The organism is Microlunatus endophyticus (genome assembly GCF_014646195.1).
Lineage (GTDB): Bacteria > Actinomycetota > Actinomycetes > Propionibacteriales > Propionibacteriaceae > Microlunatus > Microlunatus endophyticus.
Genome location: NZ_BMMZ01000016.1, coordinates 1 through 56,629, shown reverse-complemented (window position 1 = coordinate 56,629; position 56,629 = coordinate 1). Strand labels below are relative to the sequence as shown.

The following is a 56,629-nucleotide window of genomic DNA, read 5'->3' as shown; positions in this document are numbered from 1 at the left end:
CCGCGGCGACCCGGACGTTGGCACGGACCGCGAGCCACATGCCGAGGTAGCCGATGATCGCGGAGAAGAACGCGCCGACGAGGAAGGCGATCGAGCGGGCGATCCGCAACAACAGCTGCGACGTGCCGGTGTCGGTGTGGGCCGGTAGCGCGAGCAGCAAGAGGAACGCGGCGACGGCGAAACCACCCAGGGTCCGGAACTGCCGGCCGAGATAGGCCGACGCACCTTCCTGGACCCCCTGGGCGATGGTCCGCATGTTCTCGGTGCCCTCGCCGGCGACCAGGACCTGTCGCCGGAAGACCAGTGCCATGGCCATTGCGATGAGGGCGATGACGGCGACGATCGCCACCACAGTGAGGTTGCCGGCCGTCAGTGAAACTTCGAGCGCGGTCGGAACGTACATATATGCACTCCTGGATGCTGCGGGAAGAGAGTTAGGGGCTGACTCCACGACGCGCCGTTGCGCGCAGCTTGCCCGGAGTCTAACGGTGCGCCACTGCGCCAGGCATGATCCGGGTCACAATTCTCCAGCGCGGCCACAGTCTGGATGCGGCGTTGTCGGTGCCGGGAGCGACACTGGGAGCGTGCATACGTCGGTGCGGTCCCCGCTGCCGGGCAGCCCGCTGCTCGACGGCGAGCAGGTACGCCATCGGCACCGGCTCCCGGAGCGGACTGCCGAGCATGCCGACTGGCCCGCCTGGTTGCCGGCCGAGGTCGTCGAGACCGTCCGGTCCCGCGGGATCGAGCGGCCCTGGACCCACCAGGTCGCGGTCGCCGACGCGGCCTACGGAGGTCGCCCGGTCGCCGTCACGACCGGCACGGCGTCGGGCAAGACGCTCGGCTACCTGATGCCGGTGATGGCTGCCACCTACGGCGGTGCCGCTGCCACCGCCCCGGTGCCGGTGACCGCCCGGGCCGAGACCCGGGCCCGGCTGATCCGGCCCCGCCGTCCGCACACCGCGCTCTATCTGGCGCCGACCAAGGCACTGGCCCACGACCAGCTGCGGGTCACGGGTGAATTCGGGGCCAATCGTCCGGGCCCAGGCGGCTGGCGGGTGGCCGCTGTCGACGGCGACTCGGACACGGCCGAGCGGGACTGGGCCCGCGATCACGCCGCGTACGTGCTGACGAATCCGGACTTCCTGCACTATTCGATGCTGGCCAACCACAGCCGGTGGGCGACCTTCCTGGGCAACCTGCGGTATGTCGTGATCGACGAGGCGCACCGCTACCGGGGCGTCTTCGGCAGTCACGTGGCCCAGGTCGTACGCCGCCTGCGCCGGCTGTGTGCCTCCTACGGCGCCAGCCCGGTTTTCATCATCGCCTCGGCGACCGTCACCGGCGCGGACCGGATGACCTCGGAACTGGTGGGGTGTCCGGCCGAGCAGGTGGTCGTGGTGGACCGGGACGCCTCGCCGCACGGCGCGGTCGACTTCACGCTCTGGGAGCCGGTGCAGTATCCGACCGACGAGGCGGCGCATCTGATGGCACAGTTCGTCGACGCCGGGCTGCAGACGGTGGCGTTCATCCCGAGTCGGCGGATGGCAGAGCTGACGGCGGTGCGTGCCCAGGAGCAGGTCGAGGCGCTCGGCGGTGAACAGGCCCGGATCGACTCGTATCGGGCCGGCTATCTGGCCTCCGACCGGAGAGCGCTGGAGGCGGGGCTCCAGGACGGTTCGCTGCGCGGGCTGGCCGCCACCAACGCGCTCGAGCTGGGCGTCGACGTGGCTGGTCTGGACGCGGTGATCATCAGCGGCTTCCCCGGCACCCGGTCGGCGCTGTGGCAGCAGGCCGGCCGTGCGGGCCGCACCGGACGGGATGCCCAGGTCGTGCTGATCGCTGCGCGCAACCCGCTGGACGCCTACTACTTCGACCATCCGGAACTGTTGTTCGACGAGCCGGTCGAACAAACCGTGCTGCATGCTGCCAACCCGTACGTCCTCGGGCCGCACCTGGCAGCGGCGGCCCAGGAGCTGCCGATCACCGAGGCCGACGGGGTCTGGTTCGGGCCGGAGATGATCTCCGTGCTGCGACGGCTGGAGGCCCAGGGCGTCGTCCGGAAACGGGCGGCCGGTTGGTTCTGGCCGCGGCCCGAGCGGGCCGTCGACGCCGTCGACCTGCGGGGTGCGGGCGGCCCCGTCGTGGAGATCGTCGAGATCGACAGCGGCCGGGTGCTGGGCACGGTCGACCAGGTCGGGTCCGACGGGACCGTGCACCCGGGCGCGGTGTATCTGCATCAGGGCGACAGTTATCTGGTCGAGGATCTGGACCAGGACGAGTGCGAGGCGCTGGTACGGCCGGCCCGGACCGGCTACTACACCGAACCGCGCGGCGCCCACGACGTGCAGATCGTCCAGGAGCTGCAACAGCGACCCTTCGGCAACGGGATCCTGCACTATGGCGAGGTGGATGTCTTCAGCCAGGTGATCGGCTACCTGCGCCGGGACGAGGTCACCTCCGACGTCTGGGACGAGACGCCGCTGGACATGCCCGAGCGGAGGCTGCGGACGACGGCCACCTGGTGGACCTTCGACGCCGCCTCGCTGGACCTGACGGCAGCACAGCTGGGCTCGGCGGCCCATGCCGCCGAGCACACGGCGATCGGCTTGCTGCCGATGTTCGCCCCCTGCGACCGCTGGGACATCGGCGGCCTGTCCACGATCCTGCATCCCGACACCGGGACACTGACGGTCTTCGTGCACGACGGCCATCCCGGTGGCGCGGGATTCGCCGAGCGCGGCTACCAGGTTGCCGAGGACTGGTGGCAAGCGACACTCGGGCGGCTCCAGTCGTGCCGCTGCGAGCTGGGCTGCCCGTCCTGTGTGGTGTCGCCCAAATGCGGCAACGCCAACCAGATGCTCGACAAGCAGGCCGCGATCTGGCTGCTGCACGATCTGCTGGATCCCGCGCCCAGCCGCTGACGGTGGCCGAGATCGCGTCAGACCGGGCTGGTCAACCCGCTCGACGCCTTCTCCGGACCGCGACGCGCCTGGGAACGCTTCCGGCTCAAGGAATGGGTCGGCTTCACCCTGATCCATCCCGACCGGGGTGGCGCCATGATCATCCAGGACGCCAAGTATCTGGCGACCTCGGAGATCTACGGCTACGACCGCGCCACCAGCGACCTGTACGAGCACAGCGCTGCGGCCCGCGGGCATGCCGTGTTGCCGTCCCGGCTGCTCGACGGCGGGCGATGCTCCTTCGCGGTCGACGGCTATCGCATGCAGTATGTCTTCGACCCGGATCGCCGCCAGCGCCGGATCATGATCGACATCGACGGGTCCGCTGCCGGGCCGGCGTTGCGTGGCGAGTTGGAACTGGACGCCGGACCCCGCCCGCACCCAACCTGCCGGCACCGAGGACGAATCCTGCCTCTGGATCCAGGACGGATCGACGGGGCCGGTCGCCGAACCACTCACGGACCTGACCTTCACACCGACCACGTCCGATCGCCCGGCCGGTGACGGGCCGGTGTCGACGCGGGTGGCCTCGGCCGACGGCCGGGTGGATCTGCTCTTCTCGCCCCAGGGTCGCAAGCGGGCCGAACACCAGTTGGTCGTTGCCGCTATGGACTATTTCCAGGAGTGCGGGACCTGGCACGGCACTGTCCGTGCCCTGGACGGCACCCGCTACGAGCTCAGCGGACGTCCGGGCGTGCTGGAACGGATGCACGCCCGGCTCTGACAGGTCGATGATCAACGACCGGCCCGGGGATGTGATCGGTTGGGTGATCATCGGACCGGGCCGGCATCGGCGGTAGCGGTGACCTGCTCCGGCAGCACCGGCACTCGGGTCGGCACCGGCGCCGAGATCTTCACCGACAGCACGAAGTCGGCTCGGTCGCCGACCACCGAGCAGTCGGTCAGCTGTTGATCATTCCGGTCCGCGAACTCCGTGGCCACGCCGCAGCCGTCCTGACCCGTCCCGTACGCCTGTGCCCCGGCGAGGGCAGCCAGGTCGGCTGCCGCGGCGGCCCGGTGCCAGGCCACGATGTAGCGGCCGAAGACACCGACGGTGGACGCCAGGCTCAGCATGAAGATCACCACGGTGAGCACCAGCAGCGTGCCGCTGCCCCGCTCCCGGTCCCGTCCTCGCGGCGGGTCGGTGGTGCCGCTTCTCCTGTGTCTGCTGCAGGTCCGTCCGCTCATCCCTGCTCCCCCGGTTCCCGCAGGGCGGTGGCATCGGCGGTCAGTGTGATGGCCGGGACGAAGTTGAACGGCTTGGACCTGGCGGTCACCTCGACGCCGATCTGATCGCCCTTGGTCGTGACTATGACCCTGACACCGTGTGGTGCTTCGGACTCCGCGGTGTGAACGGCGTCGTCGTCGCCGCGGGCCGCCTGCCTGGCCACGTCACGCGCGGTGTCGATGCATCCGATCTGCACCCCGAACAACAGGATCCCCCAGCCGAAGACCGCCATCATGATCGACACGATCAGAAAACCGAACACCAACTCGACCGTGACCATCCCGCGCTGCCGCCCTATGTCGGACCCGCTCCGAGCGCGTCGCCGGCCGGGCTGTCGGCGGTGCGGCCGGATGCCGGCGGGACGACACCCCGCCGACGATCGCGGCCTCATCCGGTGCCCACCGGCCCCCAGGTTCAGGCCTTCACCCCCTTGATCAGGCCGAGGATCCAGCTGACGAGCTGGACCAGCAGCGAGCCGATCGCCGGATTGTGGATCACCGAGACCACCACCGTGATGATCGCGATCACGAGGATGATCCCGAAGATGAACTCCACGGTGACCAGTCCCCGCTGTGCTCCGGACGAGGTGGTGCTCGACGAGACACTGCCCGACGAGACACTGCCCGACGAGACGCTGCCTGCTGTGTCGTGTGTGACGACCTGCGACATAAGAACTCCTTTGTGCATCGGCATCCCGGCTGGATGCATTTCCCCTGCACAGGAACACTGGGTCTGAAGTGCCTTCGTGATTCACCCGTCGCGGAATCTGTGGACACGGCTTCGAAGCAACCGAAGACCTGTGCATAACCAGCGCGAGCACGGTGCGGCCCGATCACTGCAGGGCCTGCACAATCCCGGACGCCGCGATCGGCACGATGCTGATCAACAAGAACGCCGGCACGAAGCACAACATCAACGGCGGCACCGACTTGACACCGACCGTCCGGGCACGGGCCTCGCGATCGCCACGCCGGTTGCGCCGGGCGATCGCGGCATGCCGTTGCAGGGTCGCGGCGATCATGGTGCCCGACTCCAAGGACCGGGCGAGGTCGACACTGATCGGCCCGAGCGCCGGATGGTCGCGCAACGACCGCCAGGCGGTCGCCTCGTCCCGGCCCAGGTCGATACTCGTGATCACCTGCTGCAGGTCCTCGGCCAGCGGACCGTCCAGCACCGCGAGCACCTCCCCGACCGCTGACCGCAGCGGCAACCCGGCCGCAATGGCAGCCGACAGCAACTCCAGCGCGGCAGGCAGTCCGTCCACGAGCCGTTGCCGGCGACGATGGTAGGCCGGCGTCTGCAGTCTTCCGGAGACCAGATAGCCGGCGGCAGCAGCAACCGGCGCCGCGAACCATGCCTGTGCCCCGACACCGGCGACGGCCTGCAGTCCGAGCGGCAGCACGACCGCGACGGCACCGGCAAGCGCCGCCCGCTGACCGGTCGGCGGCGAGCCCCGCCGTGGCGCGGCGAGCGCCGCAATCAGCTCAGCGACCGGTCGCGACCGAGCGCCTCCGGTCGGGCCACCCGGGTCCTCCCGGCCGGGGTGATCATGGTCACCGCTCGGGCGCAGCCGTCGTAACCCGGCCGCGGGCTCTGAGACCGCCCCGCCGACAGCCAGACCGGCGAGCACGACGGCCAGCACACCGTACAGCTGACTGATGATCATGGAGGTTTCCTTTCACCGAAGGGATTCACAGCGCCGCCCTATCGGCCACCCGCTCCATCCACAACACACCCCCGCAGGCCAGCACGGTGCCGGCGACCAGACAGCCCCACCCGTACGGACTGCTGGTGAGGAACTGCAGCGGATCACCGCCGATGGCGTATCCGATCCCGAGGCCGGCGACCGGCAGGACCGCCATGATCTTGCCGCTGGCACGCGGTCCCGCCGCTTCGCTGGCCACCACCAGAGCGACCGCGTCGTCGTCGAACAGACCGTCGGCGGCACGGTCGAGCGCATCGGCAAGATCGGCCCCGGTCCGGTTGGCGACCTGCCAGACCCGGGCCAACTCCGCCAGACCCTCGTGGCCCGGCGATTTCGCGGTGCCGCACCAGGCCGCGGTCGGATCACCGCCCAATTCGACGATCGCGACGGCCGGCCGCAACACCGGGCAGTCCTCGGCCGCCGACCGGATCGCCACCAGGGGCGGCTGCCCGATCCGCACCTGGGTGGCCAGGACCGAACAGGCCTGAGCGACCTGCTGTCGCGCGGCGGCGGCCCGCGCCCGGCGGACACCGGCCCGGACCAGGCGGGCCACGGTCGCCGCGATGATCACCGCCGGTGCGCAGAGCCAGAAACCCTGGGCGCCGAACGCCAAACCGGATCCGGTCAGTGCCCCGGCGGCGCAGACGACGGGCAGCAACCCCCGCAGACCGGCAGTCGGCGATCGCTCCGCGGTTGCTTGGCCGATAGTTGCCAGCCGGCGGCGCAACGAGCGGACCGGAGGCGTGCGGAACCACAACAGGCCGGCGATCCCGGCCAGCAGCACGGAGATGATGATCATGATCGGGACAAGATCCGCTCCAGCTCCGCCGCTCCAGGCCCGGTCGTCACCCTGCCGCCGGCGAAGCCGACGGCCGGCATCGCTGTGACCAGGCCGCCGACCGGATCGCGGTCCAGCACGCTGATCTCGCTGACGCGTCGGCGGCCGGACTGGTCGCGCCGGATGTGCACCAGGACGTCCAGCGCCGACGACAACTGCGCGTGCAGGGCCTCCCGGGGCAGACCGCCGATCGCCGCCAACGCCTCCAGCCGGGCCGGCACGTCGGCGGCGGAGTTGGCGTGCACAGTGCCGCAACCGCCCTCGTGGCCGGTGTTCATGGCGGCCAGCAGGTCGCAGATCTCCGCACCGCGGACCTCGCCGACCACCAGCCGGTCGGGGCGCATCCGCAACGCCTGCCGGACCAGGTCGGTGAGCGTGACGGCACCGGTCCGTTCGGCATTGCCGGGACGTCCCTCCAGACGCACGACGTGCGGATGCCGCGGAGCCAGCTCGCGGGAGTCCTCGACGATCACCAACCGCTCCGCCGGCGGCACCAGGGCCAGCAGCGCCGCCAGCAGCGTGGTCTTGCCCGACCCGGTCCCGCCACTGATCAGATAGGCGACCCGGGCCATGACCATCGCGGTGAGCACCTGGGCGCCGGCCGGCGGGACCGTCCCGGCGGCGATCAGATCGTCCAGCGAGAGCACCCGGCGCGACCCGACCCGCAACGAGATGCACGTCCCCGGGTCGGCCAGCGGTCCGAGTACCGCGTGCACCCGAGTGCCGTCGGCGAGCCGGGTGTCCACGAAGGGTGAACTGTCGTCCAGCCGTCTCCCCGCGGACGCGGCGAGCCGTTGGGCCAACCGCCGCACCTCGGCATCGGAGCTGAACCGCACCCCGGCATCCTCCAGTCCCTTGCCGCGGTCGAGGAACACCTGGTCCGGCCCGTTGACCAGCACATCGGTGACACCCTCCAACCGCAGCAGCGGATCCAGGGGTCCGGCGCCGACGCTCTCCCGGCGGATCGCCTCGACCGTCTCCAGCAATGCGGCGTCGCTGACCAGCAATCCCTCGGCGCGCATCGCATCGGCCACGTCGGCGCTGGTGTGGGGCCGGCCGAGGGCGGCGAGCTTGGTCCGGATCGGTTCCAGATCAGCGGTCACCGGTCCGGTCCGGATTCGTCGAGCACCCGATCCAACAGCTTGCTGCTGAGTCGCGCGAGCGGGCTGCGCGGCGCACGTCCGGGCGGATCACCGCGCTCGGCGCCGCGGAGCAGCGACGCATCTGGTCCGACCGCACCGGCCAGTCCCACTCCGACCGATTCGGCCACCACCGACAGGTCGATCCCTGCCCCGCGCGGACGCCGGACGACCAGCGCCGGTGCATCGGTGGTCTCGCGCAGTGTGTCGGCCACCCGACGGGCAGCTGCGATCCCGCGCACCTCGGCCGAGGCCATCAGCACGGCAAGGTCGGCCCGGCGCAGCGCCTCCAGAGCGGCCGGGGTCAGCGAGCGCGGCAGGTCGACGACCACCAACCGGTGGGTCCGGGTGGCCGATGCCAGAACCGCACGCACCGCGCCCGGCGCCAATTGATCCGGGTCGGGACGCGGATCGTCCCGGGTCGTCGACAGGACGTCGAGGCCGACGATCCGGGGAAGGTGGCCGGTGAGATCGCCGAGGTGCCCCTGCGCCGCACCCAACCTCGGCCATCGCCAACCGGCCACCCCCTCAGCCCCGACGAGGAGATCGATCCCGCCTCCCAACACGTCGAGATCGACCAACATCGCCGGGAGTCCTCGCAGTGTGGCGCCGATGGCCAACGCGGCGGCCAGCGTGGACGCGCCGACTCCACCTGATCCCCCGACCACCGTCACCAACCGTCCCGAACCCGGCTGGCTGCCGGTCAGGTCGGCGACGGCGCCGCTGAGGGCGCCGGCACCGTCGGGAAGTCTGACGACCGCCGCGCCCAGCGGGGCCGACCAAACCGACATCTCCGCCAGCCGATCCGGTGGCCCGACCACGAACACCTCGGTACGGTGCGGCAGCAACAGCTCCGCCGCCTGCCGGGCCTGGTCGGCTCCGATGATCACCATCGGTGAGCGCGACCAGAACGGCCGGATCGCCGCGGCCGTCTCGCAGACGGTCGGCTCGACGTCGGCTGCAGCCGTCGCCGCAAGGATCCCGTCGAGGATCTCCAGGTCGGCGGTCAGCACCAGCGGATGTCGATCGCCGCCGCCCGGACCCGACGCTCGGGCACCTCGCGCTCGATCGCCGATGCCGTACGGCGGTCTGGCCGCCAACGTCGGAGTCTGATTCGGTCCCACACCCTTACCTTGGGTCTGGAATCGCAAGTGTGTCGGGCAAGGTCAGGATCTGTGGATAACCCGGGCCGTCCGAGATCCTGTGGACAACCACAAACCGATGGATCCGCGCACCATGATCAACTGGCTGCGCCGATGCTACTGGCGGGTAGCAGATTCTCGGTTCCAAGGCCTTCTCAAACACCGGTCCGGGGAGTACAAATGGAAGCGAGCAGAACAGAGGATCTCGCACCGTGTGATGGCCGGGATCGTCGCACCGCTGAGGATTTGGCGGCCTGACGCCGCCGACGCGACGGGCCGGACGCTGACCGAGAGGTCGCCCGCAGACGGCGTGCGGTCATCGGTGATGCTCGCGCACAATCCGAGTACCCACGCGGTGATCACCCATCCGTAGAGGGCAGTTGCGACCCGGGTCCGCCCGGGCCAACAGAAGCGAGTGCACGCTTGGTCACTCGGATGTGTGCGCAGGCCGGCGCCCACGCTCTCGTGGGCGCCGAGTCATGCCCGGCCCACCCGATCAGTGGTACCTGATCATCCGCACATGATCACTCGCAGATCACCGGCACCCGCTCACGGGCGCCGGCCGGGCGGCTGGCGTACCGGTTTCAGCGGTGACAGTTCCGCGCCACGGGTGACAGCGGCCGCGACGTGGAGCAACCAGTCGCGTACGCCCTGGGCCGAGCCGCTGCGGTATCCCTCAAGGGCCAGCCGATAGGCGGCACCGGACTGCTGGTGAGCGACCTCGGGGACGGTCACCGCCGGCCGATCAAGATCACCATCGATCAAGATCATGCGCTCGACCGCACGGGCGACGATGCCGTTTCCGGCCGCGAACGGTGCCACCGTGATCAACTCGGCATGGGCGATCGCGGCAACCACGATCACCGGTGCGCTGGTCGATGTGGTGAGCAGCCGTCCGAGTGCAGCCATCCGGTCGGCGACCTGCGAATCGTCGCGCAGCCGCCCGAGCCCGTCATCGGCCAGCACGCCGCGACCGAGCACGGCATGAGCCCGCGCGATCGCCTGCCCCGGCGACACCCTGATCAGGCGAGCAAGATCAACAAGCTCGACGTACAACCGCAGTGTGCCCGCCTCCCAGCTCCGGTGATCATCGTCACCGACATGATCATCTTCGGTGCGCCCGATCACCGCGCTGGCCCGAGCGGCCATCAGGAGCGCCTCGGCCTGCTGCTCGGAGGTGATCTGCCGGCGTCCGCGGTCGCGCAACACCGCGTCGACGGCGTCCCGGGCGGCCATCACCGCCGACCCGACGCCCTCGATCCCGGCCAGTGCGGCGAGCGGGTCGGCGATCGGCGAGGTCATTCCCGATATCGTGCCACCTCGCCGCGCACCTGGCGGGGCGGACCTGCTGCAGACACTAGAATCCGAGCATGCCTGCTGAGCGCCGTACGGCTTTTCCCGAGGCGGCGGTCGCCTGGATGATCGGTGACGCGCCGCAACGGATCCTCGATCTCGGCTCCGGTCGCGGGCAGTTGGCGCGGATGCTGGCCCGATCCGGCCACCGGGTGCATGGTCTCGACCGGTCGGTATCGATGATCACCCGGCTGGCCGAGCGAATCCCCACCGGGCTGCACGTCGCCGCCCAGGCCGAGTCGCTGCCGTTCGCCGACCAGGTCTTCGACGTGGCCAGTTCGGCCGAGACGTTGCACAAGTTCGCCCCGGGTCTGGTGAGCGTCGAGATCGCCCGGGTGTTGCGGCCGGGTGGGCGTCTGGTCGCGATCTACAACACCCGCGACGACACGGTCCCATGGGTGAAGAAGCTGGCCAGGATCCTGCAACAGGTGGATCCCGAGGCGATGTCAGGCGATTTTGGCCAGGGCTCGATCGAGACGATGGCGCAAACGCCGTATTTCACCGACCTGGAACGCAAGAACTTCCGTAACTGGCTGCCGATCGACCGTCCGGGCCTGCTGGAGATGGTCAGCCGCCGCCCGGCCACCTCTGGTCTCGGCGAGTCGGAGCGGGACGCTCTGCTGGCCGAGGTCGGCGATCTCTACGACAGCTACGCACGCGCCCCCGAACCGCTGCTGCTGCCGTTCCAGGCATCCTGCTGGCGGGCCACGGTGGACCATCAGGAGTTGGCGCTGACCGGCGCTGATGACGGGCTGGAGATCCCGCTCGGCCTGTAGTGTCGGCCAGTCGTCGTACGGTTCACCCATGAGCGACGGCGTACGGACCGACGAGGACATCGTCGACGAGGACTGGTACGGCAAGGATCTTGACGGGTTGCGATTCATCGGCTGCCGCTTCAGCCGCGTCGACTTCACCGAAGTCCGCACCCGCAACACGGTCTTCGACGGCTGCCGCTTCGGCAACTGTGCCTTCAACGCCTCCGAGCACCACGAGACCGGCTTCGTCGCCTGTACCTTCGCCCGGAGTTCGTTCTTCACCGCAACGCTTTCCGGGTGCAAGCTGTCGGGATCGACGTTCGTCGACTGCGAATTCCACCCGATCACGATCAAGGGTGGGCTCTGGCAGGGTGTCACCTTGCGCGCGGCCGACCTGACCCGGATCGACTTCGGCGGCGCCGACCTCCGAGAGGCCGACCTGTCGGAGTCCGACCTTTCCGGCGCCCGGCTGACGGGCTGCAATCTCAGCCGGGCGACGCTTCGCCACACCCTGCTCACCGACGCCGACCTGACCGGTGCCGACCTCGAGCACGTCCAGCTGGCCGACGCGATCATGAAGAACACCAAGGTCGACATCAGTGGAGCGATCGCCGTCGCCGGCGCGTACGGAGCCGTGCTCGGCTAGCCGAACCTCGAAGCTGGGTACGACGCCCCGGCACGGCTGCTGTGCCCGGGGCGGCCCGGAGCAGCGGTCAGCGGCGACGGAAACGGCGGGCCAGCCGACGCAGCGGCCGTACGGCCCTGGACTCGACCTCGGCGCGAGCGGCCTCGGCGGCGCGCTGCCGCTCCGGGTCCATCGGCTCGCCACCGGGGTTCTCCGGTGGTAACGCGCCGGCACTGTCGCCCTCCGGCGCCCCGCTCTGCTCCGTCGGTGGCACCTCCGCCTGCGTCTGGTCAGCCGTCTCCAGGACGTTCACCGCCTCGGTCTCCTGGGCTCGCGCCACCTCCGCCGCTTCGGCACGGGCCGCCTCATCGGCCCGGTGCTGCTCAGCCCGCTGGGCCGCGATCTCCGCCTCCCTGGTCTCACGCTCGGCATCCCGACGCAACTGCTTGCGCTCGCGTCGGCCCTCGACCAGGCGGTAGAGCACCGGTACCAGGATGAGAGTCAGCACGGTCGAGGACACCAGGCCGCCGACCACGACGATCGCCAACGGCTGGGAGATGAATACACCGCCGCCGGTGAGTCCGAGCGACATCGGGATCAGCGCGAAGATCGTCGCGATCGCGGTCATCAGGATCGGCCGCAACCGTCTCCGGGCGCCGTTGATCAACGCCTCCTGCACCGACTCGCCGGCCGCCCGGTAGTGGTTCACCAGGTCGACCAACACGATCGCATTGGTCACCACGATGCCGACCAACATCAACAAGCCGATCAAGGACGGCACGCCCAGCGGGGTGTTGGTCACCACCAGCGCGATGAGTGCCCCGACCGCCGCGAACGGGATCGACACCAGCAAGATCAACGGCTGGACCAGGCTCTTGAAGGTGGCGACCATCACCACGTAGACGATCGCGATCGCGACCAGCAATGCCAAGCCCAGTTGGGAGAATGCGTCGGACTGGTCGGAGCTGACGCCGCCCAGCTCGGTCTGCACGCCGGACGGAAGGTGGAGTTGGTCCAGCGCCGCGGTGACATCGGAGTTGACCGCGCTGAGGTTGTCCCCGCTGGGCGTCAGGGACACGGTCGCGCTCTGCTGGCCGTTCCTGCGGTTGATCGACGGAGCCACCTTGGCCTGGGTGACGTCGGCCACCTCGGACAGCTTGACCTGCTGCGGCTGGGCCAGATCGCCTGCACCGCCGGAACTCCCTGCGCCACCGGCGTTCCCGGGATTCTGACCGGATCCCTGACCCGACTGCGCGCTCGCCGGGACGGCGATCTCGAGATTGCGCAGTTCGCTCAGTCCGACCGGCGCATCAGCGACCTTGAGCACCACGTCCTCGTCGTTGCCGGAGGTTTCGATGCTGCCGACCGTGGCCGGGGCCAGCACGCCCTTCAGCGTGTCAGAGACCTGACTTGCGGTGAGACCGTGCTGCTGGGCCTTGATGGGATCGATGTCGACCTGCACGATCGGCTGCGCCGCCGCCACCGAGGAGGTGACATTGGTCGTACCGGGAATCGCCTTCATCTTCGCCAGCACCTGAGCAGCCGCCTGATCGAGTCGATCCTGGTCCGGGGCGGTGATGTCCACCTCGACGTCGGAGCTGGTACCGAAGCCGGAGCTGGCGCTGACCGTGACCGTTCCGACGCCGCTGAGCTCATTGACCGCGTCGGTGACATCGTTCTGGATCCGATCCTGATCATCATCGGAGTCCGTGGTCACCGAGAAGGAGGCGGAGTCGGTGCCGCCGCCGAAGAAGCCACCGAAACCGCCGCCACCGATGGTGGTCTGGACGGTCTGCACCCCGTTCAACTCGCGGATCGCATCCTCGACCTTGGCTGCCATCTTGCTCTTGGTCTGCAGGCTCAGCGCCGGGGCGAAGTCCTGGGTCACCGACAGCGTGTTCTGGCCGCTGTTGCCGATGAAGTCGGTCTTGAGCCGGGTCGAGAGCGTGCCGGTCGCGCCGACCACCAACAACGCGATCAGGATCGTCACGATCGGATGCTTGGTCGCCGACCGGATGATCGGGACATAGCCACGCTGCAGCAGGCTGCGGTGTTCCTTCGCCTCGGCGAGTTCTCGTGCCTGGTCAGGATCGACCGTCACCTTCGGCACCCGCAGGATCCAATACGCCAGCACCGGGATGATCGTCAACGCCACCAGCAATGAAGCCAGCAGCGCGATCGTCACCGTCAGCCCGAAGGGTCGGAACAACTCGCCCACCTGGCCGCCGACCAGGGTGATCGGGAGGAAGACCGCAACCGTCGTCACGGTCGCAGCGGTGATCGCCGTCGCCACTTCCCGTACGGCGGTGGTGATCGCCTTGAGTTTCGGCTCGCCGTAGGAGAGATGCCGTTTGATGTTCTCGATCACCACGATCGAGTCGTCGACGATCCGGCCGACGGCGATCGTCAAGGCACCCAGCGTCAGGATGTTCAGCGAATAGTCGGCGACCCGCAGGCCGATCAGCGTGATCAACACCGATACTGGGATCGACAACGCGGTCACCAGGGTCGAGGTGCCGGAGAGCAGGAAGATCAAGATCACCACGATCGCCATCACCAGGCCGAGCCCGCCCTCGACGAGCAGGTCGTGGATCGACTGGGTGATGAAGGGCGCCTGATCGAAGACCGTGGTGAATTTCGCCCCGTCGCCCAGTCGGTTCGTGATGTCGGGCAGCGCGCTGCTGACGGCGTTGCTGACATCGACGGTGTTGCCCTCGGGTGTCTTCGTGATCGACAGCGACAGCGAGTCCTGGCCGTTGGTCCGTGAGATCGACGTCGCCGCCGCGTTGATCGTCTTGACGGTCGCGATGTCGCCGATCTTGACCCGCGAACCGTCGGCGGTGAGCATCTCCAGATCGGCGACATCGTGGGCCGACCGCAGGCGCTGCCCGACGTTGACCGACATCGTCCGGTCGCCGGCGGTGACGCTGCCGGCCGAGGTCACCAGCCCCGACGACTGCAGGGTCTGCTGCACGGCGGTGGTGGTGAGTCCGTGCGACTGCAGCTTGTCCAGATCGAGATCGACCTCGACCTGCCGAACCGGTGCCCCGGAGACGGTGACCGCGCGGACGCCGTCGATCTTCTGCAGCTGGGGTACGGCGATGTTGGTCAGTTGGTCTGCCAACGCGGCCTTGTCACCGGTGGCGCTGGTGACGCTCAGCTGGACAACCGGAAGATCGTCGATGCTGCCGGTCGTCACCTGCGGGTCGGTGCCGTCCGGGAGGGTGGATCGGATCCGGCTGACGGCGGCCTGCAGATCCTGCTGTGCAGCCGTCATGTCGGTGCCGTACTGCATGTTGATGGTGATCTGCGACAGCCCGGTCGACGAGGTCGAAGTGGTGTCGTCGATGCCGGACACGCCACCGACCGCCTGCTCGATCGGCGTAGTGACGCTCTGGGCCACGACCTGTGGCGCGGCGCCGGTGTAGGTCGTGGTGATCACTGCGGTCGGGACGCTGATCGACGGGATCAGCTCCTGTTTCAGCTGGCTGGCGGTGATTGCGCCGAAGATCATGACGAAGATCGTCACCAGCGCGATCAGGGCGCGGTTGCGCAGGCTCAGGTTGGCCAGTCTTCCCATTGAACGCTCAATCCACCATTCGTCGTCGTCCCACATCGGCACAGTGCGGGCGGCGGTGCCCGGGAGAAGTCTCCCCCAGCTTCGACGGGAAAACACTCAGGGACAACCCCGGTCAGGACCAGATCAGGGTCCACCCGAGGGTGGAGCCGGCGTAATCGGTTTGCCGCGGCACTCGCTCCGGGCGCAGACTGCGCGCTGTGATCGAGGAACGGCCGAGGCGCCGTTGGTGGCGCCGGCTGTGGGATGCCCGACTCGATCTGTCGCCCTTGTGGACCCGGGATTTCCGGCTGCTCTTCATCGCCGCCACGGCCGGCTACCTCGGTTCGATGATCGGCTACGTCGCGATCCCGTTCCAGCTCTTCCGGATCACCGGCTCCAATCTCGCGGTCGGCGTCGTCGGCGGTGTCGAGTTGGTGCCGTTGATCGTCTTCGGACTCTGGGGCGGAGCCCTTGCGGACCGCTTCGACCGCAGGACGATCATGGTGCTCTCTGGCGCTGCCAACGCCGTGCTGGCCGCCGCACTGCTGGTCAATGCCCTGCTCGACCACCCGCAGGTCTGGCTCATCTACCTGGTCGCGGCGCTGCTGTCGATGAGCTCGTCGCTGCAGCGGCCCAGCCAGGACGCCCTGGTGCCGCGTACGGTCGGCCACGACCAGCTCACCGCCGCCGTGGCGGCCTGGTCCCTGGCCTGGCAGTTGGGCAGTCTGGTCGGGCCGGCGATCGGCGGTGTGCTGATCGCCCGCTACGGCGTCGCGATCGGCTACGGCCTGTGGGTGACCAGCGCGCTGGTCACCGTGGTCCTGCTCGTCCGCCTCGGCCCCTATCCGCCGACCGAGCGGACCACCGGATCGGCGCTGCGCTCGATCGGAGTCGGGCTGCGGTACGCCGCCGGGCGCCGCGACCTGCTCGGCACCTACATCGTGGACCTGGTCGGGATGTTCATGGCCATGCCCACGGTACTGTTCCCCGCTTTCGGCCTGCAGGTCTTCGGCCACCCCGAACTCGTCGGCCTGCTGTACGCCTCCGAAGGGCTCGGCTCGGCGCTCGCGACCATCACGTCGGGCTGGATGGCCCGCATCCACCACCACGGCCGGGCGATCACCTTGGCCGCTATCTGCTGGGGTGCGGCGATCGGTCTGGCCGGCCTTGCGCCCTGGTACTGGCTGGCCTTCGCGATGCTCGTCCTGGCCGGCGGCTTCGACCAGATCAGCGGCACCTTCCGAATGGTGTTGTGGAACCAGACGATTCCTGATGAGTTGCGCGGCCGACTGGCAGGGATCGAGATGCTGTCCTACTCCGTCGGCCCGCTCGGTGGCCAGCTGCGTGCCGGGATCGTCGCCGATCTGGTCGGGGTCAGGGCCGCCATCGCTTCGGGTGGTGCGCTGTGCATCCTCGGTGTCTCGGTGACCACGGCGGCGATCCGCGGATTCTGGACCTACGACAACCGCACCGACCCGCATGCGGTTCGGGAGCGGGAGCGCCGGGCAACCAGCAACGGGTAGCGCTGATTCTGTGACCGGCGATCGAGTTCACTCGGCGTGTCGCCGGCCGCCGGCAGAACGTCGGTCACAATCTCGGCGGTTGCCGATATCCACAGGGATCTGACTCCCCCGAGTTCTCCACAGAACGCCCGCTACGGTGAACCGGTCCGGCGATTGTCCCTATTGCTAAAGGTGTGCGGACCATTCATCGTGAGCGGCTGGCGCAGCTCCTCGCCGAAGGCGGCGGCGTTGTCCGTCGCAGCGAACATCCCGAGCTCGGGCCGGTCCTGGACCGACTGCTGCGCACAAAGGAGCTGACAACCGTTCTTCTGGGCATCTACGCACCCGCTGGCTTCTGTGCCGACCTCGCCGCCCGGATGGCGGCAGTCGCGGCGTGGAATGCTGACGCGGTCGTCGTCGGACGTGCAGCTGCTGCAGCGACATACTGGCCGGACATCCGCTTCGATCGCGTCGACATCGTCCTGCGAGTCGCCCGGAAGCTCCGCAGCATGGACTTCCGCCTCCACCGCCGGACCATTCCTGTCGACTGGATCCGCGAGCTGAGGGTCGGGACCCGCACAGTCAGGGTCTCCGCTCCGGCGCTGACAGCCGTCGAGTTGGCCGCCGAGCTCGGAGGTGAGCCCATCGACACAGTGCTCCGCACCAGACAGGCGACCCTGGATGACATGCGGTCGGCACTGGACGCGGTCAGTGGCAGCCGCGGCAACGGCGCTCGCCGCAGGCTGCTCTGGGAGTCGCGGGACACACCGTGGGCCGAGTCCGAACGATTGGCACACCAGCTGCTGCGGGATGCAGCGATCCTCGGCTGGACAGGCAACGAGAAGGTCGTCATCAACGGCCACACCTATTTCGTCGACATCTGCTTCCTGCGGCTGAAGATCGCCGTTGAGATCGATGGCCGCGACCACCAGAGAGATATCACCACTTTCGTGCGAGACCGTGAGCGACAGAATGCGCTCGTGCTGGCCGGGTGGATCGTGCTTCGGTTCACCTGGCAGGATCTTGATCGGCATCCGCAACGCTTCGTGGCGCAGGTTCGAGCAGCGATCGAGACCGCCAGCAGGGCCACCGCAGTCAACAAGCGCTGAGAATGTAGCCGACGTTTCGTTCGCTGCGGCGTGTCGGGGCCCCCCCCGGGAAACGCCGGTCACGATCTCAGTGGCTCCGCCAGGAAGGACCCCAAGACGGCGAAGCCCTTCGGCAGCCTCAGCGACCGGTGATGGTTAGGCTGTGCGGCGATGAACTTCACCCGAGGAGGCGTGCTGTGAGCGACGAGACCCTGGAGAACCTGCTGACGGAGGACCGACGGTTCCCGCCACCGGCGGACCTCGCGGCCCACGCCAACGTGACCCAGGCGACCTACGACGAGGCCGCGGCCGATCCCGAGGCATTCTGGGGCAAGCAGGCCGAGCGGCTGAGCTGGGCCACCAAGCCGACCCAGACGCTCGACTGGAGCAACCCGCCCTTCGCGAAGTGGTATGCCGACGGCACCCTGAACGCTGCCTACAACGCCTGCGACCGGCACGTCGAGGCCGGTAACGGTGAGCGGGTCGCCTTCTACTTCGAGGGCGAGCCGGGCGACAGCCGCGCGATCACCTATGCCGAGCTGACGACCGAGGTCAAGAAGGCCGCCAACGCGCTGCTCGAGTTGGGCGTCAAGGCGGGTGACCGGGTCGCGATCTACATGCCGATGATCCCCGAGGCCGCAGTCGCGATGCTGGCCTGCGCACGGATCGGCGCTCCGCACACCGTGGTGTTCGGCGGTTTCTCGGCCGAGGCGCTGGCCAGCCGGATCTCCGACTGCGGCTGCGAGGTGGTGATCACCGCCGACGGCGGTTACCGCAAGGGCAAGCCGTCCTCGCTCAAGCCCGCGGTGGACCAGGCACTCCAGCAGGTCCAGGGCGTCCGCCATGTGCTGGTCGTGAAGCGCACCGGGGAGCCGGTGGACATCGTCGAGGGCCGTGACCTGTGGTGGCACGAATTCGTCGGCAAGCAGTCCGAGGAGCACACCGCGGAGGCTTTCCCGGCCGAGCATCCGCTCTACATCATGTACACCTCCGGCAGCACCGGGAAGCCGAAGGGCATCCTGCACACCACCGGCGGCTATCTGGTCGGCACGTCGTACACCCATTGGGCGACCTTCGACCTGAAGCCGGAGACCGACGTCTTCTGGACCGCCGCGGACATCGGCTGGGTGACCGGACACAGCTACCTGGTCTACGGGCCGCTGGTCAACGGCACCACCAGCGTGATGTACGAAGGCACTCCCGAGACCCCGCACCAGGGCCGCTGGTGGGAGATCATCGCCAAGTACAAGGTGTCGATCCTCTACTGCGCGCCGACTGCGATCCGGACCTTCATGAAGTGGGGCGCCGAGATCCCGGCGAAGTTCGACCTGTCGAGCCTGCGGGTGCTCGGCTCGGTCGGCGAGCCGATCAACCCCGAGGCGTACGTCTGGTACCGCACCAACATCGGCGGCGACCGGACCCCGGTCGTCGACACCTGGTGGCAGACCGAGACCGGCATGCACATGATCACCCCGATGCCGGGTGTGACCAGTGGCAAGCCGGGCGCGGCGATGACCCCGTTCCCCGGTGTCTCGATCGACGTGGTCAACGACGAGGGCAAGCCGGTCGGCAACGGCGAAGGCGGCTACCTGGTGATCACCAAGCCCTGGCCGTCGATGCTGCGGACGCTCTGGGGCGACGACGAGCGCTACCGGGAGACCTACTGGTCGCGGTTCGGTGGTCTCTACTTCGCCGGGGACGGCGCCAAGAAGGACGAGGACGGCGACCTCTGGCTGCTCGGCCGCGTCGACGACGTGATGAACGTCTCCGGTCACCGGATGTCGACCACCGAGATCGAATCGGCACTGGTGTCCCACCCCAAGGTCGCCGAGGCGGCCGTCGTCGGCGCCACCGATGAGACCACCGGCCAGGCGATCGTGGCGTTCGTGATCTTGCGTTCCGAAGCCGGCGACGGCGGCCCGGATGTTGTCAAGGAGTTGCGCCAGCACGTGTCGACCGAGATCGGCCCGATCGCCCGGCCGCGGCAGATCATGGTCGTCGAGGAACTGCCGAAGACCCGTTCCGGCAAGATCATGCGACGGTTGCTGCGCGACATCGCCGAGAACCGTGAACTCGGCGACGTGACCACCCTGCAGGATTCCACCGTGATGGACCTGATCAAGACCAACCTGACAACGGCACCCAGCGAGGACTGAACCATGATCATCGTCACCACCAACGACATTCCCGGCTACCGGATCGACGCGGTGCTCGGTGAAGTCATGGGCATGACCGTCCGCAGTGCCAACATCGGCGCGAATTTCATCGCCGGCTTCCGCTCCATGGGCGGAGGCGAGATCCACGAATTCACCAAGATCGTCTACGAGAGCCGTAACGAGGTGATGAACCGGATGTGGGCCGACGCTCAGCAGCGCGGTGCGAATGCGATCGTCGGCATGCGGTTCGACACCGGTGAGATCGGCCAGAGCTTCACCGAGATCTGCGCCTACGGCACCGCCGTCGTCGTACGGCCGATCCCGAGCGGTGAGGACGGCTCGACGGTGCAGTCCGCCCAACAGGCGGCCCAGTCCGGGACCCGGCCCGCCGCCCCGCAGGAGACCCGTCCCGACCGCCAGCCGCCGCCTCCGCCGCAGCAGTCGGCCCAGCCGCCGGCACCCCAGCCCCAGCAGTCGGCCCAGCAGGTCCCGCAGCCCCAGCAGTCGGCCCAGCAGGTCCCGCAGCCCCAGCAGTCGGCCCAACCTCAGCCGTCTGCAGGACCGGTCGAACCACCGCCGTCGGCACCCGGACCCCAGCCGGTGCCGGGCCAGCATGGCTACCAGCCCCAGGTGCCGCCGCCAACCGGCTACCCGGGCCAGCAGCAGCCCGCCCAACAGCAGCCCGCCCAGCAGCCACCCTCCCAACAGCAGTGGGCCCCGCAGGACCAGCAGCCCGGCGGCTATCAGCAGGCGCCCTGGGAGCAGCAGCCCCCGCGCCACGGCTAGCTAGCCGCCGACGCCCTTCCCCGGCGACGTACGACCCTCAAAGGTCGAGCGAGTGGGGCCCGACATGCCGATCGGCGCCTCACAGGCTGAAACTTTGACCTTCGGTGCACCCCGATCGCGCGAGCCACCGACCGATTCCGCGCTGGAGCCGCGGGTAACGCGGAGGAATCATCGGCTCCGAGATTGCGGATCGTCTGCGCATGAGGTCGACCTGGATCACCGACCCGTTAGGCTCAGCCGCAACGATCATCGTCGTCTTGGCGTCGGCAATGCGACGCAGGAGGAGAGGCTGGCATGACGAGCACCGATACGGGACAGACCCCGAAGGCGCCCGGCGTCGGGGACATCCTCAAGGACATCCAGGCCGAGGTCTCGAACCTCATCCGGGGCGAGGTCGAGCTGGCCAAGCAGGAGTTGGTGCCGTCGGCCCGCAAAGGTGGCATCGGCGCCGGCCTGTTCGTCGGTGCACTGTTCTTCCTCCTGAACGCGCTGATCCTGATGTTCATCGCCGGCTCGCTGGCTATCTGGAAGTGGCTGAATCTGCCGATCGCACTGGGCTTCGTGATCATGGGCGGGGTACTGATCGTCGTCGCCGTGATCTTCGCACTGATCGGCCTGGTGCTTTTCAAGCGGGTCAAGGGACCCGAGCAGACGATCGCCCAGGGCCAGCAGACGGCCGAGGCGGTCAAGACCGCCATCGCCCGCGGCAATGCGGCTGCCACGGCCAAGAGGATCGAGGCGGGGAAAATCGAGGCGGGGAAGATCGACGCTGGGAAGATCGACGGTAACGCCGACACCCGTCAGCTCCCGGGCGCCGCGGCCCGCAGCTGACCGGCGCTGGCCGGCGGCGAATCCGTCGCAGGACGGATGTCCAGGACGACGAGGATCGTTACCGTGTCCTGGTGAGTGCCTCTGGACTGACCGGTGTCGGCACCCAGTGGTCCACCCTGGACCAGATCCTGCCGAGCACCGACCCGCCGTATCCCGGTTGGCGCCGACCCACCCCGGGGCCGGATGGCCGGCGTGCCGATCTGATCGGCGCGGTGGCGTTGGCCGTCGGCGCCGTGACCACCATGCAGCTCTACCCGTGGGCGGGGCTGCTGCAACCGACCAAGGCGCCGCAGTGGCTGGAGCTGCTGTGGTCGATCGCCGTCACCTTGCCGCTGGCCTGGCGCCGCCGCTATCCGGTGATCATTGCGCTGCTGGTCTCCGCGCTCTACATGGCCGGCGGGATCGCCTTCGGCGTCTCGCTGTTCTTTCCGATGATCGCGCTGTTCGTCGCCTTCTACACCGTCGGTGCCTGGGAACCGGACCGGCAGCGCGCCCGCTGGACCCGGCTGGTGATCACCGCGGCGATGTTCATCTGGATCATGATCTCGATCTTCGTGTATGCGACCGGCGACCGATCCGATGAGCCGGCCGCGACCGGGCCGTTCTCCCCACTGGTGTCGATGGCCCTGATCCAGCTCCTCACCAACGCGACCTTCTTCATCGGGTCCTACTACCTCGGCAACCGCGGCTACGCCGGCGCCATCGGCCAGGACGAGCTCGAACGCCGTACGGCCGAGCTTGCCCGGGAGCGCGAACGCTCCACGGCCCAGGCGCTGGCTCTGGAGCGGATGTGGATCGCCCGGGAGCTGCACGACGTGGTCGCCCACCACGTCTCGGTGATGGGAGTGCAGGCCAGCGCGGCCCGGGTCGCCTTCGACCACAATCCGGTGGCCGCTCGCGACGCTCTGGGCCATGTCGAGTCGTCCGCCCGGACGGCGATCGAGGAGCTGCACGGCATGTTGAGCACCCTGCGCGAGGCAGACCCGGAGGCGCGCGACGACGGCCGGCATCCCGATCACGAGATCGAGACCGCGGCCACCGTCGGCGTACGCCGATTGCCCGCGCTGGTTGAAGAATCCGAGGCCGCAGGGCTGCCGACCCGGCTCGAGATCGTCGGAACACCCGGCCGGCTGCCGGCGGTGCTGGACGTCAATCTCTTCCGGATCGCCCAGGAGGCGCTGACCAACGTCCGCAAACACGCGGGTCCCCGAGCGACGGCCGATGTCCGGCTGCGCTACTACCCCGATGAGGTGGAGATCGAGATCACCAACAGCGGAGCGACCCCGACCCGATGGCCGGGCCGGACCGGCCCCGGCCTCGGCCAGCTCGGGATGCGCGAACGCGTGGCAGCATCCGGTGGGACCATCGAGCTCGGCGCCCTGGCCAGGGGCGGTTACCTGGTCCGGGCCCGGATGCCGCGTTCGCCGATGACCGGCGCGGAGGTGTTCCATGATCAACGATCATGATCCGATCCGGGTACTGCTGGTCGATGATCACGAACTGGTCCGCTACGGGTTCCGGGTGATCCTGGAGTTGGCCGAGGGCATCGAGGTGGTCGGTGAAGCCGGCAACGGCGAGGAAGCCGTCCAGCGGGCCAGGGCCCTGACGCCCGACGTGATCTGCATGGACGTCCAGATGCCGGTCAAGGACGGCCTCGCCGCGACCCGTGAGCTGGTCGCCGATCCGACGGTAGGAGCGGCGGTGTTGATCTTGACCACCTTCGACCGGGACGACTATCTCTTCCAGGCGCTCGCGGCCGGGGCCAGCGGATTCCTGCTGAAGAATGCCAGTCCGGAGAATCTGGTCGAAGCCGTACGGGTGATCGCCGCCGGGGAGGCGCTGCTGTCGCCGGCCGTCACCCGCCGGGTGATCTCCGGCTTCGTCCCGCCGCAGCAACCACGCCCTTCGTCCGGGTCCACCGACCAGCGGCCGGTCCCGACCCCGGCACTGACCGAACGGGAGGCAGAGGTGCTGCAGCTGGTGGCCCAGGGGATGTCCAACGCCGAGATCGCAGCTGCCCTGGTCGTCGGCGAGGCGACGGTCAAGACCCATGTTTCCAATGTGCTGGCCAAACTGCAGCTCCGCGACCGTATCCAGGCCGTGATCTACGCCTATGAGCACCGGCTCGTGACACCCGGCACCTGACCTCCACCTGCGGGCGGATGCGGAATTCCCACCCGGCGACGGATGCGTGAGAGGCCCCGAGGTTTCTAGCCTGATGCTGTGCTGGAGATAACCAAGATCAACAGATCGTTCGGCGCGCGACAGGTGCTCACCGATGTCAGCTTCGACGTGCCCGGAGGCCGGATCACCGGCTTCGTCGGCCGCAACGGCGCCGGCAAGACCACCACGATGCGGATCGTGCTGGGCGTGTTGACCGCCGACAGCGGCGAGGTCCGCCTGGACGGCGCGCTGCTGACACCGGCGGATCGTCGCCGGTTCGGCTACATGCCCGAGGAGCGGGGGCTGTATCCCAAGATGCCGGTCGCCGAGCAGCTCGTCTACCTCGCCCGCCTGCACGGTCTCAGCCAGCGCGCGGCCCGCCACAACACCAGCGATCTGCTGGCCAAGCTCGAGTTGTCCGACCGGGCCGGCGACAAGGTGGAGACCCTGTCGCTGGGCAACCAGCAGCGTGCCCAGATCGCGGCCGCGTTGGTCCACGATCCGCAGGCGCTGATCCTGGACGAGCCGTTCTCCGGACTGGATCCGCTGGCTGTCGACGTGGTCCTCGCGGTCCTCCGCGAACGGGCCGCGGCCGGTGTTCCGGTGCTGTTCTCCTCCCATCAGCTGGACATCGTCGAACAGCTCTGCGACGACCTGGTGATCATCGCGGGCGGAACGATCCGCGCCGCCGGGCCCCGGGACGAGTTGCGGGACCGCTATGCAGGCACCACCTACCAAGCAACGTTCGGGACCGATGCGGGCTGGCTGCGTGACCAGCCCGGGATCACCGTCCGGGATTTCGACGGGCCGAACGTGATCTTCGACGCCGGATCGCCGGAGGCGGCCCAGTCCGTGCTGGCCGCGGCCGTCGCCCGCGGACCGGTGCTCAGCTTCTCCCCCCGTCGGCCGCGCCTGGCCGAGATCTTCAAGGAGGTCATCCAGTGACGACCACTCCGGCGACGACGCCGAGCCTCACCGCACCTGCGGCCACACCGGGCCTGAGCTTCGGCCAGGCCGTCCGGCTGATCGCCGAACGCGAGATCCTGACCCGGCTGCGCAGCCGTGCCTTCCAGGTGTCCACCGGGATCATGTTGCTCGCCGCGCTGGCCGGTGTGATCGCTGCAGGCACGCTCGGCGGCCGGACGTCCACGACGTCGGTGGCGGTAGTAGGCGACGTCGCGGCCGTGCAGCAGGCCTCCGGTCTGGCGGTCCGCCACGTCGGCTCGGTCGCCGAGGCGACCGCCCTGGTGCGGGCCGGGACGGTCGATGCGGCCGTCGTCGCGGATCGGTCGAGCCCGGCCGGGATCAGGATCATCGCCGACGAGTCCTCGCCCGACGCGCTCGTTGCTGCTCTCAGCGTCAAGCCGCAGGTGACGCTGCTCGATCCGCCCACCATCCCGCCCGGACTGCGATACGCCGCCGCGTTCGGTTTCGCGCTGATCTTCCTGATGTCGTCGGCGACCTTCGGCGGCACCATCGCCCAGAGTGTGGTGGAGGAGAAACAGACCCGGATCGTGGAGATCCTGATCTCGGCCATCAGCACCCGGACGCTGCTCACCGGCAAGATCCTGGGCAACAGCCTGCTCGCCTTCGCCCAGGTGGTGGTCACCGGTGCCTTCGCGGTGATCGGACTGTCGGTCACCGGGGAGTCGGCGACACTGTCCCTGCTGGGCGCGCCGATCGCCTGGTTCGTGATCTTCTTCGTGATCGGCTTCGTCCTGTTGGCATCGATGTTCGCCGCCGCGGCGTCGCTGGTGTCGCGGCAGGAGGACATCCAGGCGACGGTCACGCCGGTCACCATGCTGGTGATGATCCCGTACTTCCTGGTGATCTTCTTCCACGACAACAGCCTGGTGCTGACGATCATGTCCTATGTGCCGTTCTCGGCCGCTGTCGGCATGCCGCTGCGGATCTTCCTCTCCGAGGCAGCCTGGTGGGAACCCCTGCTGTCGTTGCTGATCCTGCTTGCCGGAACCGTCGGCGTGATCGTCGCCGCCGCCAAGATCTACGGCAACGCGCTGTTACGCACCGGAGCCAAGATCTCGGTCCGTGAGGCGCTGCGCAGCAGCGGGGTGGACTGACCTTCGACTAGCTCCGGGATCAGGCGAGCGGCCAGGCCTCGGGATCGAGATCGTCACGGACACCGAGCCGGTCGATCAACTCCAGCGCCTCGCTCGCCAGATTCTGCTGCGCCACGGAGTTGATCTTGCGACCGGCGTGGGTGCGGAAGAGCGTCCGGCCGCCGAGCGAGAGCAGCACCTGCAACCGGCCGGCCGCGAACTCCTCGTCGCTGAGCCGCGAGTATTCGGCGCGGACCGCGTCGACGTAGCGCCGGTACTCCTCGGCCGGCGAGGCCAGGATCGCCAGGTCGGCATCGCACAGCAGCTCGCCGTTGATGTCCGATCCCGAGGTGCGGTGCTGCTCGGTCAGCCGGACGAGCCGGGCGATCTCGCCGAGCTCCTCCTGCTCGAATCCGGACCGGACCAGCGTCCGGATCGCCAGCCGCGCCGAGGCTTCCTCGTTGCTGATCTGCCCCGGCGGGATCGCATAGACCGCGTCGTGGAACCAGGCTGCGAGCCGGACCGAGAAGAGGTCGTGACTGCCGGTGGCGAAGGCGTCGATCCGATCCAGTACGAAGGCCAGGTGACCGAGGCCGTGATAATGCCGGTGCGGCTCGGCATACCGCTCCGCCAGCTCCTCGCCGATGTCGCGATGTCCGGGCAGCAGCTTCTCGAACTGTTCGAGCAGGTCGGACCGCAGATCGGTGGTCGCGGCGGGCTCAGATGTCGCGGCGGGCTCAGATGTCATGGGGTTCGGCTCCTGCCGGTGTATCGAGATCGGGTGCGTCGAGATCGGGACCGGCCACCGGCTGCCGGCCCAGATAGCGCGACGGTACCGCCATCGTGCGGCGGTTGTCCCACGGGCGCTGCCAGCCACCGCGGGTGAGAATGCCGTCCAGCACGTAGGCGGTGAAGCCCCAGATCAACAGGTCGCCGATCAGGAATCCGGGCCCGCGATGCCCGCGCGGGTGCACGGTGACGTAGCGGTTGTTCGGGTCGGTCAGGGCGCTGATCGGGATGCGCTGCACAGCTGCGACCTCGCCGGGATCGACCACCGCGACCGGTGACTGGTCGCGCCACCAGGCCAGCACCGGAGTGACCTGGAATCCGGAGACGGACAGCCCGAGCGGGTCGAGTTCGCCGAAGACCTCGACGCCGGACGGGTCGAGTCCGGTCTCCTCGTGCGCCTCGCGCAGTGCGGCAGCGACGATATCCGTGTCGACGTCCTCGATCCCGCCACCCGGGAAGGCGACCTGGCCGGGATGAGCCCGCAGAGCCGACGATCGCTCGATGAAAAGCAGATCCGGGCCGTCGCGATCCTCGCCGAAGAGCACCAGCACCCCCGCCGGGCGGCCGCCGGTCCCGGCCGCTCGCTCGGGTGGTGGCGTACGGTCCGGCCAGCTGTCGAGGTTGCGGGACAGGCTGTCCCGCAACGGCTGCAGCCAGTCCGGCAGCAGCAACGGCCGTCCGCTCACAGCTTCACCCCGAGCTGGTCGCGCAGCAGCGCGCGCAGCTGGGTGTCGCTGGAGAAGGGCCTGACCTGCCGGTAGACGATCCTGCCCTTGGCGTCGACCAGGAAGGTCTGCGGGATGCCGATGATCTTCAGCGGTGCCTTGACCCGTTGCTGATAGTCCTGGAGCTGCGGGTAGGTCCAGCCTGCATCCTTGGCGAAGTCGATCGCCGCGGCTGGATCCGGGTCGGCGTAGTCGATCCCGATGAATTGGACGTCGTTGCCGGCCTGCTCGGCGACGGCCGCCAGGTGCGGTGCCTCGACCCGGCACGGACCGCACCACTGGGCCCAGATGTTGACCACCATCGGCTTGCCGCGCAGCCCGGCCAACCGGACCGTACGGTCGCTGCCCAGGCAGGCCAGGGTGATGTCGGGCAGGCCGTTGTCGAGGGCCGCATCGCCGGTGGAGGCCGGGCAGTCGGCGATGCCGGCCTGCACCCGGGCCTTGCGCAGCTCGTGGCTGGAGGCGGGCGGCGGTGCGGAGGCGGGTTGGTCGGTCGGCGGAACCGACGGTGTCGACGACGGTGACCCACTGCACCCGGCGAGGAACAGCACCGCCACGAGCACGATCAGGACTCGGCGCATCATCCTCGCGGTTCCCGGACGAGTTTGGCCGCCTTGACGGGATCGGTCGGTCCCTCGCCGTAGGACGGGCACCACCGGGCGACCGGGCAGGCACCGCACGCAGGGTTGCGGGCGTGACAGCGGCGCCTGCCGTGCCAGATGACGTTGTGGCTGAGCTGGGTCCAGTCCTTGCGCGGAAAGAGCGACCCGACCTCGGCCTCGATCTTGTCCGGGTCCTTCTGTTCGGTCCAGCCGAAGCGCTTGACCAGCCGGGCGAAGTGGGTGTCGACGGTGATACCCGGGACGCCGAACGCGTTGCCGAGCACCACATTGGCCGTTTTGCGGCCGACCCCGGGCAGCGTCACAAGGTCCTTCAGCTTGCCGGGCACCTCACCGTGATACCGCTCGACCAGGGCCGCGCCGAGCTTCATCACGCTGTCGGTCTTGGCCCGGAAGAAGCCGGTCGGCTGCAGCAGGGCCTCCAGCTCTGCGCGGTCAGCGGACGCGTACGCCGCCGCATCCGGATACTTCGCGAACAGCACCGGCGTGACCAGGTTGACCCGCTTGTCGGTCGTCTGCGCGGACAGGATGGTCGCCACCAGCAACTCCAGCGGCGTGGTGAAGTCGAGCTCGGTGTGGGCGTCCGGATAGGTCTGTGCCAGAACCTTGTTGATGGTGCGGGCGCGCCGCACCAGCGCCGTACGACTCACCTCACCGGTCGCGGCTGCCTTGGATGCGGTACGGCTGCTCCCGGTCGGGCCTGAGGTCATGGAATCAGGGTACTGATCAGCGATGACAATCCCCGCCGCACGCACTGCTGCATTCGGTCACGGACCGGTCGCAGTCCTGCCGGACGCGCGCCCGCCCGGGTGCATCGCGAGGTCCATGACGGTAGCCTGTCGGAGGAAATTGCAGATGACCAGGAGGGCACGTGGACCCCGAAGTCTTGAAACAGGCTCCGCTGTTCAAGGGACTTGAAGACGAGGCTGTGGCTGAGCTGTCGGCCGCAATGGGGACGCTCAAACTCACCAAGGGCGAGATCCTGTTCCACGAGGGCGACAACGAGGACCGGCTCTACGTGGTGGTCAGCGGAAAGGTCAAGCTGGGCCGCAGCGGTTCGGCCGGCCGGGAGAATCTGATGGCGGTTCTCGGGCCCGGACAGATGTTCGGAGAGTTGTCGGTATTCGATCCCGGGCCGCGGTCGACGACTGCGACGGCGGTGACCTCGGCCGAGTTGCGGGTCCTCGAACACGATGTGCTCAACAAGTGGCTGGTCGGGCGACCGGAGGTGGCCCAGGGGCTGCTCGGGCAGCTGGCCGGCCGGCTTCGCCGCGCCAACGACACCAACGCCGATCTGGTCTTCTCCGACGTTCCCGGCCGGGTGGCCAAGGCGTTGCTGGATCTGGCCACCCGCTTCGGCGACCATCGCGAGGACGGCATCCACGTCCACCACGATCTGACGCAGGAGGAGTTGGCCCAGCTGGTCGGCGCCTCCCGGGAGACCGTCAACAAGGCGCTGGCCGATTTCGCGGCCCGCGGCTGGATCCGGCTGGAGCCACGTTCGGTCACGCTGATCGATCTCGAGCGGGTGGAGCGCCGCGCCCGCTAGGCCGTTCTCCCCAGCTCTCCTCGGCTCTCACCCGGATCCGCACCAGATGCCGAGGTCTGCACCAGCTGCAGATGGTGCGGATCTCGGCGGCTGGTGCGAATCGGGCTCGGCAGCGAGCCGAGCCCTGGCCGGGGCTACTGGGAGCCGAGGGTCGCCTGCGTCGTACGCGTCTGGCCGCCACGCCGGTAGGTGACGGTGACCTTGGTGCCTGGCGCGTAGTAATGGGTCGCGGCGATCAGCCCGTCGGCCGTGGTCACCTTGAAGCCGTTCAGCGCGGTCACCACATCGCCCTTCTGCAGGCCGGCCTTCGCCGCGGCGCTGTTGGGCTGCACGGTCTGCAGGGCGACACCGGTCGTGGTCGAGCTGAGCTCACTGTCGTCGGTACCGGAGATGGTCACGCCGAGGACCGCGTCAGAGGACTTGCCGGTGTCGATCAGCTGCGAGGCGATCCGTACGGCGACATCGGACGGGATCGCGAAGCCGATGCCGATATTGCCGGACTGGCTGTCGCTGCCGGAGTCGTCACTGGTCGATGCGATCGAGGAATCGATGCCGACGACCGAACCGTTCAGGTCGACCAGCGGACCGCCTGAGTTGCCGGGGTTGATCGCGGCATCGGTCTGGACCGCCATGTAGACCGCATCGTTGTTCTCACCGGAACGGACCGGACGGGCGACGTTGGACACGATGCCGCTGGTCACGGTCTGGGACAGGCCGAGCGGAGCGCCGACGGCGACGACCGACTGGCCGACCGACAGCGAGCTGGTCTTGGCGAAGGTTGCCGGCGTCAGGTTGCTCACACCGTCGACCTTGATCACCGCCAAGTCATCGGTCTCGTCGGTGCCGACCACCTTGGCGGTCGCCGTCCGGCCGTCGCTGAAGGTGACGGTGATCTTGGAGGTGCCGCTCTGTTGGGCGCCCCCGAAACCGCCACCCTGGCTCTGGTCCTGTGACAGTGACGCGACCACGTGGTTGTTGGTGAGGATGTGGCCCTGCTTGTCGAGTACGATGCCGCTGCCGATGTCGCCGCTGGAGCCCGACACGACGGTGATCGTCACGACCGAGGGTTGGATCCGCTTGGCGGCGGCCTCGATGGTCCCGTTCGTCTTCGCCTGTTGTGGAGCCTGTTGGGTGCTGACTCCGATCGGCGATGCGACGCTGGTCGATCCGTGATCAAGGAATGCGTAGGACCCGATGCCGGCACCGGCGCCGATCATCGCGGCCAGGGCGAGCGAGGCCACCATCACCGGTCCGCGGCGCTTCCTTTCACGGGTCGCCACAGGTTGGGCCGGCGCCTGCGGCGGCAGCGACCAGTGTCCGGGCTGCTGCCCAGTCTGCTGGCTAGTCTGCTGCTGCTGGCCGGGCTGTTGGTAGCTGCCCCAGGAGGCGCTCTGGTCGTAGGGCGCCTGGCCGAAGCCGTAGCCGGCCTGGCCGTGCTGCTGATAGCCAGGCTGCTGATAGCCAGGCTGCTGATAGCCAGGCTGATGCTGTTGCTGGGTCCCGAAGCCGAAGCTGGTCTGGGGTGCGACGGGTTGCGTGGGCTCCGTTGCAGAAGCATCACCGAAGGCATGACCGGAGGGCTGCTGTCCGCCCTCCGCCGGGTGTTCCGGCAGCTGATCGCTCATGGCACCCACAGTTGCTCGCCGAGCTATGTGCCAGCTGTGGATCGCCTGTCGTCCGGGTCTGGAGGCAGGGCCGGCGACCTCCGGCCGAGGCTATCCCCCCGTGTCGTCCACTGTGTCGAGATAGTCCAACTGGGCCCGGACCGACTGCTCGGCCGCCGGCCACACCGACGGGTCGACCCCGGCATAGACGCGGCGGACGATCTCGGTGGCCGTACGATCCCCCGCGGCCCGGGCGGACCGGACCTGGTCGAGGCGTTCCAGTCGATGCCGCCGGTAGTACTGCAGCACCTTCGCCGGTTCGATTACCCGATCGCCGTGCCCGGGGAGAATCTCTGCCACCTGGTGGCGGTCGACGATCTCGATCATGGTCTGCAGCGACTCCAGGTAGGCGCCGAGATCGCCGTCCGGGTAGGTGATCACCGTCGTACCGCGGCCAAGCACCATGTCACCGGTGATCAGATAGGCCGGGGCGTCGGCGCTGGTCAGCAGGAAGGATGTCGAGTCGCTGGTGTGACCCGGCGTCGCGACGACCTGGAGGGTCGGACCGTCGAGGTCGATCCGCTGCCCGTCGAGGAGCCGATCGGATTCGGAGGTGGCGAACGCCGCGTCGGCGGCACGGACAGCACAACCGGCCAGCTCCGCCATCCGGGCGGCTCCGTCGGTGTGATCATGATGGCGATGGGTGATCAGGACCGCGGCGGCCGGGCCACCACAGGCGGCCAGCACCCGATCGAGATGATCTTCGTCGAGTGGGCCCGGATCGATGATCACCCGATCATGATCACCGATCACCCAGGTGTTGGTGCCGTCCAATGTCATCGGCCCGGGATTGGGCGCCAGCACCTTCTGCACAACGGGGTTCACCCGCTCGTAGGCGTACGCCATCAACCTCTCCCATATTCGAAGACCCAGCCCTCGGGTCCGTTGACGGCCACCGGGACAACCGTCTCGACGATGCGATCGGATGCCGACGCCAGCGCCTGGCGGACTGTGGAGCAGGCAGCCAGCTCGATCAAGATCGAACGGGTCGGCGGCAACATGGCGATCTCCCCGGCATCCGCGGCGGACAACAGTTGTTGCGGACTCCGCCACTCGGCCGCCGACGTCTCGCCGGAGATGTCGGCCGCCTGCTGTCCGGCCGGAAGTGCTGCCAGGTAGAAGAAGGTGTCGTAACGTCGCGGTTCGGCCTCGGGCGTGATCCAGTGCGCCCACGGGCGCAGGTCCGCGGGATCGAGCCGGACCCCGGTCTCCTCCTCCGTCTCGCGGACGGCACAGGCCAGCAGCGCCGGATCACCGAGACCATGATCGACATCGGGTACGCCGTCGGACGGATCGACGCGCCCACCGGGAAAGACGACCATGCCGGCGGCGAACGGCATCCGGGAGTGCCGGTGCAGAGCGTAGGTCTCCAGCCCGGTCACGCCGTCGGTTCCATGATCACGCAACAGCACTACGCTGGCCGCCGGCCGGGCCACCACCGGTGCCTGCGAACGGACCGACTCCAGGCTCGCGACCACCGTCGGCGGGACCCGGTGGTCGAGCCGGGACAACACGTCCCGCGACGAGACCGGCATGATCAGCCCACGACCGCGGTTTCCATGATCATCACCGATGATCAGGCCGGGCCGGACAGCTGAGCGATGATCTCCACCTCGACCGGGGAATTCAACGGCAGCGAGGAAACCCCGACAGCACTGCGGGCGTGCACGCCGTCAGTACCGAAGATCTCCCCGAGGAGATCGCTGGCCCCGTTGGCGACCTTCGGCTGGGCGTCGAAGTCGGGCGTCCCGGAGACGAACACGGTGATCTTCACGATCTTGGCGATGGCATCAATACCACCTGCGATCCCGGCGACCGCAGCAACGGCGTTGAGTGCAGCGGTGCGGGCCGCGGCGGCCGCATCCTCGACCGTGACGTCGGCGCCGAGCTTGCCGACCACCGACAGCTTGCCCTCGATCATCGGCAGTTGTCCCGAGGTGTAGACCATGTCGCCCACCGCGACGGCCGGTTGGTAGGAGCCGATGGGTGTCGCGACGGAGGGCAGCGTCAGCCCGAGCTCGCTGAGTCGCCGGGCGGCCGTCATCCCTGGGCTCCGGATCCGTTCTCGATCGGCCGCTTCAGGTAGGCGACCAGATTCTCGGGGTTGACACCCGGAACGATCTGCACGAGCTCCCAGCCGTCGGCGCCCCAGTTGTCGAGGATCTGCTTGGTGGCATGCACCAGGACCGGCACGGTCACGTACTCCCATTTCGTCATGACGCTCACCCTACTGACGGCCCGCCGGCACCCGGCCTGTGGATAACCACCCCACGAGTCGTCCGGAACTTCATAGCGTTCTGCCAGGCCCATCCCCCGGGCCGAGCAGGAGGAGATGTCTGATGGTCGTACCAGCCCTCGACGGCACGGTCGGCGCCGCGCTCACTGCGGTGCACGAGTTCACCGGTCTGGTGCCGATGGCACCCGCGATGCCGAAGGTCACCGCCCAGGCGCCCTGGGGAGCGAATCGGTTCGAGGTGCTCCTGGGCTGGGCCAAGTGGGTGTCGCTGGCCGTCTGCGTGATCGGTCTGATGATGGCCGGCGCGGTGATGGCCTTCCAGTCCCGCCGTGGCGAGGGCAGCGAACACCTGCACCGCGTCGGCATGGCCCTGGTCGGCGTCGTGATCATCACTGCCGCTTCGTCCCTGGTCAGCATGCTCGCGTGAGGAGCCGACATGATCCCGCCCCGTGTCCCTTCCGACTCCCGATCTTCCCGGTCTTCTGGTGACGCCGCTGCCCAGAACCGCTGGACGCATCCGGGCTTCCTGCTCAGTGCCGGCGTCATCGCCGTGGTCGTGGCTCTGGCGATCTATCTGGCCGTCGCCAACGTCCGCGGCGACCATCCGGCGCCGGCCCAGGACCCGGCAGCTGTCGTATCGCCGGCGCTCGGTACGACCGCGACCCCGACGAGCTCACCCGCGAGCTCACCAACAACTGCCGCGACGACGGGAGCGCGTGCGCGGACCAGCATTTGCGGGCTCGCCGCACCGACCGGCGGCGCAGCGGATGACCTGACGAAAATCGACACCCAGGGCGTCACCTGGCGCTATCAGAATTCGACCGCCTACCCGGTCTCGTCGACCTACGGGCCCGCGCGCAAGGACCGGACCGGCTACCCGTACTGCTACCAGGACTCCCCCGGCGGCGCACTCTTCACGGCCGCCGGCTTCGTCGCCGTCTCCGAGTCCGGCGACGCCGAGCTGAAAGCCTGGGCCACCTACATCCTGGCGAAGGGTCCGTACCGCTCGCAGATCCTGGCGCAGGTTGTCGCGCCGGACGACGACCCGAATGACGAGACGAGCGGGCGGACCGAGATCGTCGGCTACCGGATCCGGAGCTACACCGCCGATGAGGCCTGGGTCGACATCGCCGCGCGGGTGACTCTCCCCGACCAGACGGCGCTCGGGTCGATGATCCTGCACCTGATCTGGCAGGACGGCGACTGGCGGGTCAGTGCCGATGAGCCGGATCCGATGAATGCCAGCCGGATCGGCGACCTCACCGGTTACACCGCCTGGGGAGTGGCCTGATGTGCGGGCTCTTCGAGTGGAAATGCTATGTCGTGGGCGACAATCCGATCCAGCAGCTGCTGAAGGACGTCGACAAGTCGATCATCGAGTCCTGCACCCAGGGGCTGACGTCGCTGGGAACCGTGTGGCTCAAGGCCCCGACGCCGGACCTGACCGGCGGGAAGGCGCCCTCGGTGTCGGGTGCGGCTCCGCATGCTGGCAACGTCGAGACGGTTCTGGGCTTCCTGACCTGGATCGGGCTGGCGTTGGCGATCATGTCGCTGCTTGCGCTCGGCGGGCTGGTCGCGGTCCGGATCCGATCGGGTGACGGTCTGGCCGCGATAGGGCGGCTCGGTGCGGTGCTCGGCGGAGTGCTGCTGCTGTCCGGCGGCACCGCCGTCGTCTCGGCCGCCCTGCCCCGCGGTCCCCACGGCGTCGGTGGAGCCACAGCATTCGTCCAGGAATCGCTGTGGTGGTACATGGTCGCTGCCACGATCGCCTCGGTGATCATCGGGGCGATCCGGATGATCTGGGAGCAGCGGGCCCAGCCCGGGAAGGACTTGCTCAAGAGCCTGCTCACACTGATCATCGTCTCTGCCGGCGCGGTCACCTTCATCACCCTGCTGCTCCAAGCCGGCGATTCCTTCTCGACCTGGATCATCAGCAACGCGATGGCCTGCAATGACGGCAGCCCAGGCTGCTTCGTGGCAAGCCTGAAGAAGGTCCTCGACCTTTCCGAGGACACCGGCGCCGGCAACGGCATCCTGATGATGATCATCATCGCGCTCGCCGAGCTGCTCACCCTGCTGATCCAGATCGTGCTGGTCGTCGCACGGTCGGGGATGCTGGTGCTGCTGGCCGGCGTGCTGCCGATCGCGGCCTCGGCCACCAACACCGAGATGGGGGCGTCCTGGTTCAAGCGATGCATCGCCTGGCTGGTGGCGTTCCTGCTCTACAAACCGGTCGCCTCGCTGGTCTATGCCGCCGCCTACCGGTTGATCATCACCGGCGCGAGTAGTAACGACAAACTCATCAACGCGCTGACCGGTGCGATGCTGCTGATCCTGTCGGTGATGACGTTGCCTGCTCTGCTGCGTTTCGTCGCCCCGATGACCAGTGCGGCCTCGGGTGGGCACGGCGCGGGCGCTGCCGCGTTGGGCGCGGTCGCCGCCCGGCTGCCGACGGGCGCGCGGGCCGCGGCGGGTGGCGCCCAGCAGGCTGCGGCACGGGGCGCGACGACCACGACGACCACCACCGTCAAGTCGGCGACCGGTTCGGCCAACCAGTCCGGTGCAAGGCAGGCAGCCGGCGCCCCGCAGACAGCCGGCGCCCCGCAGACAGCCGGCGCGGGCGGCGGCGCCGGTGCTGCGAGCGACTCAGGCGGGTCTGTCGGTTCCGGCGCGTCCAGCGGGTTCGGCGGGTCCAGCGGGTCCGGCGGACAGCAGGACACGTCGGAGGCCGCGGCGACGACCTCCGCCGGAGCAGGCGGCGGCGCAGACCCGAAGCCGGCTTCGGGCGCGCAGGACGCACCGGCCGCCGGTGGCTTCGAAGTCACGACGGTCACCGAGACGTCGACAACGGCCGGTCAACCCCAGCCGAGCCGCGGCCGACGCTACTCGGCCCCGGTCGGCGCGGGCGGCCTGGTGCATGCCGCGGCCTTGGCGGCCAGCGCGGCGCACGCAGTCACGCAGGAGGCCACCGGCTCCCATCAGTGATCAGCACCTGGTCCCGCCGCCGGGCTGCGGGCGGATCGTCGGCTGGGGCGCCGCACTACCATCGGAAATATGACTGAGGCCTCCCCCACCGGCGCCGGCGAACGGCCCCGCTCGATCGGCATTCTCGGCGGAACGGGCCCGCAGGGGCGAGGCCTGGCTCGCCGGTTCGCCGCCGCCGGCTATCAGGTGGTGATCGGATCGCGGTCGGCCGACCGGGCCGAGTCGACCGCTGCCGAGCTGGCCGCTGCGGGCCAGATCAGCGGTGCGGCCAACACCGACGCCGCCGGTGCGGATCTGGTGATCGTCGCGGTCCCCTACGACGGCCACGCCGAACTGCTCGCCGAGCTGGCGCCCAAGCTGGCCGGCAAGATCGTGGTGGACTGTGTCAACCGGCTCGGCTTCGACAAGCAGGGACCGTATGCGATCGCCGTACCGGACGGCTCGTGCGCGCAGGAGGCTGCCCGGATCCTGCCGGACTCGACAGTGATCGGCGCGTTCCACCACGTCAGCTCGGCACTGCTGGACGATCCCGAGGTGACCCGGATCGAGCTCGACGTGCTGGTGCTGGGCGAGGACCGGGCAGCTGTCGAACAGGTCTGCGATCTTGCTGCGGCCATCCCGGGCGCGCGGGGCATCTACGGCGGCCGGTTGCGCAACGCCGGTCAGGTGGAGGCGCTGACGGCCAACATCATCGCGGTCAATCGCCGCTACAAGAGCCACGCCGGCATCCGGATCACCGACGTCTGAGACACCGTTGATCATGCCGACATCGAATCCGGCGGGCGGCCGGCGCCCGGCCTGGCTCAAGCCACCGCGACCCGACGGGCCGCGGCACACCCTGCACATCGTCACGGGCAAGGGCGGAACCGGCAAGACCACGGTCGCGGCTTCGCTGGCGGCCGCGCTGGCCACAGCGGGCCGCCGCGTCCTGCTCTGCGAGCTGGAGGGTCGGGAGGGCATCAGCCAGGTCTTCGGGAGCAGGCCGCTGAAGGGCGCCGGTGAGCGGAGATTGATCAGCACGCCGGCCGGCGGGCAGGTCTTCGGACTGTCGATGGATCCCGAGAACGCGCTGATGGAGTATCTGGAGACCTACTACCACCTCGGGCTGGCCGGCAAGGCGCTCGACCGGTTCGGAGTCGTCGACTTCGCCACCTCGATCGCGCCGGGGCTGCAGGACGTCCTGCTGATCGGCAAGGTGTACGAGGTCACCCGCCGGATGATCAAGAACATGCCGAACGCGTACGACGCCGTCGTGCTGGACGCGCCGCCGACCGGACGGATCGCCACCTTCCTCAACGTGCACGAGGCGGTCTCCGATCTGGCCAAGGTCGGACCGATCCGCGGTCAGGCCGACGCCATCGGCGCCCTGCTCCGCTCCGAGCACTCGATCGTCCATCTGGTCACGCTGCTGGAGGACATGCCGATCACCGAGACCATCGAGGCCGTCGCCGACCTGGTCCCGACCAAGATCGAATTGGGCTGGGTGATCGCCAACATGATCACGCCGACCTCACTCGGACTTGATCAACTCCGGCTGGCGGTCAAGGGCCGGCTTCCGCTCAAGGTGCCCGGACTGTCCGAGGTCGACAACAAGATCCTGGCCGACCAGTTCGCGACCGATGCGCAGCGGCTGCTCGACGAGCACCAGCGGAAGGAACGCTTGGAGTCGCTGCGACTGCCGATCCTGGATGTCGATCTTGATCCGCTGGGCATCGACGAGGCCGGTATCCTGGCCATCGGCGCCCGGTTGCGTGACCAGCTGGCCGAGGAGATCCGCGGATGACCGGACTCGATCTCGCCGCGGTGATCGCCGATCCCACGATCAAGATCATCATCTGCTGCGGCTCCGGCGGCGTCGGCAAGACGACGACCTCCGCCGCACTGGCCGTACGGGCGGCAGAGTCGGGTCGCCGGGTGGTCGTGCTGACCATCGATCCAGCCCGCCGGCTGGCTCAGTCGCTGGGCGTCGAGCAGTTGGACAACACGCCGCGCCCGGTGAGCGGCATCGACACCGCCGCCGGCGGCAGCCTGGACGCGATGATGCTCGACATGAAACGGACCTTCGACGAGGTGGTCGCCGATCACGCGACGCCCGACAAGGCCGAGGCGATCTTCGCCAATCCCTTCTACCAGGCGCTGTCGACGTCCTTCTCGGGCACGCAGGAATACATGGCCATGGAAAAGCTCGGGCAGCTGTCCGCGCAGGCCGACGAGGACGGGCGGTGGGACCTGATCGTCGTCGACACGCCGCCGTCGCGCTCCGCACTGGACTTCCTGGACGCACCGGAACACCTGGCGCGGCTGCTGGACGGCAAGTTCCTGCGACTGCTGCTCAGCCCGGCGAAGGGTCCGTTCCGGCTGATGGGAGTCGGTTTCACCCTCGTCTACTCAGCCATGGAGAAGGTCCTCGGCGCCCAGGTGATCACCGACGTCAAGACCTTCGCGGCGGCGTTCGAGACCCTGTTCGGCGGCTTCCGGGCACGCGCGCAGGACACGCTGGCCCTGCTCGGTTCGCAGCGCACCACCTTCGTCGTGGTGGCCACGCCGGAGCCTGACGCCCTCCGGGAGGCGAGTTTCTTCGTCGACCGGCTGACCGAATCCGGGCTGCCGCTCTCGGGTCTGGTCGTCAACCGGACCCACGGCAGCGAACTGGAGATCTCCGCCGAGCGCGCGTTGGCGCTCGCCGAGGACCTGCAGACCGCATCCCGCGGCAAACGCCAGTCAGGGCATCGGGTCGAGATAGCCGCCCTCCAGCGGCATGCCGACCGGATGCGCCTGATCGAGAGGGAACGACGCCTGCTGGCCCGGTTCTCCGGCTCGCGACCCGACGTCGCGACCTGGAGCGTGCCGGACCAGCCCGGCGATGTCACCGATCTCGAGGCGCTGCGACTACTTGGCTCCGCGCTGGTCGACCAGCACTGAGCGCCAGCTCGTGACGCCGCTGTGCTGACGCAGCAGCAACCGGCGCTCGCGCTCGGTCATGCCGCCCCAGACACCCCATTCGATCCGGTTGTCCAGAGCCTCGGCGAGGCACTGGAGACGAACCGGACAACCCGAGCAGACCGTTCGTGCTCGCTTCTGTTCGGACGCTTCGACAAACAGGGCGTCCTCCATGCCGCGGCACTTCGCCTGCAGGGCCCAATCCTCTTGATGCAACGCAGTCATGCGCGTATCCCCCAATACAGCAACCCTCCGGCCCGTGCCCGGCAGGCCCCGACGGCCTGACGAACATTTCCCCAGCGGACCGGGTGATGGAATCGTACGAAGCAACTTTCCGTAATGCTAGGGACCAAAGACCGCGATTTTTTTCGCACCATTCCCCGGCACGTGAGTTTCGGTCCGGACTTGAACGTCCCGTAGCCTGTAAAGCATGCCCTTCAGCCCCAAGCGTGCGGGAAGCGTGGCCTACTCGGCCGTCATGTTCCTGGTGGTCAGCATGGTCGCCGGACTCCTGGTCGCGGGGCTGGCGGTTCCGGTGGCGGCGATGGCGGGGGTCGGCGGGCGGGCGGCGGTCAAGACCGTCGACGACCTGCCTCAGGACTTCACCGCCCCGCCGCAGGCGATGAAGACCAAGGTCACCATGGCCGATGGCGAGACACTGGCCTACTTCTACGACCAGGACCGCGTCTACAAGTCCTTGAGCGACATCGCGCCGATCATGCGTGACGCCCAGCTGGCGATCGAGGACCACCGCTTCTACCAGCACGGTGCACTGGACGTCCAGGGCACGCTGCGGGCGCTGGTCAACAACGCCGCCGGCGGTGCCACCCAGGGCGGATCGAGCATCACCCAGCAGTACGTGAAGATGGTCCGGGTCCAGGAGGCCCAGCTCGCCGGTGACGAGAACGGTGTCAAAGCCGCCCAGGACGAGACCCTGTCCCGCAAGGTCCAGGAGCTGAAGTACGCGATCGGCCTGGAGAAGAAGCTGAGCAAGGACCAGATCCTGGAGCGCTATCTCAACATCGCCTACTACGGCGACGGGGCGTACGGCGTCGAGGCGGCGGCCCGGCACTACTTCGACACCTCGGCCAAGAAGCTGACGCTGCCCGAAGCCGCCATGCTGGCCGGCCTGGTGCAGAGCCCCGACTCCGACAACCCGGTCTACCACGAGCAGGCCGCGATCGCGCGTCGCAATGTCGTCCTGGACCGGATGGCCGAGCTGAATGTGATCACCGCCCAGGACGCGGCCAAGGCCAAGAAGGTCAAATTCGACTCTTCGAAGGTCAAGTCCTCGCCCAATGGCTGCATCAGCAGCCGTTACCCGTTTCTGTGCACCTATGTGTACGACAGCCTGCTGAAGCTGCCGGCGCTCGGCAAGACCCAGCAGGATCGAATCAACACGATCAAGCGAGGCGGTCTGACGATCAAGACCGCGATCGACCCGAAGACCCAGGACGCCGCACAGAAGGCGGTCAGTGACTACGTGGGCCCCAAAGATCCGGTGATCGCGACGATGTCGATGATCCAGCCGGGGACCGGTCTGATCATCGGTATGGCGCAGAGCCGCCCGGTGATGGGCGCCAGCGTCAAGCATGGCCACACCTACTACGACTATCCGGCCCCGCCGGATCTGGGCGGCAGTAGCGGCGGCTTCCAGTCCGGGTCGACCTTCAAGGCGATCACCATCGCCGCCGCCCTGGAAGAAGGCGTGTCTCCGTCCAAGACCTACGACGCCAAGTCGCCAATGAGCTTCACCGGAACCACGTGGAAGACGTGTGACGGCAACTTCACGATCCCGTCCAGCGATCCGTACGTTCCGAAGAACTCGACTGGTGTCAACGGCACGATGGACATGCGCAAGGCAGCGCAGTACTCAGTGAATACCTACTTCCTGCAACTGGAGCACACCATCGGTCTGTGCCCGGTGGTCAAAATGGCTTCCCGGCTCGGCGTGAAGCTTGCTTCGGGTCAGCCGATCGAGAAGTCCAACTACGCTGCGGCTCCGTCGCTGACCCTCGGCGTGGCCAACATCGCGCCGCTGAGCCTGGCGGAGGCGTACGCGACCTTCGCAGCCCGGGGCATCCGCTGCGACCCGATCATCATCGACTCCATCACCACGGCCCAGGGCAAGAAGATCGATCCGCCGAGCGCCAACTGCAAGCGGGTGATCTCCAAGGACGTCGCCGACGGCGTCAACAGCATCCTGCAGGACGTGATGAAGCCCGGCGCGACCGGCTATCCCGCCAAACTGGACGACGGGCGCCCGGAGGCCGGCAAGACGGGTACCACCAACGACAACCAGGCGCTCTGGTTCGCCGGCTACACCCCGGACCTGGCCGGGGTCGCCTCGATCGCCGAGGATGTCACCCAGAAGCCCTTCAAGCACGGACATGTCCGTGACGGCGGTCTGGAGTACTACCAATTGGACACCGGGAAGGTCCTCCAGGGCACCGGTGGCGGTGACGCCGGCTCCGGGATCTGGAAACCTGCGATGACTGCCGCCTTGGACGGCGTCGACCCGACGGATTTCCACGCCTACAAGAACAGCGACACCACCGATGGCCACAAGGTGGACGTCCCCGACGTGCAAGGGCTGAGCATCGACAAGGCGACGAAGAAGCTCGAGGACGCCGGCTTCAGCGTCGTGCCGACCTCGACCTACAACAACGCCGCGCAGGGAACGTTCCTGGGCTTCTCGCAGTACGGCGGCGAGCTACCGAAATTCAGCACCATCTACGCCATCTACTCGGCCGGCCCCGCTCCGAAGCAGAAGAGTGACAACAAGAAGAGCGACAGTAAGAAGGGCGGCGGCGACAGCAAGAAGAGCGGCGGCGGCAAGCACAAGAAGGGCCACTAGCCCGACGGCCCAGTTCAGGCGCTCAACTGGCGCTTGACCTCGTCGGCCACCGCCTTGCCGTCGGCACGGCCCTTGGTCTGCGGCGTCACGACGCCCATCACCTTGCCCATGCCGCGCATGCCGAGTTCGGCGGCGCCGGTCGAGCTGATCGCCTCGGCGATGATCGTCGACAACTCCTCGGCCGACAGCGCCGACGGCAGATACTCCGCGAGCACCTCGCCCTCGGCGTCCTCCTTGTCGGCCAGCTCCGGCCGGTTCGCATCCCGGTAGGCCTGGGAGGACTCCCGGCGCTTCTTGGCCTCGCTGATGATCACGTCCCGTACCTGGTCGTCGGACAGCGAGGTGGCCTCGCTGCCCGAGGTTTCCGCGCGGCTGACCGCCGTCAACACCCCGCGAATGGTGTTGGCGCGCAGCTGGTCCCTGGCCTTGAGCGCCGTGGTCAGATCAGAGCGGAGCCGGGTGAGGAGTTCGGTGTCGGTGGCCATGCGCCAAGTCTGACACCGGCGTCGGCGTGCCGTCGCATGAGTTCTGCTCCGGTACCCTTTCGCCATGCCAGACCGCTCCCCCGCTCGTCCCCGTACGGCGCTGCGCCGAGCTGCCGGCACAGCCGGGACGGTCGCCGCGATCGGCACCGCAACGCTCGCCTACGCCAGCCTGTACGAAGTACGGGCCTTCACCCTGCGCCGGGTCCGGATCCCGGTGCTTCCCGCCGGCGCGCAGCCAGTCCGAGTGCTGCACATCTCCGACCTGCACCTGACCCCGTACCAGCAGGCCAAACAGCGCTGGGTCTCCCGGTTGGCCGGGCTGGAACCGGATCTGGTGATCAACACCGGCGACAACCTCGCCCATCCCGAGGCGGTGCCGTACGTCGCCGCCTGCCTGGGCCGGTTACTGGACGTGCCGGGAGTGTTCGTCTGGGGATCGAACGACTACCACGCCCCGCGGCCGAAGAATCCGCTCCGTTACCTCACCGACCGCGGTCATCAGCCGCAGCCACGGGAGCCCGATCTGCCCTGGGAGGATCTGCGTCAGGTCTATCTCGACTCCGGCTGGGTCGATCTGACCGAGGCCAGGACCCGGCTGACGATCGCCGGCACCGAGATCGAATTCCGCGGGACCAACGATGCCCACCTCAACCTCGACCGCTACTCCCAGGTCGCCGGGCCTGCGGCTCCGGACACCGGGGTCGCGATCGGCGTCACCCATGCGCCGTACCGCAGGGTGCTGGACGCGATGACCGCCGACGGCCTGGGCCTGATCGTCGCGGGACACACCCACGGCGGCCAGGTCTGTCTGCCCGGCTACGGCGCGCTGGTCTCCAACTGCGACCTCGATCCACGCCAGGCCAAGGGATTGTCGACCTACCGCTACGACGGCAAGCGGTCCTTCCTGCACGTGTCCGCCGGCCTGGGCACCTCCCCGTACGCCCCCGTCCGCTTCGCCTGCCGTCCCGAGGCGACCCTGATGACGCTCGTCGCTCGCTGAGCCCGGACACCCCGGCATCCTCGCTTCCCGTCCTTCCCGCCACAAACGGCTCGCTTCCCCAACCTGCGCGCGCTTCGTGGGCAACGGAAGCGAGGGCATGGTCGTGAGGCGAGGACGGAACGAACTGAAGCGCGGCTCGACCCGGCGGCAGTGATCGGATCTGGTTACCGATTCGAAGACTCCGGTCCGAGTGGGCTACACTCTCGGAGGCCCTGTTCTTCGGGGCCACCGGGGTGTGGCGCAGCTTGGTAGCGCGCTTCGTTCGGGACGAAGAAGTCGCAGGTTCAAATCCTGTCACCCCGACTTCAAGAACCACCGCCTGACCAGGCTCAACGCCGAGCCACTCACGACCGGCGTCGTCGGCGTCCAGCCCGGATTGGGCCTCAGAGGGACAAACTGCGGGACAATCCATGCCGTCATCCCTTGTCAGCTTGGGCCTTGAAGATTACGTCCATGACCTGCGCGCCAGTCTCAATCACGGGCCGCAACTGCTTCCGGTACACGAGCTCGGTGACCTCAGTCCCCTTGTGTCCCACCAGGCGCGAAATCTCTTCGAGCGGTATCCCAGACTCCGAAAGCAACGAGACGAAGGAATGCCGCATCTCCCGCGGCGTCCAATCGTCAGGGTCGATGTTCGGAACTGACTTCAGCGCCCGCCGGAAGTCCCGCCGGACGTTCGCCGCATCCATCTGCGTGCCAACCTGCGTCGGGAACACCAGATCATCGTCCCGCCAGAACTCGGCACGAAGCCGAATCTGCGCCTGCCGAGCCCGATGCTTCACCAGCTCCTCGACCACCAGGACGGGCAATGCTAGCGTCCGGCGAGACTTCCGCGTCTTTGTGTCGCCCGTCGAGCGCACCGACCGCCACACCTCGACATACGGCACAACCGGCGGAACCGCCTTCGGGTCGGACGCCAGATGCACGTTCTCCCACCGCAGCGCGCGCAACTCCTCAGTCCGAGCGCCAGTCAGCAGCGACATGACGATGTAGCAGTAGAGCGAGTCCTTCTTAGTGTGCGTGAGCACATCGCGCGCCTGATCGAGCGTCAACGCCTTCGATGGACGGCCAGCCTTACCCCGCGGAGCGACACACAACTCCACAACGTTCCGCTCGACATACCCCCGAGCCATCGCCCGGCCGACCGATCGGCTCAGACACCACCGAACGTCCCGAATGCTCCGAGTCGCAAGATCCTCCGTAAGCGACCGCAGCCACCTGTCCACCTCCTCGGCCCGCAGGTCCCGCAGCCGCCGGCCACCCAGCGCCGGGATCACGTGCTTATCGCACAGGTCGCGATTCTTCTGCCGAGTGTTCGGGTCCGGCCCGGCCTGCCCGTAGTCGAGCCAGTCCTCCACGGCCTGACGAACGGTGACGCGCTCCGATCCAACGACCAGGCCAGCGTCGTAATCCTTCACCCGCCTGGCCAAGGCCCGCAGCGCGGCCGTCTCACTCTTGCCAGAGGCGTGCCGTTTGATCCGCTTGCCCCTCGCGTCATAGCCGACCGTCCTCTCAGCGATGAATCGCTCCCGTTTAGCATCCCAGTAGACACCGCCGTCACCAGGCGGCCGGCGTCCGCTCGCAGTCATGCCGCACCGCCCTCCACGAATTCCGTCACCGCCGAAACGGGAACCAACCGACGACGCCCGACCTTGATCGAACGCAGCTGCCCAGATCGGATCAGCTCGTACAACAGTTCCCGACTCAGGCGCAATGCCTCGGCCGCCTCATTGACGCTGTAGACCACCGGCGGTATCACCGTCGGCGCGTGCTCTTGATCATTCATCGCACCTACTCCTTTGCCTCGCCAAACTTGATCATGGATTGTTGATCTTGGAGTTTGTTAAACTTGGATGCCTTCCATACGGCGTACTCCCGTGCTCGGGCTGCTGCGGCGGTGGCGAGTGCTTCGTCGCCGGGGTTAGTCCAGCCGGTGCCTTGGTAGTGCCAGGAGCCGGTGATCAACGTGGTTTCGGTGTCGTCGGCCAGGAGCTGGTCCGCGAGCCGCCCAGGGTCGACCGGCTCCCCGCCGCGGGCCGCGTGGGCGACCAGCTGCTGGTAGCGGTGCCGCGCGCGCCGGAGGCGTCCGAAGGTGATCGAATACCGGCGGGATTTGGTCGAGAAATGGCCGCGGAATCCGAGCATGTGCGCCCACTTGCCTAACAGCCGATACGGCGACGCCAAATCCGCGCGGGCCGCTCGGCGTCCAAGATCACGAGCAGTCGTTTCCAGCCGAGCCAGGTGTGCCGGCGGTCGGGTGGTGGGGCGGATGCTGTTGGCGTCCTTGGTCGCGTATTTCGCCAGGTATCCGGCGACTTGTTCGGGGGTGAGTGGTCCGTCCGGGTCGTCGGTTCGGTTGCCGTCGCGGACCATCCTTACGTCCAGCTGACGACCCCAGGTGATGATCCGCATCTGGTCGCGATCATCGACGGCGGGTGCTTCCATGATCATCCCGACCGCCGCTCCACGTACGCTCTCCGCGAGTTGTTGGCCGTCCAGGGGTGCAGGGGATCCGGGTCCGTCCGGGCCATCGAGCCGTATGAGCGCATGGAAGTGGACCTGGCCGCGGTCTTGGTATTCGGCGACTTTGGCGAACTCAACCCGGCAGATCTGGCGCAGCTGGTGTTCGGCCAGGCCAAGCCGGACGCCGATGCTTCGGCGGATGGCGGTGGTGGTGCGCCGCCAGAGTTCGGGTGCCCACCATTGCCAGATGATCGCGGATTCCCACTGGTAGCAATCCGGGCAGAGTGGCGCGCCGTTGTGCGGATCGTGTTTCCCGTGGACGGTCATGCAGCCGACCGGCCTGCCGTGGGGACAGAGCCGGGTCCTGTCGCGGGGTCGGCAGCGGCCGCCGGCCTTTTGCCCGTTCTTGGCTCGTGGCCCGTGGACCGGTCCGAACGACGGAGCGGTCAGGGTGACGAACAGCAACGGATTCTCCGCCACCGTGGCGGGGATGGTCTTGCCGCCCGAGAGTCCGGCTTTGATCATGGCGAAGGTGTCTCGGGCGTAGACCCGCGAGCAGGCCGGGCAGACGTCAGCGCGCCGGTTCCCGCACGGCCGATACAAGACGCCGAGCGGGGTGTCGGCCGAGGAGAACGACGACAGTATTTCGCCGGTCTGCGGGTCGATGGTGTCGGTGTGGCCGACGAGCCGGACCGGGTGGGAGCAGTTGCCGACCGCGGCGGCGGTCTCAGCGAACGCATCGAAGGTATGGTCGACCAGGCGAGCGATGATCGCCTGCTCTGCACCAGCTGTGACGGTGGACAGGTCCAGCGGCACGTCCTCGCCGAAGCCGGGAAAACCCGACCTGAGAGCCGTCACCGTGTCCGTCATGATCAGGCCGCCCGGCGCCCCGTGTGCGGCATGCTGCGCCGGTCCCGGCGCCAGCGGCCGGCCCAAAACCCCGCCGTCACGTCAGCCTGGGTCACGTAGGTCTCGCAGGCGGCCCGGACCGGACAGTCATCGCAGATCTGCCGCATCCGGGCCACGTCGGTGATCGGATCAGCCCAGTGGTCCCAATCATCATGGTCCGGCCCGATCCACGGCAGTGACGGGTGTTCGACGCAAGCGGCCTGGCCCATCCACTGGTAGCCGACCGTCTCCCAATCCCTCCTAGCCATCGCAGCGACTCCTTGACCGGCCGCGGGATATGTCGATCAGGTCGTGTCGGCCGCTCCTGATTAACGCCGCCCGGATGGCTTGTTTGGTCACATGCTGCTGTCGGGCAACCCCTGCAACGGTCAGCCCTGGATCCTCACGGAAGGCGTGTTCGACCACCTCGGCCCATTGCGAGCAGCGGCGGACTGATTTGAAGCGATCAAGCAGATCGCTACGGCCCGCATTGATCAACGACCGCCTGACTGTGTTCCCACCGGACCCGTGGCCGCGCGCGAACCCGTGCAGCGACGGCCTATCCACTACCGATCCCTGGTCGTCGGTCTGGTCACCGTCTGCCAGCTCGACCTCGACCAGCCGCACCCACCTGGACAGCCGGGCCTGCGACCGCGCACGTTGTGATCGGGACTGCGGTCTGAACTGCTCGGTCAGGTCGGCCCGTCCAGCGCGCCGGAGGGCGACCCGGATCGAGCCGGGTGCGCAGCCGTAGCGGGCCGCGAACCGGTCCAGTGTCGGTCTCGGCGTCTCGCGGAGTGCTTGTTGGGCCAGGACGGCCCAGTCGTCGGGATGCTTACCGCGGCGGAGCACGATCAACAGGTCAGTGCGTCCGTAGGCGCGGAGCCAAGTCGTGATGGTGTCCCGGTTAAGCCCGAACCAGTCGACCGCGTCGGACAGGCTCCAGGCCGGGTCCTTGCCCAGGATGCTTTCCAGCTCAGCCATCCACTCCGGCGCTGTGTTGCCGACGACCCGTTCGGTGAGCGTCTGGAGTCTCTGCCGTCCCATCAGACAGCCCTCCGTTGCCGAGACTGGCGTGGCTGCCGGAGTCGTGGCTCGTCTGCTCTGGACCCGGCTGCCTCGGGCTCCGCTGAACGCAGATCGGATAAGACGCGGGTCGGGTAGTGGTGGGCGACCTGGCGGATCAGTGGGTCGGGCCAGTAGTCGGCGCGGACTCGGTCAACTTGGCCGGTGTCCTCGACCAGCCAGCCGGTGCCCGGGCCGGTCGGGCTGATCCGGTGCGCGGGGCCCCGGGCGGCCATGCCGTCGCCGAGGACCATGATCGTTTCCTCCGGCGAGCGGAGGCGGAGTGCGATGGTTTGGGTGAACAGGCCGCGCATGCCGACGACCTCTTTGCGCGGGTCCTGCACGAACGCGACCACGACGACACCGAGAGCGCGGCCCTGGGTCAAGATCAACGCCAGCAGCCGTTCCACATCCCGCCGCGCATCCGCCGGTGCGTACGCCGTCAGCGCGGCCAGCTCATCGATCACCAGCACGTGCAACGGGTCCCCCGGTCGAGGTTGGTGTTGGCGGACGGTTCCGGCCATCAGCTCGCCCCGCTCGCGCAGGATCCCGGCCAGACCGGCCAGCAGCTGACGTGCTTCGTCTGGGGTGCGGGCGAACGCGGAGAATAGGCTGCGGCCCATCGCCAGCTCGACGCCAGCTTTCAGATCGACACCCCACAGGCGGACGGTGTCGGCGTGCACGGCCGGGGCGAGGCCACCGCAGATGCCCCACAGGATGGAGCCTTTGCCCGATCCGGAGCAGCCAACACACAACGTGTGGCGGCCGGTGATCGGCAGCCACCAGTCCCGGCCCGACTGACAGCGACCCAGCCGGACTCTATCGACCAGCTGCCGGTCGGGCATCGCCGCGACGACCGGGATGGTGAGAACGTCGGCCATGATCAACTCGACCATGATCATCGACCAGGACACTGGCCAAGACCGGACGGTGACTGCATCGAGGATAGAGGCGATCCGTTCCACCCCGGCCTCCAGCTCGGCCACCGTCTGACCCGACCTGGCCCGGATCCCCAACTCGACAGCATGCCCGGAGGCCTGGACTCGTTGCAGGCGCGGGTAACGCCAGGACTCGACCGTCAAACGGTCGCCGTGCAGGTTCCGGCGGATGATCATCCGTCGTTCGGCCAGCCGAGCGTCCCGGCAGATCGCCTCCCAGCGGCGAGTGATCAACCGCCGCCACCGATACCGCCGCCACGGACCAGCCATCCACCGCTCAAACGAGACCGGCCCCGACCCGACCCACACCGCACCCGCGATACCGGGCAGGAAACCGAGACAGAGCACTCCGGCCACGATGACGATGCTGTGGTCAGAGGCCCAGGCGAGCATCCCGAGGACCAGCCACGCGGCGAGCCAGATCTGGCAATGCCACACCCAGCGTGCCAGCCAACCACCTGCCGACCGCCACCGCCCGCTGCCTGCGGTGATCATGATCCCGTCGCCACCTCGGCCACCGTGGCCGGATGATCATGGGAGCGTTCGTATCCGAGTGGGTAGTGGACTTGACCTGCAGTGACCTCGACGAGCACCCATCCCACCGTCGAGCTGGCGAACACCGTCCTGGACCAATTCCGCCACACCCACCAGCTCCGATCAAACAGCGGGTCGCCCTCGCGATGATCACCCTCGACCAGGCCCAGCACCACCGCCACCTGCTGGCCGCCCACCCACTCCCGCGCATGCAACCGCAACCGAGGCGTGCCGCCCGTCATCTCCACCGACAACGTCAACAACTCCACACCAGGGACCCAGCGCAACACCGCCTCCGTGACCACGACTGCCTCGCTGCACGCCAACATCAAGCAGCCCTCGGACCCGAACTGGCCGAGCCTGCGGAGGTGGTGGCGGCCTTCTTGGCCTCACCAGGTGCGACCAGATTATCGGCGCGGAACGACCATGCCACCCGGGGCCGCGACCCGGAATCATCCACATACGCCAGGGCAGTCAGGCCGACGAACTCGACCGGCCGCCACGGCGTCCCCGACGTGTTGTCCGGCGGCACCGGCTGAAACTGGGCGGCGATCTTCACCGACACCGCCGTATCCCGCCGCGACGCCTGATCATCCGCATCCAACACCGTCACCTGCCACAACGGCAGTCCGCTGTCTTTGTCCACCTGCTGCGGACGCGACCCATCCGGCCGAACCGGAACATCAAAATCCGACACCGGCTCAACCGAACCCTTCATGAATGCACCCATCGGGAACACATCACCGTGAGATACCTGAAACCGCTTCTGCAAAGCCATGAGATCTCCTCTACTTGACTAGAGCACTGAGATCAGTAGATCACTCCTCTAGAGACGTGGCAAGCAAGCATGCATCAAATGGCCCACTAACGTGCCGGAAACCTGTACTCCAGCACGTAGCTCGGGGCCGCCTTGACCGTGTCTGTCATCTCTACCGGCACACCTTCGACGTCGTATGCGACCCGTCGCACGGTCAGCACCGGAGTGCCCTCGGGCAGCAGCAGCCGTTGCCGCTCCTCCGGTGTCGGCATCCGCGAGCCGACCTCCTCCATGAACTCCTCCAGCTGATGCCCTGACTCTTCCAGTCGGGCATAGATCCCGCCGGGCCCAGTGTTCCGTTCCTCCATCTGGGTTCCCTTGGCAAGGAGCGCCGGAATGTACGACTCGGCCAGTTCGACCGGATGCTCATCGAGTAGATATCGCCGCCGCCTAGCCAAGACCCGCGCCCTGGCCGGAAGGGCAAGGCCCTCCCTCACGGCAGTGGAGGCGACCTCGTAGCCGACTTCCAGCTGGTCAACCATCGGCGCGCCGACGCCCTCGGATTCCGCAATGAACGCGGCCTGGCCTCGGTCGCGGTGAGATCGCGCAAAGCGATCTGATGCCACTCGTCGGACGACCGGCCGAGCCCGGACGAACACGCCGCGACCGTGTTCGGCGACGACCAGGCCCTCCGCTTTCAGAAGTGCAAGGGCCTGCCGAGCGGTCATCCGTGCAACCGCATACCGTTCCATGAGCTGAGCTTCAGAAGGAATCCGGTCGCCCTCGCCCAGAACGCCGCTGGCAATCTGTCCGCGCAGGTCGTCGGCGATCTGCTTGAAAACGGGACGATCTGACGACTTATCGACTAGACCCGCACCGTCGAGCACACGAAGCCGCTTTGCTCCGCCCGGCTCGGATCTTCTCGCCACGAACTCCTCCATACGTATGTAGTACCTGCCTACACTGTCCCACGTGAGCGCCAATGAGCAGGACCTACCACGCCACTCCGTCAGCGTGGCTGGAGTCATCGTCGACGACTCCGAACGGAACGTGCTGTTGATCAAGCGCCGCGACAACGGACACTGGGAGCCACCCGGTGGCGTCCTTGAACTGGGGGAGACCATCGAGGATGGCCTTCGACGCGAAATCCGCGAGGAAACCGGACTTAGCGTCAAAGTCGACAGGCTGACAGGCGTCTACAAGAACCTCTCCCGAGGCATCGTCGCCCTGGTCTACAGCTGTCGCAGCCAGGGCCAACCAGCAGCGACCACCGCAGAGGCGGCTGCCATAAGATGGCAACCGTTCAGCTCCATCAACGAACTGATGGAGCCGGTCTACGCGATCCGGGTTCACGACGCTCTCGGACACGGAGACACCCAGACCCGTGCCCACGATGGTGTAAGAATCATCGGCAACCCACCGCCAAACTCGGATACCGGCGACCCGGCCCCAATATCGGCCGAGTGAGGAGCCGGGCCAATGGGCGCCAGCGTAAGCCGGCCTAATCAGCCGGGTAAACATCTGCCTCGTCAACCCATCGCGCAAGCACGCTAAACGCCGCAAGTCGTTCAAGGGCTTGTGGTTCGGTCAGCTCGCTCCCATCATGCGCGGCCGGGTTTCGGATCGCTGCATAGCAACCCTCGGCGAAGCATCGAACACCTCGACGGACGCTTCGCGCCGTTTCTCATCATCATCACGGCGAACCCAAGTCGCGCCCAGGGCCCGGCGCGTCAACGCTAAAGACCTCTAGGAAGAGAGCCGTTTCCGACACGTCCCGCCGGCCAACCTGATTCTAAGTCTCAGCATTCACTTTCTTGGCCGCGGCCTCGACAGCCTCAGCAAAGTGACGACTCGTCCAAAGGGATCGTGCACCCTCCCACACTCAGCGGTGCAAATTCGCGGCGTTCAGATCTGGTGCATCCTCTCCCAAGTTCTCCCGGAGCTCGGCATCGCGCTACATCGTGGCGATACAGCGCGCAGCCCAGTCGCGATTTATGCGCTGCGGATCATTACTATTGATCGGTGTTGTGGGCCTGGGGCTCCAACACCTTCGCCCAGATGCGCTCAACGATCGCGAGCTGAGCATTGATCTCATCACGTGTACCGACGTAGCTCGCTGCGTACAGGCTAGGCCATCGCTGCGATGGCTGACGAGGGACTGAAAACTACGCAGCTCATTCAACGCCCACGCAGTGTTCACACCCGCAGGCTACTCGAAGTCTCACAGTCTCGCAGGGGTCCGGAATCACAAGACCGGATCGCCTATCGTCCTTGATGCTGAGGACTAAAGGGTAACGTCGGCCAGGCAGAGGCCCCCAGTCGATCCTTCAGCTCATCGTCATGAAATATGCGCCCCAGTTTCGAATATGCGAGAAAGGCTGGGACTCATCCGGGAGACTTTGCATCCACACCGGCAGCTCCAACGAATCTCCTGTGTCCATCGACACAGTTTGCCGAACATCCATAAGTGGGGCGCTTGCAAGCCACTCCTGAGATTCAGCAATCGACCGATACACTTCTTCCGGACCCAACTCCTTCCGACCAAGCAAGGACTTGTAGAACTTCGTGAAGAAAGCAAACGAAGCAACGTCGTACACCCTCCACTGGCTGGATACGGAGGCCCCGCCATGATCACCGATCAACGCCGTACCGAGACTTATGAACTCATCCTCGGCGAGCGGCGATTGCACTAGCCCCGACTCACAGGAGCTGAGCGTGACCAGCTTTGCCGAGTGTCTCATTAATTCAATTTGCGCCACATCCAGATTGCCGTCGGCCAAGACAAGCGCCGAATGGTAAGGGTCATCTGGGGCAGAATACGAGTGCCCCGAATAGTGCACGAGGTCACTAAGATCCAAAGCACTCGCCGCTTCGGAGATTGTTGCGTTCTCTACGAGACTCACGCGATATCCCGCCCCCCTCAGAAGCCGAGACACCACCTTGCACTCAGCATGCGCATATCGGAGCTCCTCGCCTCTGACAGAGTGAGCAGCACAAAGTACCGTTGCGGACTCAATGGACCTTGGCTCGCCTGAGGTACGCTGACCAACACGTTGTCCAAGAGTGATTACATTGAAGTGGCGCGGATGTGTGCGCTCCACGAGCGACGCCAACGGCAGTCGGGCGTGCAAGCCACCCAGCGCCAAGCGAATCTCATCGCATTTTCCAGCGAGATTCACTACCTCTGCTACGAGTGGCGCAAATTCAGAGTCGAGTGCCCCTAAAGATCGGTTGTATGCTCGAACGTCCCCGCTATTTGCAAGGATGGCTGTCCCACTATTTCCTGGATCCAGTGCCAACCATTTTCGTACGAGTGCGGGGCCTCTGAAGTCCTCCATGATCGACGCCAAATAGCTGTCTCCGATCTTGGCCACCAGGTATGTCGCATCCGGGTCGTGAGTGACATGAATTGAGGCAATATTGTCAGACGCTATAGCAGTCTCATTTGTTCTGTCTGCAAGTACATGTCTTGAGGTTTCAAGCAGATGAAATGCTTCCTGGTAACAGCCGAGGCGAACAAAAAAACAGGACAGAAATCGGGCACGGTTCTCTTGAATGCGCACAACCCGAGCAAGATCGCTTGGAGTCGATTCCTCGATGACACGGACATAGGCATCACGTGCCCTTCGAACGTCATCGAGACCAGGCAATAGATCGAGGAAAAACCGGCCACGCGCGAATGTGCGCGTTAGAGATAGGAAGTAGTCATCCGGGTACAGCGTTATCTCGGGGTCGCCTAGGGCAGCGATTAGGCCGCGATAGGAATTCGGATCGGTTTGGTGGCGCCACCGCAACTCCGCGTTCGCCTTGCGTGCAAAGTCTTCCGTAAATGCACTAAACGGTCCGTTCCCGGCGTTGCTGCTCTCATCTAGTAGATCAAGTATCTTCCTTGCTGGTTTATTCCTCCGGATGCAAGCATACGTCCAATCGGGAATGGCAGGCAACCAATCCGGCCTATCTATCAGACCAAGCGCCTGGGGGTTGGACCGCACGAAGTCGGCGAGTTCCGCGCCCTCAAGGTGGGTGAGTTTCTGCACGTCCTTTAGATCCGCACCGTGTTTCCGGACGAGGGATGCCTCGCGCTCTCTAACGATTGTATCGAATATCTCCGCTTCTACTGCGGCCAACTGCGCCACGGCGCCGCGATAGATATCGCCCGACAAATGACCGCGGAGGCTATTTAGAGCCTGAGACATATCTCCCGAGATTTTACTCAGGGCTGCACTTGTGATTGGGTTCTTCTCATGTTGTCGAAATTTATACAAACTCTGCGCAAACAAATGATATTTCTCATCTAGAGAACCAGCCTTCGCGTATCGCCCACTGAACCGCAAGTCCCGTGCAACTTCGTCTAGGTCTCGGGAGTTTATTCTTCTCTGTTCGAGTAGAGCAGTAGCCCGGTTCCGGGCTGTAATTGAGGCCTCTGTTAAGTACCCGATTTCTATGCACCAATCGCGCGTTGCGCCAAGTATGTTAGAACTCACTCGCCGTGACGCGTCGTTGTTCAATCCCGGATAGGCCCGCACCGCCGTGCTCAGTAAATTGAGTATCGACGCCATATCGGAAGGAAGTGCGGCTCTCTCGGCCGCCGCGGAGGCCATTCCAGCGAACTGGCTGAGATCTTCGTAATCATTAGCCGTTTGCGCTGCGCCAATACGACGCTCTAAGTCGGTGACCATCCCCGCGACATCGCCAAGTGCTTGTCGCAAACGCCCACCAGCGGATTCTGTGGAGCGGCCTTCCAAGAACCTGGCCACCATGGGGTGGTCCTTCTCTGGTATCGCCAGTTCTGGGAGCATCACTCGCCCTCAACCTTCCTCCGAGCCGTCTAGCCAATTCTTCATGACTTCCGCCGCGTGTGGTTCCGCTTTGTAATTTTCCCGGTGCCCCGCGCCCCGCGCCCCGCGCCCCGCGCCCCGCGCCCCGCGCCCCGCGCCCCGCGCCCCGAAGTCATGATGCGTGCCAAATCGTGGCGGGAGAACTTTCTTTACTGGCTCAAGGCGCGCCTCCGGCGCGCAACGCGGCCCGGCTGGGCACCCCGGGGCCCCGCCTCGCTCCGCTCGGCACCCCAGGGCCCCACCCAGCCGGGCCGCAACCACGCAGTCCCAATCCTCCGGCTCTCCCTAACGGGGAGCCGGCGGCGATCACCAAAACCAGCCAGCTCGGTCTTCGTCGCGGCTACGCCGAAGCTTCGGCCGACTTCGTATGCCGACGACGCATAGGACGACTGCGACTGCAACCGCGACAGCCATAACGGCCCACACCAGCCAGTCAGGCCAACCGTCGCCCCACCAGTGATAAGCCGCAGACGCTGACCACCACACACCCAGGCCCAGATACACGCCCTGCTGCGCCAGGCGCTGCCGAAAGGGCGAAGTCGACTTTCGCGTCCGGAGCAGTTCGAACGCCGCCACAGCAAAGAACGCCACACCGAGCCCGCGAGCTGCCCAGGTCATGATCGCCGACACCGCGCCAGGATTCCACAAATCCGACCGCGCCGAGCCTGGTTTCGATCCTCACCTCCGAGCCGCCGACCCGATCCCTGATGATCACTCGCCACCGGTCGGCGTCAAGAGCACTCCGCTGCGCTCCGTGGCCCAGAGGCTGCCTCCGGCACACTTGACCCCGACCGGAGCCGAGCAATTGGCTAGCTATCGGATCGGTGGCTCTCCCTGGCCACAGCCGTTGCGGGACAAACTGCCGGACATCAGCAAGCCGATCCACCCACCATCCGCGCACCGACTTGGACGGTTGAGCAGCGCTGGCTGACGTGTGCACCTCCCCGCCTCCATGGTCCGGCCGCCTTCGGGACGAAGAAGTCGCAGGTTCAAATCCTGTCACCCCGACCCTGTGATGTCGCAAGACATCGGCATAGCCCGAACCCTCAGTTTGAGGGTTCGGGTTTTTGGTTTTTTGGGGGTCTGCCTGGTCGGGTGCCGAGGGGCTGGTAGTCGCGGTTTGGGTTGATGTCCAGTTCGCGGAGGAGTTCTCCGGTGGTGGCGTTGATGACTTCGACGTGGAGGTCGTGGACGAGTAGGAGAACGCGGGTTCGGGCGTGGGTTCGTCCGATGCCGATGTGGCGGAGTTTGCCGGCGACGCGGAGGGTGACGGAGCCGGATTTGTCGATGATGTCTTCTCGGACGCGGTCGTGGCTGTCGGTGCTGCGGTCGGTACCGTGGCTGGTGGGGTTGGCCTTGGGGCGTGCGGTGTAGGCGGTGGCCGGGGTGGCTTGGTGAGGTAGTGA

The 56,629-nt window shown here is 67.4% G+C and carries 55 protein-coding genes, 1 tRNA gene and 2 pseudogenes (1 of these 58 cut by a window edge); 25 read left to right on the top strand and 33 right to left on the bottom strand.

The annotated features are described in order from the left end of the window. Positions 1-403, bottom strand: partial view of a sodium-translocating pyrophosphatase gene (locus tag IEY07_RS22125; protein WP_188897992.1) — the 5' portion only. Its footprint begins 1,943 nt before the window's first position; only the first 403 of its 2,346 coding nucleotides appear in the window; it begins with the start codon at positions 401-403; its stop codon lies beyond the left edge, outside the window. A gap of 181 nt (positions 404-584) precedes the next feature. Here IEY07_RS22125 and sftH point away from each other — a divergent pair, with 181 nt between their 5' ends. The 3 genes from sftH to IEY07_RS22110 all read left to right on the top strand — a co-directional run bounded on the left by sftH (position 585) and on the right by IEY07_RS22110 (position 3,684). Next, the gene (gene sftH / locus IEY07_RS22120) at positions 585-2,921 is read left to right on the top strand and encodes a DEAD/DEAH box helicase (RefSeq protein ID WP_229670520.1); all 2,337 of its coding nucleotides are present in this window, start codon (positions 585-587) and stop codon (positions 2,919-2,921) included. A 135-nt stretch (positions 2,922-3,056) separates the two neighbouring features. Then, a complete protein-coding gene (locus tag IEY07_RS22115) occupies positions 3,057-3,464 on the top strand; it encodes a hypothetical protein (protein WP_444543331.1) in 408 nt (135 codons plus the stop codon). Positions 3,465-3,471: 7 nt separating this feature from the next. Continuing rightward, positions 3,472-3,684 (top strand): DUF2804 family protein, encoded by a 213-nt coding sequence (locus IEY07_RS22110; protein WP_188897988.1) that lies wholly within the window; start codon positions 3,472-3,474, stop codon positions 3,682-3,684. A 47-nt stretch (positions 3,685-3,731) separates the two neighbouring features. On the opposite strand, the gene IEY07_RS22105 is transcribed toward IEY07_RS22110, so the two are convergent. The 8 genes from IEY07_RS22105 to IEY07_RS22070 form a co-directional block, all read right to left on the bottom strand. Next, positions 3,732-4,148, bottom strand: a complete 417-nt coding sequence (locus IEY07_RS22105) for an Rv3654c family TadE-like protein (RefSeq protein WP_188897986.1) — start codon at positions 4,146-4,148, stop codon at positions 3,732-3,734. Further along, positions 4,145-4,468, bottom strand: coding sequence for a TadE family type IV pilus minor pilin (locus tag IEY07_RS22100; RefSeq protein WP_188897984.1), 324 nt, complete (start codon positions 4,466-4,468; stop codon positions 4,145-4,147). The genes IEY07_RS22105 and IEY07_RS22100 overlap by 4 nt, the downstream gene beginning before the upstream one ends. A gap of 134 nt (positions 4,469-4,602) precedes the next feature. After that, positions 4,603-4,857, bottom strand: coding sequence for a hypothetical protein (locus IEY07_RS22095; protein WP_188897982.1), 255 nt, complete (start codon positions 4,855-4,857; stop codon positions 4,603-4,605). A 163-nt stretch (positions 4,858-5,020) separates the two neighbouring features. Further along, complete coding sequence (locus tag IEY07_RS22090; protein ID WP_188897980.1) at positions 5,021-5,854, bottom strand: type II secretion system F family protein; 834 nt, start codon at positions 5,852-5,854, stop codon at positions 5,021-5,023. 25 nt (positions 5,855-5,879) lie between these two features. Then, entirely contained in the window at positions 5,880-6,692 is an 813-nt protein-coding gene (locus IEY07_RS22085; RefSeq protein WP_188897978.1) for a type II secretion system F family protein, read from the bottom strand. After that, positions 6,689-7,834, bottom strand: a complete 1,146-nt coding sequence (locus tag IEY07_RS22080; RefSeq protein ID WP_188897976.1) for a TadA family conjugal transfer-associated ATPase — start codon at positions 7,832-7,834, stop codon at positions 6,689-6,691. The genes IEY07_RS22085 and IEY07_RS22080 overlap by 4 nt, the downstream gene beginning before the upstream one ends. Beyond that, positions 7,831-8,994: a septum site-determining protein Ssd gene (ssd, locus tag IEY07_RS22075; protein ID WP_188897975.1), complete on the bottom strand. Its 1,164-nt coding sequence runs from the start codon at positions 8,992-8,994 to the stop codon at positions 7,831-7,833. Before ssd ends, IEY07_RS22080 begins: the two co-directional genes overlap by 4 nt. Positions 8,995-9,561: 567 nt before the next feature. Beyond that, the gene (locus IEY07_RS22070) at positions 9,562-10,314 is read right to left on the bottom strand and encodes a Fic family protein (RefSeq protein WP_188897973.1); all 753 of its coding nucleotides are present in this window, start codon (positions 10,312-10,314) and stop codon (positions 9,562-9,564) included. A gap of 68 nt (positions 10,315-10,382) precedes the next feature. Between IEY07_RS22070 and IEY07_RS22065 the strand changes: the two genes are divergently transcribed. Both IEY07_RS22065 and IEY07_RS22060 read left to right on the top strand, forming a co-directional pair. After that, a complete protein-coding gene (locus IEY07_RS22065) occupies positions 10,383-11,141 on the top strand; it encodes a class I SAM-dependent methyltransferase (RefSeq protein ID WP_188897971.1) in 759 nt (252 codons plus the stop codon). 28 nt (positions 11,142-11,169) lie between these two features. Beyond that, entirely contained in the window at positions 11,170-11,766 is a 597-nt protein-coding gene (locus IEY07_RS22060) for a pentapeptide repeat-containing protein (RefSeq protein WP_188897969.1), read from the top strand. Between the two features lie 67 nt (positions 11,767-11,833). Here IEY07_RS22060 and IEY07_RS22055 read toward each other — a convergent pair whose 3' ends face one another. Further along, on the bottom strand, positions 11,834-15,325 hold the full coding sequence (locus IEY07_RS22055; RefSeq protein ID WP_188897967.1) for an efflux RND transporter permease subunit: 3,492 nt from the start codon (positions 15,323-15,325) through the stop codon (positions 11,834-11,836). Between the two features lie 197 nt (positions 15,326-15,522). On the opposite strand from IEY07_RS22055, the gene IEY07_RS22050 reads away from it, so the two are divergent. The 9 genes from IEY07_RS22050 to IEY07_RS22010 all read left to right on the top strand — a co-directional run bounded on the left by IEY07_RS22050 (position 15,523) and on the right by IEY07_RS22010 (position 25,911). Further along, positions 15,523-16,827 (top strand): MFS transporter, encoded by a 1,305-nt coding sequence (locus IEY07_RS22050; RefSeq protein ID WP_229670519.1) that lies wholly within the window; start codon positions 15,523-15,525, stop codon positions 16,825-16,827. Positions 16,828-17,000: 173 nt separating this feature from the next. Beyond that, positions 17,001-17,915 (top strand): endonuclease domain-containing protein, encoded by a 915-nt coding sequence (locus IEY07_RS22045; RefSeq protein WP_188897965.1) that lies wholly within the window; start codon positions 17,001-17,003, stop codon positions 17,913-17,915. A gap of 176 nt (positions 17,916-18,091) precedes the next feature. Beyond that, a complete protein-coding gene (gene acs / locus IEY07_RS22040; RefSeq protein ID WP_188897963.1) occupies positions 18,092-20,050 on the top strand; it encodes an acetate--CoA ligase in 1,959 nt (652 codons plus the stop codon). Between the two features lie 3 nt (positions 20,051-20,053). Beyond that, complete coding sequence (locus IEY07_RS22035; RefSeq protein WP_188897961.1) at positions 20,054-20,836, top strand: YbjQ family protein; 783 nt, start codon at positions 20,054-20,056, stop codon at positions 20,834-20,836. A gap of 294 nt (positions 20,837-21,130) precedes the next feature. Further along, positions 21,131-21,667: a phage holin family protein gene (locus IEY07_RS22030; protein WP_188897959.1), complete on the top strand. Its 537-nt coding sequence runs from the start codon at positions 21,131-21,133 to the stop codon at positions 21,665-21,667. A gap of 71 nt (positions 21,668-21,738) precedes the next feature. Then, on the top strand, positions 21,739-23,133 hold the full coding sequence (locus IEY07_RS22025) for a sensor histidine kinase (RefSeq protein WP_188897957.1): 1,395 nt from the start codon (positions 21,739-21,741) through the stop codon (positions 23,131-23,133). Beyond that, positions 23,117-23,812 (top strand): response regulator, encoded by a 696-nt coding sequence (locus IEY07_RS22020; protein WP_188897956.1) that lies wholly within the window; start codon positions 23,117-23,119, stop codon positions 23,810-23,812. The genes IEY07_RS22025 and IEY07_RS22020 overlap by 17 nt, the downstream gene beginning before the upstream one ends. A gap of 78 nt (positions 23,813-23,890) precedes the next feature. Next, positions 23,891-24,775, top strand: a complete 885-nt coding sequence (locus tag IEY07_RS22015; protein WP_188897954.1) for an ABC transporter ATP-binding protein — start codon at positions 23,891-23,893, stop codon at positions 24,773-24,775. After that, the gene (locus IEY07_RS22010) at positions 24,772-25,911 is read left to right on the top strand and encodes an ABC transporter permease (RefSeq protein WP_188897952.1); all 1,140 of its coding nucleotides are present in this window, start codon (positions 24,772-24,774) and stop codon (positions 25,909-25,911) included. The genes IEY07_RS22015 and IEY07_RS22010 overlap by 4 nt, the downstream gene beginning before the upstream one ends. Positions 25,912-25,930: 19 nt before the next feature. On the opposite strand, the gene IEY07_RS22005 is transcribed toward IEY07_RS22010, so the two are convergent. From IEY07_RS22005 to nth, 4 genes are read right to left on the bottom strand one after another with little or no spacing between them, the layout of a single operon-like run. After that, a complete protein-coding gene (locus IEY07_RS22005; protein WP_229670517.1) occupies positions 25,931-26,638 on the bottom strand; it encodes an HD domain-containing protein in 708 nt (235 codons plus the stop codon). Further along, positions 26,628-27,365, bottom strand: coding sequence for an NUDIX hydrolase (locus IEY07_RS22000; protein WP_188897950.1), 738 nt, complete (start codon positions 27,363-27,365; stop codon positions 26,628-26,630). Before IEY07_RS22000 ends, IEY07_RS22005 begins: the two co-directional genes overlap by 11 nt. Next, entirely contained in the window at positions 27,362-27,988 is a 627-nt protein-coding gene (locus tag IEY07_RS21995) for a TlpA family protein disulfide reductase (RefSeq protein WP_188898030.1), read from the bottom strand. Before IEY07_RS21995 ends, IEY07_RS22000 begins: the two co-directional genes overlap by 4 nt. After that, positions 27,985-28,734: an endonuclease III gene (gene nth, locus IEY07_RS21990; protein ID WP_188897948.1), complete on the bottom strand. Its 750-nt coding sequence runs from the start codon at positions 28,732-28,734 to the stop codon at positions 27,985-27,987. Before nth ends, IEY07_RS21995 begins: the two co-directional genes overlap by 4 nt. A 161-nt stretch (positions 28,735-28,895) precedes the next feature. On the opposite strand from nth, the gene IEY07_RS21985 reads away from it, so the two are divergent. Further along, positions 28,896-29,573, top strand: a complete 678-nt coding sequence (locus IEY07_RS21985; protein WP_188897946.1) for a Crp/Fnr family transcriptional regulator — start codon at positions 28,896-28,898, stop codon at positions 29,571-29,573. A 134-nt stretch (positions 29,574-29,707) separates the two neighbouring features. Here IEY07_RS21985 and IEY07_RS21980 read toward each other — a convergent pair whose 3' ends face one another. The 5 genes from IEY07_RS21980 to sp36 form a co-directional block, all read right to left on the bottom strand. After that, positions 29,708-31,198, bottom strand: coding sequence for a S1C family serine protease (locus IEY07_RS21980; protein WP_188897944.1), 1,491 nt, complete (start codon positions 31,196-31,198; stop codon positions 29,708-29,710). A gap of 90 nt (positions 31,199-31,288) precedes the next feature. Further along, the gene (locus tag IEY07_RS21975; protein WP_188897942.1) at positions 31,289-32,083 is read right to left on the bottom strand and encodes an MBL fold metallo-hydrolase; all 795 of its coding nucleotides are present in this window, start codon (positions 32,081-32,083) and stop codon (positions 31,289-31,291) included. Then, entirely contained in the window at positions 32,083-32,772 is a 690-nt protein-coding gene (locus IEY07_RS21970; RefSeq protein WP_188897940.1) for an NUDIX hydrolase, read from the bottom strand. The genes IEY07_RS21975 and IEY07_RS21970 overlap by 1 nt, the downstream gene beginning before the upstream one ends. A gap of 41 nt (positions 32,773-32,813) precedes the next feature. Continuing rightward, on the bottom strand, positions 32,814-33,281 hold the full coding sequence (locus IEY07_RS21965) for a RidA family protein (protein WP_188897938.1): 468 nt from the start codon (positions 33,279-33,281) through the stop codon (positions 32,814-32,816). Beyond that, positions 33,278-33,454, bottom strand: coding sequence for a Sp36 family protein (gene sp36, locus IEY07_RS21960; RefSeq protein WP_188897936.1), 177 nt, complete (start codon positions 33,452-33,454; stop codon positions 33,278-33,280). Before sp36 ends, IEY07_RS21965 begins: the two co-directional genes overlap by 4 nt. A 122-nt stretch (positions 33,455-33,576) precedes the next feature. Between sp36 and IEY07_RS21955 the strand changes: the two genes are divergently transcribed. The 6 genes from IEY07_RS21955 (at position 33,577) to bagB (ending at position 39,380) form a co-directional block, all read left to right on the top strand. After that, positions 33,577-33,900: a hypothetical protein gene (locus tag IEY07_RS21955; RefSeq protein ID WP_229670516.1), complete on the top strand. Its 324-nt coding sequence runs from the start codon at positions 33,577-33,579 to the stop codon at positions 33,898-33,900. A 9-nt stretch (positions 33,901-33,909) separates the two neighbouring features. Continuing rightward, complete coding sequence (locus IEY07_RS21950) at positions 33,910-34,764, top strand: DUF8175 domain-containg protein (protein WP_188897934.1); 855 nt, start codon at positions 33,910-33,912, stop codon at positions 34,762-34,764. Continuing rightward, on the top strand, positions 34,764-36,458 hold the full coding sequence (locus IEY07_RS21945; RefSeq protein WP_188897932.1) for a TrbL/VirB6 family protein: 1,695 nt from the start codon (positions 34,764-34,766) through the stop codon (positions 36,456-36,458). Before IEY07_RS21950 ends, IEY07_RS21945 begins: the two co-directional genes overlap by 1 nt. Before the next feature lie 69 nt (positions 36,459-36,527). Next, positions 36,528-37,205: an NADPH-dependent F420 reductase gene (gene npdG, locus IEY07_RS21940; protein WP_188897930.1), complete on the top strand. Its 678-nt coding sequence runs from the start codon at positions 36,528-36,530 to the stop codon at positions 37,203-37,205. Between the two features lie 13 nt (positions 37,206-37,218). Beyond that, positions 37,219-38,241 carry an ATPase BagA gene (gene bagA, locus IEY07_RS21935; RefSeq protein ID WP_188897928.1) on the top strand — a complete coding sequence of 341 codons (1,023 nt, stop codon included), beginning with the start codon at positions 37,219-37,221 and terminating at the stop codon, positions 38,239-38,241. Beyond that, positions 38,238-39,380 carry an ArsA family ATPase gene (gene bagB / locus IEY07_RS21930; protein WP_188897926.1) on the top strand — a complete coding sequence of 381 codons (1,143 nt, stop codon included), beginning with the start codon at positions 38,238-38,240 and terminating at the stop codon, positions 39,378-39,380. The genes bagA and bagB overlap by 4 nt, the downstream gene beginning before the upstream one ends. Here the strand turns inward: bagB and IEY07_RS21925 are convergent. Further along, positions 39,348-39,623, bottom strand: a complete 276-nt coding sequence (locus IEY07_RS21925) for a WhiB family transcriptional regulator (protein WP_188897924.1) — start codon at positions 39,621-39,623, stop codon at positions 39,348-39,350. The two genes, bagB and IEY07_RS21925, sit on opposite strands and share 33 nt — an antisense overlap. A gap of 205 nt (positions 39,624-39,828) precedes the next feature. Here IEY07_RS21925 and IEY07_RS21920 point away from each other — a divergent pair, with 205 nt between their 5' ends. Continuing rightward, positions 39,829-42,255: a transglycosylase domain-containing protein gene (locus IEY07_RS21920; RefSeq protein ID WP_188897923.1), complete on the top strand. Its 2,427-nt coding sequence runs from the start codon at positions 39,829-39,831 to the stop codon at positions 42,253-42,255. Between the two features lie 14 nt (positions 42,256-42,269). Here IEY07_RS21920 and IEY07_RS21915 read toward each other — a convergent pair whose 3' ends face one another. Beyond that, positions 42,270-42,740, bottom strand: coding sequence for a GatB/YqeY domain-containing protein (locus IEY07_RS21915; protein WP_188897921.1), 471 nt, complete (start codon positions 42,738-42,740; stop codon positions 42,270-42,272). A gap of 64 nt (positions 42,741-42,804) precedes the next feature. Between IEY07_RS21915 and IEY07_RS21910 the strand changes: the two genes are divergently transcribed. Both IEY07_RS21910 and IEY07_RS21905 read left to right on the top strand, forming a co-directional pair. After that, a complete protein-coding gene (locus tag IEY07_RS21910; protein ID WP_188897919.1) occupies positions 42,805-43,740 on the top strand; it encodes a metallophosphoesterase in 936 nt (311 codons plus the stop codon). A 229-nt stretch (positions 43,741-43,969) separates the two neighbouring features. Next, positions 43,970-44,043: transfer RNA gene (locus IEY07_RS21905), tRNA-Pro, on the top strand. Between the two features lie 113 nt (positions 44,044-44,156). On the opposite strand, the gene IEY07_RS21900 is transcribed toward IEY07_RS21905, so the two are convergent. The 9 genes from IEY07_RS21900 to IEY07_RS21860 all read right to left on the bottom strand — a co-directional run bounded on the left by IEY07_RS21900 (position 44,157) and on the right by IEY07_RS21860 (position 51,326). After that, positions 44,157-45,329 (bottom strand): site-specific integrase, encoded by a 1,173-nt coding sequence (locus tag IEY07_RS21900; protein ID WP_188897917.1) that lies wholly within the window; start codon positions 45,327-45,329, stop codon positions 44,157-44,159. Continuing rightward, positions 45,326-45,526, bottom strand: coding sequence for a helix-turn-helix domain-containing protein (locus tag IEY07_RS21895; RefSeq protein WP_188897915.1), 201 nt, complete (start codon positions 45,524-45,526; stop codon positions 45,326-45,328). The genes IEY07_RS21900 and IEY07_RS21895 overlap by 4 nt, the downstream gene beginning before the upstream one ends. A gap of 5 nt (positions 45,527-45,531) precedes the next feature. Next, positions 45,532-47,061, bottom strand: a complete 1,530-nt coding sequence (locus IEY07_RS21890; RefSeq protein ID WP_188897913.1) for a replication initiator — start codon at positions 47,059-47,061, stop codon at positions 45,532-45,534. 14 nt (positions 47,062-47,075) lie between these two features. Continuing rightward, positions 47,076-47,360, bottom strand: a complete 285-nt coding sequence (locus IEY07_RS21885) for a WhiB family transcriptional regulator (protein ID WP_188897912.1) — start codon at positions 47,358-47,360, stop codon at positions 47,076-47,078. Then, positions 47,353-48,138 carry a hypothetical protein gene (locus tag IEY07_RS21880; protein ID WP_188897910.1) on the bottom strand — a complete coding sequence of 262 codons (786 nt, stop codon included), beginning with the start codon at positions 48,136-48,138 and terminating at the stop codon, positions 47,353-47,355. Before IEY07_RS21880 ends, IEY07_RS21885 begins: the two co-directional genes overlap by 8 nt. Further along, positions 48,138-49,589, bottom strand: a complete 1,452-nt coding sequence (locus IEY07_RS21875; protein WP_188897908.1) for an FtsK/SpoIIIE domain-containing protein — start codon at positions 49,587-49,589, stop codon at positions 48,138-48,140. Before IEY07_RS21875 ends, IEY07_RS21880 begins: the two co-directional genes overlap by 1 nt. Then, a complete protein-coding gene (locus IEY07_RS21870; protein ID WP_188897906.1) occupies positions 49,586-49,957 on the bottom strand; it encodes a hypothetical protein in 372 nt (123 codons plus the stop codon). The genes IEY07_RS21875 and IEY07_RS21870 overlap by 4 nt, the downstream gene beginning before the upstream one ends. Next, positions 49,957-50,406, bottom strand: coding sequence for a plasmid replication, integration and excision activator (locus tag IEY07_RS21865; RefSeq protein ID WP_188897904.1), 450 nt, complete (start codon positions 50,404-50,406; stop codon positions 49,957-49,959). Before IEY07_RS21865 ends, IEY07_RS21870 begins: the two co-directional genes overlap by 1 nt. An 86-nt stretch (positions 50,407-50,492) precedes the next feature. Further along, a complete protein-coding gene (locus tag IEY07_RS21860) occupies positions 50,493-51,326 on the bottom strand; it encodes a GntR family transcriptional regulator (protein ID WP_188897902.1) in 834 nt (277 codons plus the stop codon). Positions 51,327-51,357: 31 nt separating this feature from the next. Between IEY07_RS21860 and IEY07_RS21855 the strand changes: the two genes are divergently transcribed. Next, entirely contained in the window at positions 51,358-51,852 is a 495-nt protein-coding gene (locus tag IEY07_RS21855) for an NUDIX hydrolase (protein WP_188897900.1), read from the top strand. Positions 51,853-51,886: 34 nt separating this feature from the next. Here IEY07_RS21855 and IEY07_RS24890 read toward each other — a convergent pair. The 3 genes and pseudogenes from IEY07_RS24890 to IEY07_RS21840 form a co-directional block, all read right to left on the bottom strand. Further along, positions 51,887-52,057 (bottom strand): annotated as a pseudogene (locus IEY07_RS24890) (TIGR02391 family protein); the annotation flags it as partial. 655 nt (positions 52,058-52,712) lie between these two features. Further along, positions 52,713-55,184, bottom strand: coding sequence for a CHAT domain-containing protein (locus IEY07_RS21845; protein WP_229670525.1), 2,472 nt, complete (start codon positions 55,182-55,184; stop codon positions 52,713-52,715). Between the two features lie 1,085 nt (positions 55,185-56,269). Next, positions 56,270-56,629 (bottom strand): annotated as a pseudogene (locus tag IEY07_RS21840) (hypothetical protein); the annotation flags it as partial.

Excerpts from the sequence above, each read along its gene's own strand:
- IEY07_RS22115 (WP_444543331.1), top strand. The coding sequence starts at position 3,057 with ATGATCATCCAGGACGCCAAGTATCTGGCGACCTCGGAGATCTACGGC.
- IEY07_RS22105 (WP_188897986.1), bottom strand. The coding sequence starts at position 4,148 with ATGAGCGGACGGACCTGCAGCAGACACAGGAGAAGCGGCACCACCGAC.
- IEY07_RS22100 (WP_188897984.1), bottom strand. The coding sequence starts at position 4,468 with ATGGTCACGGTCGAGTTGGTGTTCGGTTTTCTGATCGTGTCGATCATG.
- IEY07_RS22095 (WP_188897982.1), bottom strand. The coding sequence starts at position 4,857 with ATGTCGCAGGTCGTCACACACGACACAGCAGGCAGCGTCTCGTCGGGC.
- IEY07_RS22090 (WP_188897980.1), bottom strand. The coding sequence starts at position 5,854 with ATGATCATCAGTCAGCTGTACGGTGTGCTGGCCGTCGTGCTCGCCGGT.
- IEY07_RS22085 (WP_188897978.1), bottom strand. The coding sequence starts at position 6,692 with ATGATCATCATCTCCGTGCTGCTGGCCGGGATCGCCGGCCTGTTGTGG.
- IEY07_RS22070 (WP_188897973.1), bottom strand. The coding sequence starts at position 10,314 with ATGACCTCGCCGATCGCCGACCCGCTCGCCGCACTGGCCGGGATCGAG.
- IEY07_RS22065 (WP_188897971.1), top strand. The coding sequence starts at position 10,383 with ATGCCTGCTGAGCGCCGTACGGCTTTTCCCGAGGCGGCGGTCGCCTGG.
- IEY07_RS22060 (WP_188897969.1), top strand. The coding sequence starts at position 11,170 with ATGAGCGACGGCGTACGGACCGACGAGGACATCGTCGACGAGGACTGG.
- IEY07_RS22055 (WP_188897967.1), bottom strand. The coding sequence starts at position 15,325 with ATGGGAAGACTGGCCAACCTGAGCCTGCGCAACCGCGCCCTGATCGCG.
- IEY07_RS22035 (WP_188897961.1), top strand. The coding sequence starts at position 20,054 with ATGATCATCGTCACCACCAACGACATTCCCGGCTACCGGATCGACGCG.
- IEY07_RS22030 (WP_188897959.1), top strand. The coding sequence starts at position 21,131 with ATGACGAGCACCGATACGGGACAGACCCCGAAGGCGCCCGGCGTCGGG.
- IEY07_RS22020 (WP_188897956.1), top strand. The coding sequence starts at position 23,117 with ATGATCAACGATCATGATCCGATCCGGGTACTGCTGGTCGATGATCAC.
- IEY07_RS22005 (WP_229670517.1), bottom strand. The coding sequence starts at position 26,638 with ATGACATCTGAGCCCGCCGCGACATCTGAGCCCGCCGCGACCACCGAT.
- IEY07_RS21995 (WP_188898030.1), bottom strand. The coding sequence starts at position 27,988 with ATGATGCGCCGAGTCCTGATCGTGCTCGTGGCGGTGCTGTTCCTCGCC.
- nth (WP_188897948.1), bottom strand. The coding sequence starts at position 28,734 with ATGACCTCAGGCCCGACCGGGAGCAGCCGTACCGCATCCAAGGCAGCC.
- IEY07_RS21980 (WP_188897944.1), bottom strand. The coding sequence starts at position 31,198 with ATGAGCGATCAGCTGCCGGAACACCCGGCGGAGGGCGGACAGCAGCCC.
- IEY07_RS21975 (WP_188897942.1), bottom strand. The coding sequence starts at position 32,083 with ATGGCGTACGCCTACGAGCGGGTGAACCCCGTTGTGCAGAAGGTGCTG.
- IEY07_RS21970 (WP_188897940.1), bottom strand. The coding sequence starts at position 32,772 with ATGCCGGTCTCGTCGCGGGACGTGTTGTCCCGGCTCGACCACCGGGTC.
- IEY07_RS21965 (WP_188897938.1), bottom strand. The coding sequence starts at position 33,281 with ATGACGGCCGCCCGGCGACTCAGCGAGCTCGGGCTGACGCTGCCCTCC.
- sp36 (WP_188897936.1), bottom strand. The coding sequence starts at position 33,454 with ATGACGAAATGGGAGTACGTGACCGTGCCGGTCCTGGTGCATGCCACC.
- IEY07_RS21955 (WP_229670516.1), top strand. The coding sequence starts at position 33,577 with ATGGTCGTACCAGCCCTCGACGGCACGGTCGGCGCCGCGCTCACTGCG.
- IEY07_RS21950 (WP_188897934.1), top strand. The coding sequence starts at position 33,910 with ATGATCCCGCCCCGTGTCCCTTCCGACTCCCGATCTTCCCGGTCTTCT.
- IEY07_RS21945 (WP_188897932.1), top strand. The coding sequence starts at position 34,764 with ATGTGCGGGCTCTTCGAGTGGAAATGCTATGTCGTGGGCGACAATCCG.
- npdG (WP_188897930.1), top strand. The coding sequence starts at position 36,528 with ATGACTGAGGCCTCCCCCACCGGCGCCGGCGAACGGCCCCGCTCGATC.
- bagA (WP_188897928.1), top strand. The coding sequence starts at position 37,219 with ATGCCGACATCGAATCCGGCGGGCGGCCGGCGCCCGGCCTGGCTCAAG.
- bagB (WP_188897926.1), top strand. The coding sequence starts at position 38,238 with ATGACCGGACTCGATCTCGCCGCGGTGATCGCCGATCCCACGATCAAG.
- IEY07_RS21925 (WP_188897924.1), bottom strand. The coding sequence starts at position 39,623 with ATGACTGCGTTGCATCAAGAGGATTGGGCCCTGCAGGCGAAGTGCCGC.
- IEY07_RS21920 (WP_188897923.1), top strand. The coding sequence starts at position 39,829 with ATGCCCTTCAGCCCCAAGCGTGCGGGAAGCGTGGCCTACTCGGCCGTC.
- IEY07_RS21915 (WP_188897921.1), bottom strand. The coding sequence starts at position 42,740 with ATGGCCACCGACACCGAACTCCTCACCCGGCTCCGCTCTGATCTGACC.
- IEY07_RS21910 (WP_188897919.1), top strand. The coding sequence starts at position 42,805 with ATGCCAGACCGCTCCCCCGCTCGTCCCCGTACGGCGCTGCGCCGAGCT.
- IEY07_RS21900 (WP_188897917.1), bottom strand. The coding sequence starts at position 45,329 with ATGACTGCGAGCGGACGCCGGCCGCCTGGTGACGGCGGTGTCTACTGG.
- IEY07_RS21895 (WP_188897915.1), bottom strand. The coding sequence starts at position 45,526 with ATGAATGATCAAGAGCACGCGCCGACGGTGATACCGCCGGTGGTCTAC.
- IEY07_RS21885 (WP_188897912.1), bottom strand. The coding sequence starts at position 47,360 with ATGGCTAGGAGGGATTGGGAGACGGTCGGCTACCAGTGGATGGGCCAG.
- IEY07_RS21880 (WP_188897910.1), bottom strand. The coding sequence starts at position 48,138 with ATGGGACGGCAGAGACTCCAGACGCTCACCGAACGGGTCGTCGGCAAC.
- IEY07_RS21875 (WP_188897908.1), bottom strand. The coding sequence starts at position 49,589 with ATGATCACCGCAGGCAGCGGGCGGTGGCGGTCGGCAGGTGGTTGGCTG.
- IEY07_RS21870 (WP_188897906.1), bottom strand. The coding sequence starts at position 49,957 with ATGTTGGCGTGCAGCGAGGCAGTCGTGGTCACGGAGGCGGTGTTGCGC.
- IEY07_RS21865 (WP_188897904.1), bottom strand. The coding sequence starts at position 50,406 with ATGGCTTTGCAGAAGCGGTTTCAGGTATCTCACGGTGATGTGTTCCCG.
- IEY07_RS21860 (WP_188897902.1), bottom strand. The coding sequence starts at position 51,326 with ATGGAGGAGTTCGTGGCGAGAAGATCCGAGCCGGGCGGAGCAAAGCGG.
- IEY07_RS21845 (WP_229670525.1), bottom strand. The coding sequence starts at position 55,184 with ATGCTCCCAGAACTGGCGATACCAGAGAAGGACCACCCCATGGTGGCC.